The 54,657-nt window shown below is 68.6% G+C and carries 62 protein-coding genes and 1 pseudogene (1 of these 63 only partly in view); 34 read left to right on the plus strand and 29 right to left on the minus strand.

Annotated features, from left to right (window positions below):
- Positions 1–54: 54 nt before the first annotated feature.
- On the minus strand, positions 55–294 hold the full coding sequence (locus HMI60_RS20215; protein ID WP_143467411.1) for a hypothetical protein: 240 nt from the start codon (positions 292–294) through the stop codon (positions 55–57).
- Between the two features lie 676 nt (positions 295–970).
- On the opposite strand from HMI60_RS20215, the gene HMI60_RS20220 reads away from it, so the two are divergent.
- Positions 971–1,111 carry a hypothetical protein gene (locus tag HMI60_RS20220; protein WP_193591233.1) on the plus strand — a complete coding sequence of 47 codons (141 nt, stop codon included), beginning with the start codon at positions 971–973 and terminating at the stop codon, positions 1,109–1,111.
- A gap of 140 nt (positions 1,112–1,251) precedes the next feature.
- Here HMI60_RS20220 and HMI60_RS20225 read toward each other — a convergent pair whose 3' ends face one another.
- From HMI60_RS20225 to HMI60_RS20245, 5 genes are all read right to left on the minus strand, one after another.
- Positions 1,252–1,791 carry a chlorite dismutase family protein gene (locus HMI60_RS20225; RefSeq protein ID WP_193591234.1) on the minus strand — a complete coding sequence of 180 codons (540 nt, stop codon included), beginning with the start codon at positions 1,789–1,791 and terminating at the stop codon, positions 1,252–1,254.
- A 58-nt stretch (positions 1,792–1,849) separates the two neighbouring features.
- Positions 1,850–3,237, minus strand: a protein-coding gene (locus tag HMI60_RS20230) for an IS3 family transposase (protein ID WP_094067111.1) whose coding sequence is annotated in 2 segments (ribosomal slippage) — positions 1,850–2,895 and positions 2,895–3,237 — 1,389 coding nt in all. Because the reading frame shifts where the segments join, the coding sequence is not laid out codon by codon here.
- Between the two features lie 146 nt (positions 3,238–3,383).
- On the minus strand, positions 3,384–5,300 hold the full coding sequence (locus tag HMI60_RS20235; RefSeq protein ID WP_094067112.1) for a cation-translocating P-type ATPase: 1,917 nt from the start codon (positions 5,298–5,300) through the stop codon (positions 3,384–3,386).
- Positions 5,297–5,656, minus strand: a complete 360-nt coding sequence (locus HMI60_RS20240) for a helix-turn-helix transcriptional regulator (protein ID WP_047692694.1) — start codon at positions 5,654–5,656, stop codon at positions 5,297–5,299. The genes HMI60_RS20235 and HMI60_RS20240 overlap by 4 nt, the downstream gene beginning before the upstream one ends.
- 86 nt (positions 5,657–5,742) lie before the next feature.
- Entirely contained in the window at positions 5,743–5,898 is a 156-nt protein-coding gene (locus HMI60_RS20245) for a hypothetical protein (RefSeq protein ID WP_193591235.1), read from the minus strand.
- A 240-nt stretch (positions 5,899–6,138) separates the two neighbouring features.
- Here HMI60_RS20245 and HMI60_RS20250 point away from each other — a divergent pair.
- From HMI60_RS20250 to HMI60_RS20270, 5 genes and pseudogenes are all read left to right on the plus strand, one after another.
- A pseudogene (locus tag HMI60_RS20250) lies at positions 6,139–6,264 on the plus strand (disulfide bond formation protein DsbA); the annotation flags it as partial.
- A 31-nt stretch (positions 6,265–6,295) separates the two neighbouring features.
- Positions 6,296–6,616, plus strand: coding sequence for a vitamin K epoxide reductase family protein (locus HMI60_RS20255; protein ID WP_052209902.1), 321 nt, complete (start codon positions 6,296–6,298; stop codon positions 6,614–6,616).
- Between the two features lie 300 nt (positions 6,617–6,916).
- Positions 6,917–7,153 (plus strand): antitoxin VbhA family protein, encoded by a 237-nt coding sequence (locus HMI60_RS20260; RefSeq protein ID WP_070424263.1) that lies wholly within the window; start codon positions 6,917–6,919, stop codon positions 7,151–7,153.
- Entirely contained in the window at positions 7,153–7,959 is an 807-nt protein-coding gene (locus tag HMI60_RS20265) for a Fic family protein (protein ID WP_070424262.1), read from the plus strand. The genes HMI60_RS20260 and HMI60_RS20265 overlap by 1 nt, the downstream gene beginning before the upstream one ends.
- 7 nt (positions 7,960–7,966) lie before the next feature.
- Positions 7,967–8,557, plus strand: a complete 591-nt coding sequence (locus HMI60_RS20270) for a recombinase family protein (protein WP_070424261.1) — start codon at positions 7,967–7,969, stop codon at positions 8,555–8,557.
- Positions 8,558–8,885: 328 nt separating this feature from the next.
- On the opposite strand, the gene HMI60_RS20275 is transcribed toward HMI60_RS20270, so the two are convergent.
- Positions 8,886–9,284, minus strand: coding sequence for a hypothetical protein (locus HMI60_RS20275; RefSeq protein WP_070424260.1), 399 nt, complete (start codon positions 9,282–9,284; stop codon positions 8,886–8,888).
- 255 nt (positions 9,285–9,539) lie between these two features.
- Here HMI60_RS20275 and mobC point away from each other — a divergent pair, with 255 nt between their 5' ends.
- The 3 genes from mobC to HMI60_RS20290 are packed head-to-tail and all read left to right on the plus strand — an operon-like array spanning position 9,540 to position 12,520.
- The gene (mobC, locus tag HMI60_RS20280) at positions 9,540–9,938 is read left to right on the plus strand and encodes a plasmid mobilization relaxosome protein MobC (RefSeq protein ID WP_108720366.1); all 399 of its coding nucleotides are present in this window, start codon (positions 9,540–9,542) and stop codon (positions 9,936–9,938) included.
- The gene (locus tag HMI60_RS20285) at positions 9,935–11,644 is read left to right on the plus strand and encodes a relaxase/mobilization nuclease domain-containing protein (RefSeq protein WP_108720367.1); all 1,710 of its coding nucleotides are present in this window, start codon (positions 9,935–9,937) and stop codon (positions 11,642–11,644) included. Before mobC ends, HMI60_RS20285 begins: the two co-directional genes overlap by 4 nt.
- A 15-nt stretch (positions 11,645–11,659) precedes the next feature.
- Positions 11,660–12,520, plus strand: coding sequence for a hypothetical protein (locus HMI60_RS20290; protein WP_108720368.1), 861 nt, complete (start codon positions 11,660–11,662; stop codon positions 12,518–12,520).
- Positions 12,521–12,590: 70 nt separating this feature from the next.
- Here the strand turns inward: HMI60_RS20290 and HMI60_RS20295 are convergent, their stop codons facing one another.
- From HMI60_RS20295 to HMI60_RS20330, 8 genes are all read right to left on the minus strand, one after another.
- A complete protein-coding gene (locus HMI60_RS20295; RefSeq protein ID WP_227453743.1) occupies positions 12,591–13,265 on the minus strand; it encodes a DUF4913 domain-containing protein in 675 nt (224 codons plus the stop codon).
- On the minus strand, positions 13,262–15,061 hold the full coding sequence (locus HMI60_RS20300) for a type IV secretory system conjugative DNA transfer family protein (RefSeq protein WP_108720369.1): 1,800 nt from the start codon (positions 15,059–15,061) through the stop codon (positions 13,262–13,264). Before HMI60_RS20300 ends, HMI60_RS20295 begins: the two co-directional genes overlap by 4 nt.
- Entirely contained in the window at positions 15,058–16,533 is a 1,476-nt protein-coding gene (locus HMI60_RS20305) for an ATP/GTP-binding protein (protein WP_207307474.1), read from the minus strand. The genes HMI60_RS20300 and HMI60_RS20305 overlap by 4 nt, the downstream gene beginning before the upstream one ends.
- A 77-nt stretch (positions 16,534–16,610) precedes the next feature.
- On the minus strand, positions 16,611–18,119 hold the full coding sequence (locus tag HMI60_RS20310) for an SCO6880 family protein (protein ID WP_193591236.1): 1,509 nt from the start codon (positions 18,117–18,119) through the stop codon (positions 16,611–16,613).
- A complete protein-coding gene (locus tag HMI60_RS20315) occupies positions 18,106–19,815 on the minus strand; it encodes a hypothetical protein (RefSeq protein WP_161976635.1) in 1,710 nt (569 codons plus the stop codon). Before HMI60_RS20315 ends, HMI60_RS20310 begins: the two co-directional genes overlap by 14 nt.
- Positions 19,816–19,819: 4 nt before the next feature.
- Positions 19,820–20,572: a hypothetical protein gene (locus HMI60_RS20320; RefSeq protein ID WP_108720350.1), complete on the minus strand. Its 753-nt coding sequence runs from the start codon at positions 20,570–20,572 to the stop codon at positions 19,820–19,822.
- A 14-nt stretch (positions 20,573–20,586) separates the two neighbouring features.
- Positions 20,587–20,901: a hypothetical protein gene (locus HMI60_RS20325; protein WP_064846228.1), complete on the minus strand. Its 315-nt coding sequence runs from the start codon at positions 20,899–20,901 to the stop codon at positions 20,587–20,589.
- An 11-nt stretch (positions 20,902–20,912) separates the two neighbouring features.
- On the minus strand, positions 20,913–21,530 hold the full coding sequence (locus HMI60_RS20330; protein ID WP_108720351.1) for a DUF6668 family protein: 618 nt from the start codon (positions 21,528–21,530) through the stop codon (positions 20,913–20,915).
- Positions 21,531–21,702: 172 nt separating this feature from the next.
- Between HMI60_RS20330 and HMI60_RS20335 the strand changes: the two genes are divergently transcribed.
- Positions 21,703–21,951, plus strand: a complete 249-nt coding sequence (locus HMI60_RS20335) for a helix-turn-helix domain-containing protein (RefSeq protein ID WP_370584111.1) — start codon at positions 21,703–21,705, stop codon at positions 21,949–21,951.
- Positions 21,952–22,072: 121 nt separating this feature from the next.
- The gene (locus HMI60_RS20340; protein WP_227453744.1) at positions 22,073–22,495 is read left to right on the plus strand and encodes a hypothetical protein; all 423 of its coding nucleotides are present in this window, start codon (positions 22,073–22,075) and stop codon (positions 22,493–22,495) included.
- 17 nt (positions 22,496–22,512) lie between these two features.
- Here the strand turns inward: HMI60_RS20340 and HMI60_RS21300 are convergent, their stop codons facing one another.
- On the minus strand, positions 22,513–23,223 hold the full coding sequence (locus HMI60_RS21300; RefSeq protein WP_370584112.1) for a hypothetical protein: 711 nt from the start codon (positions 23,221–23,223) through the stop codon (positions 22,513–22,515).
- 342 nt (positions 23,224–23,565) lie between these two features.
- On the opposite strand from HMI60_RS21300, the gene HMI60_RS21305 reads away from it, so the two are divergent.
- The 10 genes from HMI60_RS21305 to HMI60_RS20390 all read left to right on the plus strand — a co-directional run bounded on the left by HMI60_RS21305 (position 23,566) and on the right by HMI60_RS20390 (position 33,609).
- Positions 23,566–23,934, plus strand: coding sequence for a M23 family metallopeptidase (locus tag HMI60_RS21305; RefSeq protein WP_259788112.1), 369 nt, complete (start codon positions 23,566–23,568; stop codon positions 23,932–23,934).
- A 13-nt stretch (positions 23,935–23,947) separates the two neighbouring features.
- Positions 23,948–25,384, plus strand: coding sequence for an AAA family ATPase (locus HMI60_RS20350; protein ID WP_108720354.1), 1,437 nt, complete (start codon positions 23,948–23,950; stop codon positions 25,382–25,384).
- Entirely contained in the window at positions 25,381–26,208 is an 828-nt protein-coding gene (locus HMI60_RS20355; protein WP_108720355.1) for an FHA domain-containing protein, read from the plus strand. The genes HMI60_RS20350 and HMI60_RS20355 overlap by 4 nt, the downstream gene beginning before the upstream one ends.
- 53 nt (positions 26,209–26,261) lie before the next feature.
- Positions 26,262–26,516 (plus strand): hypothetical protein, encoded by a 255-nt coding sequence (locus tag HMI60_RS20360; protein WP_108720356.1) that lies wholly within the window; start codon positions 26,262–26,264, stop codon positions 26,514–26,516.
- Positions 26,517–26,756: 240 nt separating this feature from the next.
- The gene (locus HMI60_RS20365; RefSeq protein WP_136340944.1) at positions 26,757–28,676 is read left to right on the plus strand and encodes a hypothetical protein; all 1,920 of its coding nucleotides are present in this window, start codon (positions 26,757–26,759) and stop codon (positions 28,674–28,676) included.
- A gap of 416 nt (positions 28,677–29,092) precedes the next feature.
- A complete protein-coding gene (locus tag HMI60_RS20370; protein ID WP_108720358.1) occupies positions 29,093–29,407 on the plus strand; it encodes a hypothetical protein in 315 nt (104 codons plus the stop codon).
- Between the two features lie 43 nt (positions 29,408–29,450).
- On the plus strand, positions 29,451–29,648 hold the full coding sequence (locus HMI60_RS20375) for a hypothetical protein (protein ID WP_193591256.1): 198 nt from the start codon (positions 29,451–29,453) through the stop codon (positions 29,646–29,648).
- A gap of 116 nt (positions 29,649–29,764) precedes the next feature.
- Positions 29,765–30,772 (plus strand): IS481 family transposase, encoded by a 1,008-nt coding sequence (locus tag HMI60_RS20380; protein WP_193591238.1) that lies wholly within the window; start codon positions 29,765–29,767, stop codon positions 30,770–30,772.
- 179 nt (positions 30,773–30,951) lie between these two features.
- Positions 30,952–33,210, plus strand: coding sequence for a glycoside hydrolase domain-containing protein (locus tag HMI60_RS20385; protein WP_156250914.1), 2,259 nt, complete (start codon positions 30,952–30,954; stop codon positions 33,208–33,210).
- A gap of 18 nt (positions 33,211–33,228) precedes the next feature.
- Positions 33,229–33,609 (plus strand): hypothetical protein, encoded by a 381-nt coding sequence (locus HMI60_RS20390; RefSeq protein ID WP_156250915.1) that lies wholly within the window; start codon positions 33,229–33,231, stop codon positions 33,607–33,609.
- A gap of 221 nt (positions 33,610–33,830) precedes the next feature.
- Here HMI60_RS20390 and HMI60_RS20395 read toward each other — a convergent pair whose 3' ends face one another.
- Complete coding sequence (locus HMI60_RS20395; RefSeq protein WP_227453745.1) at positions 33,831–35,084, minus strand: transposase family protein; 1,254 nt, start codon at positions 35,082–35,084, stop codon at positions 33,831–33,833.
- Positions 35,085–35,231: 147 nt separating this feature from the next.
- On the opposite strand from HMI60_RS20395, the gene HMI60_RS20400 reads away from it, so the two are divergent.
- The 3 genes from HMI60_RS20400 (at position 35,232) to HMI60_RS20410 (ending at position 38,126) form a co-directional block, all read left to right on the plus strand.
- Entirely contained in the window at positions 35,232–35,987 is a 756-nt protein-coding gene (locus tag HMI60_RS20400; RefSeq protein ID WP_193591239.1) for a hypothetical protein, read from the plus strand.
- A 610-nt stretch (positions 35,988–36,597) separates the two neighbouring features.
- Entirely contained in the window at positions 36,598–37,095 is a 498-nt protein-coding gene (locus HMI60_RS20405) for a SigE family RNA polymerase sigma factor (protein ID WP_156250917.1), read from the plus strand.
- A gap of 176 nt (positions 37,096–37,271) precedes the next feature.
- Positions 37,272–38,126 carry a hypothetical protein gene (locus tag HMI60_RS20410; protein WP_156250918.1) on the plus strand — a complete coding sequence of 285 codons (855 nt, stop codon included), beginning with the start codon at positions 37,272–37,274 and terminating at the stop codon, positions 38,124–38,126.
- A 449-nt stretch (positions 38,127–38,575) separates the two neighbouring features.
- On the opposite strand, the gene HMI60_RS20415 is transcribed toward HMI60_RS20410, so the two are convergent.
- Genes HMI60_RS20415 through HMI60_RS20425 form a run of 3 tightly spaced genes read right to left on the minus strand, consistent with a single transcriptional unit; the run spans position 38,576 to position 41,469 of the window.
- The gene (locus HMI60_RS20415) at positions 38,576–39,976 is read right to left on the minus strand and encodes a hypothetical protein (protein WP_156250919.1); all 1,401 of its coding nucleotides are present in this window, start codon (positions 39,974–39,976) and stop codon (positions 38,576–38,578) included.
- A complete protein-coding gene (locus HMI60_RS20420; RefSeq protein ID WP_156250920.1) occupies positions 39,973–40,323 on the minus strand; it encodes a helix-turn-helix transcriptional regulator in 351 nt (116 codons plus the stop codon). The genes HMI60_RS20415 and HMI60_RS20420 overlap by 4 nt, the downstream gene beginning before the upstream one ends.
- A 12-nt stretch (positions 40,324–40,335) precedes the next feature.
- Positions 40,336–41,469, minus strand: coding sequence for a tyrosine-type recombinase/integrase (locus tag HMI60_RS20425; protein ID WP_227453747.1), 1,134 nt, complete (start codon positions 41,467–41,469; stop codon positions 40,336–40,338).
- 91 nt (positions 41,470–41,560) lie between these two features.
- Here HMI60_RS20425 and HMI60_RS20430 point away from each other — a divergent pair, with 91 nt between their 5' ends.
- The 9 genes from HMI60_RS20430 (at position 41,561) to HMI60_RS20470 (ending at position 46,904) form a co-directional block, all read left to right on the plus strand.
- On the plus strand, positions 41,561–42,382 hold the full coding sequence (locus HMI60_RS20430) for an ArdC-like ssDNA-binding domain-containing protein (RefSeq protein ID WP_193591240.1): 822 nt from the start codon (positions 41,561–41,563) through the stop codon (positions 42,380–42,382).
- A 396-nt stretch (positions 42,383–42,778) separates the two neighbouring features.
- Positions 42,779–43,057, plus strand: a complete 279-nt coding sequence (locus tag HMI60_RS20435) for a glutaredoxin family protein (RefSeq protein ID WP_305082347.1) — start codon at positions 42,779–42,781, stop codon at positions 43,055–43,057.
- Positions 43,058–43,113: 56 nt separating this feature from the next.
- Positions 43,114–43,386 (plus strand): hypothetical protein, encoded by a 273-nt coding sequence (locus tag HMI60_RS20440; protein ID WP_193591241.1) that lies wholly within the window; start codon positions 43,114–43,116, stop codon positions 43,384–43,386.
- A gap of 61 nt (positions 43,387–43,447) precedes the next feature.
- A complete protein-coding gene (locus tag HMI60_RS20445; RefSeq protein WP_108720360.1) occupies positions 43,448–43,831 on the plus strand; it encodes a single-stranded DNA-binding protein in 384 nt (127 codons plus the stop codon).
- A 75-nt stretch (positions 43,832–43,906) separates the two neighbouring features.
- Positions 43,907–44,704 carry a ParA family protein gene (locus HMI60_RS20450; protein WP_108720361.1) on the plus strand — a complete coding sequence of 266 codons (798 nt, stop codon included), beginning with the start codon at positions 43,907–43,909 and terminating at the stop codon, positions 44,702–44,704.
- Positions 44,701–45,123, plus strand: coding sequence for a hypothetical protein (locus HMI60_RS20455; RefSeq protein ID WP_108720362.1), 423 nt, complete (start codon positions 44,701–44,703; stop codon positions 45,121–45,123). Before HMI60_RS20450 ends, HMI60_RS20455 begins: the two co-directional genes overlap by 4 nt.
- Before the next feature lie 4 nt (positions 45,124–45,127).
- Complete coding sequence (locus HMI60_RS20460; RefSeq protein ID WP_108720363.1) at positions 45,128–45,571, plus strand: DUF192 domain-containing protein; 444 nt, start codon at positions 45,128–45,130, stop codon at positions 45,569–45,571.
- Positions 45,568–46,491, plus strand: coding sequence for a hypothetical protein (locus HMI60_RS20465; RefSeq protein ID WP_108720364.1), 924 nt, complete (start codon positions 45,568–45,570; stop codon positions 46,489–46,491). Before HMI60_RS20460 ends, HMI60_RS20465 begins: the two co-directional genes overlap by 4 nt.
- Positions 46,488–46,904: a hypothetical protein gene (locus HMI60_RS20470; RefSeq protein ID WP_070424266.1), complete on the plus strand. Its 417-nt coding sequence runs from the start codon at positions 46,488–46,490 to the stop codon at positions 46,902–46,904. The genes HMI60_RS20465 and HMI60_RS20470 overlap by 4 nt, the downstream gene beginning before the upstream one ends.
- Before the next feature lie 39 nt (positions 46,905–46,943).
- Here the strand turns inward: HMI60_RS20470 and HMI60_RS20475 are convergent, their stop codons facing one another.
- The gene (locus tag HMI60_RS20475) at positions 46,944–47,264 is read right to left on the minus strand and encodes a multidrug efflux SMR transporter (protein ID WP_108720365.1); all 321 of its coding nucleotides are present in this window, start codon (positions 47,262–47,264) and stop codon (positions 46,944–46,946) included.
- Entirely contained in the window at positions 47,264–47,611 is a 348-nt protein-coding gene (locus HMI60_RS20480; RefSeq protein ID WP_108720374.1) for a multidrug efflux SMR transporter, read from the minus strand. Before HMI60_RS20480 ends, HMI60_RS20475 begins: the two co-directional genes overlap by 1 nt.
- A 147-nt stretch (positions 47,612–47,758) precedes the next feature.
- On the opposite strand from HMI60_RS20480, the gene HMI60_RS20485 reads away from it, so the two are divergent.
- On the plus strand, positions 47,759–48,310 hold the full coding sequence (locus HMI60_RS20485; RefSeq protein ID WP_070424264.1) for a TetR/AcrR family transcriptional regulator: 552 nt from the start codon (positions 47,759–47,761) through the stop codon (positions 48,308–48,310).
- An 89-nt stretch (positions 48,311–48,399) separates the two neighbouring features.
- Here the strand turns inward: HMI60_RS20485 and HMI60_RS20490 are convergent, their stop codons facing one another.
- The 7 genes from HMI60_RS20490 to HMI60_RS20520 all read right to left on the minus strand — a co-directional run.
- Entirely contained in the window at positions 48,400–49,302 is a 903-nt protein-coding gene (locus HMI60_RS20490) for an AAA family ATPase (protein WP_166835087.1), read from the minus strand.
- Positions 49,289–50,740, minus strand: coding sequence for a Mu transposase C-terminal domain-containing protein (locus HMI60_RS20495; protein ID WP_166835085.1), 1,452 nt, complete (start codon positions 50,738–50,740; stop codon positions 49,289–49,291). The genes HMI60_RS20490 and HMI60_RS20495 overlap by 14 nt, the downstream gene beginning before the upstream one ends.
- An 11-nt stretch (positions 50,741–50,751) precedes the next feature.
- Positions 50,752–51,318, minus strand: a complete 567-nt coding sequence (locus tag HMI60_RS20500; protein ID WP_056131862.1) for a recombinase family protein — start codon at positions 51,316–51,318, stop codon at positions 50,752–50,754.
- A 129-nt stretch (positions 51,319–51,447) separates the two neighbouring features.
- On the minus strand, positions 51,448–52,257 hold the full coding sequence (locus HMI60_RS20505; protein ID WP_193591242.1) for an AAA family ATPase: 810 nt from the start codon (positions 52,255–52,257) through the stop codon (positions 51,448–51,450).
- Between the two features lie 2 nt (positions 52,258–52,259).
- Entirely contained in the window at positions 52,260–53,642 is a 1,383-nt protein-coding gene (locus tag HMI60_RS20510; protein ID WP_193591243.1) for a Mu transposase C-terminal domain-containing protein, read from the minus strand.
- 7 nt (positions 53,643–53,649) lie between these two features.
- Complete coding sequence (locus tag HMI60_RS20515) at positions 53,650–54,246, minus strand: recombinase family protein (RefSeq protein ID WP_193591244.1); 597 nt, start codon at positions 54,244–54,246, stop codon at positions 53,650–53,652.
- 213 nt (positions 54,247–54,459) lie between these two features.
- Positions 54,460–54,657: the 3' portion of a DsrE family protein gene (locus HMI60_RS20520; RefSeq protein ID WP_227453746.1), read on the minus strand. 189 nt of this gene lie beyond the right edge of the window; 198 of the gene's 387 nt are visible here — the last part of the coding sequence; its start codon lies beyond the right edge, outside the window — the gene reads right to left on this strand; its stop codon occupies positions 54,460–54,462.

Genomic DNA, 54,657 nt, shown 5'->3' on the forward strand with positions numbered 1-54,657 from the left:
ATTGGACTCCTGGTTCACGCCCCACGCTGGCGGACTTGCTATGAACCACCGGCCTCAACTCATCCTGACCCGTAGGGCACCGCCGCGCCCACCCCACACCAGGATCCAGGTCAGATGCCCGTAGCGACTCAGAGCGTCGTAGGAGGCGCCCACCAGGCCCGCGATCAACCACACGGCGATCACCGTTCGCAACGCGCCGTGGGTCCACCGCACCGACAGCCGTGTCAGCTCAGGATCGACCGGCGGGGGAACGGAGGGGTCGCGGGCATGGCTCCCCGGTCGCGTCGCGCTCACGTGTGCCCCCTCCGCACTCCCCGACTCACGCACTGCCATCGGCACGCGAAGCGTGTCCCGTAAGGGCCCGCCGCCGATGTATTGCGAGCGCCCTTGACGGTGTGCTCCATGTTCTCGACCCGGGCCTCGTGAGGGCGCTGACTGTTGCCTTGGCCGCCGCCCTCTCACGTCATGCGACGCGGACCGTTCTTGTCCACTCCGGGCCGAGCGTGAACGGGCTAGTTTGGGCGCGTGCGAACGCCTGAAGAACGCCCCTCGGGGGCCCGTTCGCCCGTCTGGGCGGGCTGAGGGACGCCGATGAGTTCTGCCCTGGAAAGACCGGCGGAGTCCCGACGGATACGCACCGCTTATGCCAGCTCCTTCGTCTTGTGTCTCATCATTGGTCTGGTTGGCCTTGTCGCGTTGGTCCTGGGTGGGGCACCGAGTGATCCGGGCCCGGGCCAGGGTGCCGATCTCGGTCGCTTCCGGCTCATCGCGACGCTGGTTGCCGTCGCGTGCATGTCACTCTCGATTGCCGGGGCACTGCTGCTCCGGCGGAGGTGGCGGCGCCGTCGAGCCCGCCTCATCTTCGCCGTCCCGCCAAGCTGGCCAACGCCGCCGGAGCGGTGGTCACCTCCAGTCGGTTGGAGCCCCAGCTCAGAATTCCCAGAACCGCCGTCGGGCTGGCAGTTCTGGCGTGAACATTGAGCCAGGCGTCAACGCCCCGTCGATTACGGCCCAGCTTTCAGCCGTCGTCGACACGTGGCGAACCGTTCGGGGTCACGCCCGCATCTGCCGCGTTGAGGGCGGGGACGCTCGCCCGCATCTGCCGCTGTAGGGGCGGGGACGCTCGCCCGGTCATGCCGCGATGGGCGTGCGTTCTTGCCCGGTGAGCCATCGTCTACTGAGATAGCCCGTGTGCTCGTGGACCCGCCATGAGCACACTTGTCCTGTCGGCAGAGCCGGGAGCAGGGCGGGTCACCGCGCGAGGCGGATGTCGACATCTCGTTCTACGTAGCCCCACTCGGGGGTCGTGCGGAGTCGGTCTACGAGCTCCTCGAACGCGGGGGCGTCTTGGGGGGCGTACTCGAACCAGGTGAGGAAGTCGAAGGGCTCGCCCAGGTCATGGCCGTGGTAGAGCTGGCGCGCGACTGCCGGCAGGTACTCCAACCCGACCGCGATGTGGTGGGAACTCTCCTCGAGGAGGTCACGGCGTTCGTCCTGAGCGAGCTGCCACCAAGCATCGGACTTGGTGATGGGGATGAGAGCCGCCCGGGTTGCTTCGGGCCGGCCGAGCTGTGGCTGCTTGGCGTCCAGTGCCTCCTGCTCCTCGCGTCGGGTGTAGCGCGTGTAGCTCGTCGTCCCGCGCAGCACCCAGGCCGCCTCGACGTCGCCTGCACGTGACCCGTCGAGCACGGCCAACCGTGAGACCACCGGCAAGGACGGACCAGTCACCGGCTCGATGCGTTCAACCTGCCAGGCGCCCACCCGGCCTCCGGCAAAGACGTTGAGCGGCATGGAAACGACGTTACCGCACCCCTGCGGAATTTGTCAAGGTAGTTGAGGCCGGTGGGTGTTAGGCGGCTAGCTCGATGCCGGTGTTGTCGGCGGGTTGGTTGATCCAGGCCGTCGGTGGGATGGCCAGGATCTTCGGATCGCGGTTGGTGGCGAATCGTTCGGGGTTGCGGGCGCGGGCGGCGGCCAGGACGAGAGCCCGCTCGCCAGCCTTCGCCGCGGCGAGGCCGTAGTGGACGTCAGCGGGGGTGTTCAGTCCGATGCCGGTGTGGTGGTGGTGATGGTTGTAGCCGGCGACGAAGTCGGCCATGAACGACCGGGCGTCAGTCAGGGAGCCGAAGCGTTCGGGGAACACGGGCGCGAACTTCAACGTCTTGAACCACGCTTCGGAGTAGGGGTTGTCGTTGCTCACCCGGGGCCGGCTGTGTGACTTGGTGACCTCCAGGTCCGCCAGGAGCGCCGCGACGGTCTTGGACGTCATGGACGTGCCCCGGTCGGCGTGCACGACCTGCGGGATGCCGTGGACCCCGAAGATCTCCTTCATCATCTCGGCCGCCAGGACGGCGGACTCGGCCGCGTGCACGTGCGCGCCGACGATGTAGCGGGAGTAGATGTCGATCATCACGTAGGCGTCGAAGTAGGTGCCCTTGATGGGCCCGGCGAGCTTGGTGATGTCCCACGAGTAGACCTGCCCGGGGGCGGTGGCGACGAGCTCGGGGATGGTCCGGGCCGGGTGGCGGGCCAACCGGCGGCGCTCCTTGATCTGCGCGTTCGCGGTCAACACCCGGTAGATCGTGGAGATCGACCCCAGATACACGCCCTCGTCGAGCAGGTGGGCGTAGATCTGGATCGGGGGCAGGTCCACGAACCTGGGGCTGTTCACGACCGCCAGGACCTCGGCCCGTTCCGCGTCGGTGAGCTTGTTCACCGGCACCCGGGCCCTGGTCACCACCGGGGTGCGGGGGCGGCGGGTCGCGGTCGCCCGCGACACCCCGACCAGGATCGCCGCGGCCCGGGTCGGGACCCCCGCACCGGTCAGCTCACGGTAGGTAGCCATCAACGCGTGGTGTGCTCGGAGTCGTCCCGCGATCTCTTGGTAAGCACGTCCAAGAGATCGTGTGCTTTTCCCATGATCACCAGCGCCGCCTCGGTCGTCACCAACCTCCGCTCGGCCTTGTCGAGCTGACGGCGCAACCGGGCGATCTCCGCCTGCTCGGCCGACAGCCGCCCGATCTTCTCCCCAGGTTGTTTCCCCGCGAGGACCCCTGCGTCACGCATCCGGCGCCACTCGCTGACCAGCGAGGAGTACAACCCGTGCTCGCGCAGGTACGCACCGCCCAGGCCGCTGGCGACGGCCACCTCGTAGGCGGCCAGGTGGTCAAGCTTCTGCGCCGAGGAGAACGACCTCCGCGAGGTCGGACCCCCCGAACGAGGTCCGGGACTGGGCATACGACCATCGTCGCGCACCGCGATCAAAGACGAACTCATGATGATTGGACTCCTGGTTCACGCCCCACGCTGGCGGACTTGCTATGAACCACCGGCCTCAACTCATCCTGACCCGTAGGGGATCGCCGACCCGATGGTCGCAAGCATCAGCTGCCGATCTGCGGCGTATGGGTTCGGGCGGCGCGCAGGCCGTTGAGGATCACGATGACCTCGGCGACTTCGTGAACCAGGACCACGGCAGCGAGCCCCAGGACACCGAAGAGGGCGAGTGGGAGCAGCGCGGTGATGATCAACAGAGACAGGATGATGTTCTGGTTGATGATGCGGCGACCCCGACGGGCGTGGTCAAACGCTCTGGGGATGAGACGCAGGTCGTGGCCGGTGAACGCGATGTCGGCGGACTCGATCGCGGCGTCCGATCCGGTCGCGCCCATCGCGATGCCGATGTCGGCTGCCGCGAGAGCGGGCGCGTCGTTGATGCCATCGCCGATCATCGCGACCGGTCCTGCCTCGGAGAACGCTCCGATCGCGGCGGCCTTGTCTTCAGGGCGCAGTTCTGCGCGGACGTCGACGATCCCCGCCTGGGCGGCAAGGGCCTGCGCTGTGCGGGTGTTGTCGCCGGTGAGCATCGTCATTCCGACCCCCTGGCTTGCGAGGGTACGGACGACCTCGGGGACCTCGGGGCGTAGTTCATCTCGGACGCCGATCGCGCCGACTGGCGCTCCGTCTCGGTGCACGATCACGACGGTCATGCCTTGCTCTTCCAGTCCCTCGACCCGGTCGCCGAGCTCACCGGCGTCGAGCCAGCGCGGGCTGCCGACGGTGATCGTCGAACCATCGGCGGTGCCTTCGATGCCGTGCCCCGCCTGCTCAGTCACATCCGCCGCTGCCGTGACGCCCGGGGCGGCGGCGGTGATCGCCGCGGCGAGAGGATGAGTGCTGTGGTGCTCCAGCGCAGCGGCCCATGCGAGCACCTGTGCCTCGGTCAGGCCGTCGACGGTGAGGACCGCGGTGACGGCAGGCTCGTTGCGGGTGAGAGTGCCGGTCTTGTCAACGGCCACGTGCCGGACGGTGCCGAAACGCTCGAAGACCGCTCCAGATTTGATGATCACTCCGAACTTGCTCGCCGCGCCGATGCCGGCGACGACTGTCAGCGGGACGGAGATCGCTAGTGCGCAGGGCGAGGCTGCCACCAGCACCACGAGGGCGCGCGTTGTCCACAGCTCTGGATCGCCCAGCAGCGAGCCGATGATTGCGACCAACGCAGCAAGAATCAGGACACCAGGGACGAGCGGTCGGGCGATCTTGTCGGCTAGGCGGGCACGTTCGCCCTTCTCGGTCTGCGCCTTCTCGACCAGCTCCACGATCGTGGTGAGCGAGTTGTCGGTGCCCGCCGCGGTCGCCTCGACTTCCAGTGCGCCGGTGCTGTTGATTGCGCCAGCCGAGACTGCGTCACCGGGCTCGACCTCGACCGGGATCGATTCGCCCGTGATCGCCGAGGTGTCCAGGCTGGAGCGTCCCGCCCGGACGACGCCATCGGTCGCGATCCGCTCTCCCGGGCGGATCACCATGAGCTGGCCGACGGTCAGGTCTTTCGCCGCGACCTCGACGGAGGCTCCGTCGCGCAGCACGGTCGCGGTGTCCGGCACGAGCTTCAGCAGCGCCCGCAGACCACCGCGGGCGCGATCCATCGCCTTGTCTTCTAGCGCCTCGGCGATGGAGTACAGGAACGCGAGTGCGGCCGCTTCCTCGACGTAGCCGAGGATGACCGCGCCGATCGCACTGATCGTCATCAGCAACCCGATGCCGATCCTGCCCTTGAAGAGCCTGCGGACCGCGCCAGGTGTGAAGGTCGACGCGCCCAGCAGCAGGCCGATCCAGAACAAGACCAGAGCCACGGTCTCAGCCCCGGACCGCTCAGAGATCAGACCACTGAGAAAGGCGACACCGGAGAAGATCGGAACCAAGACACCGCGGTCCTTCCACCATGGCCGCTCCGCGCCCTCAACCTCCTCGCCCGTCGGCGTCGCACTCTCGTGCTCGCACCCACACGCCGCGCTCATGCACCCGCTCCAGTCCCGCAGCAGCCCGGCACCGTGCACGTCGAGTCCACGCAGGGAGCCTGCTCGTCCACGGCGAGTGTCACGTCCACCAGAGCGACGAGGGCCGCAGCGAGATGTGGGTCGGCGATCTCGTAACGAGTCTGCCGTCCTTCGGGCTCTGCGACGACGATCCCGCAGTCTCGCAAGCACGTCAGATGGTTCGACACGTTCGAGCGAGTCAGCTCCAGCTCGTGCGACAGCACAGCCGGGTAGCTCGGGCTATCAAGGAGGGTCATCAGGATCCGGGAGCGCGTCGGGTCCGCCATGGCCCGGCCGAGCCGGTTCATGACGTCGAGGCGCGAAGCAATAGTCAGCATGTGCTGAACTATACAGTGCTCGCTGACCTTTTGTCAGTCTGGCTATCCGCCACGGAACACGCGAGAGGTCGCAACTTCAGCTGCGCTCAGGCGACCGACGACTCCGCCCTGGCAAGGTCGACGCAGCACACCGAGGGCGTGTCGAGCCTGTCTGGGTTGTCCAGGCCTCGCAGATGGCGACGGGTCTGCCCGTGCTCACCGCGCACGTGGTGGTCGATGCCGCGTGCTTCTACGACTGGCACGTCACTTCCGAATCCCTCGGTATAGTTCAGCGAACGTTGACCTATGGGCCTGGCAGAACGCCGGGAACCAGACCTGGAGGCCACTCTGACTCGCAGTCGGCAGATCTCTCTTGCACTCATCGCGGCGGCCTGATCGCTCTCGTCGTCGCTGTACTGCTCACCCGACCGGACTCTTCGTCGCCCGGCGCGGACGCTCCCCAGGGTTCACTCGAGAATCTGGTCCGTCCCGACAGCCCACGCATGACCGATGGTGATCAGGTTCAGCTGGTGGAGTTCCTCGACTTCGAGTGCGAGGCGTGCATCGCCCTGTACCCCCATGTGGAGGACATCAAGGACCGGTACGGCGACCGTGTCGAGTTCGTCGTGAGGTACATGCCTCTTCACGTGAGCTCGGTCAATGCTGCCTTGGCCGCTGAGGCTGCAGGCCGGGGTTACTCTCGCCGCCATCTTCGTCCACTGGCTCATCTGGGTGAGCCTGTATCGGATCGGCGCGTTGTGCCCGTACTGCATGGCCGTGTGGGCGGTCGCCATCCCACTGTTCGTGATCGTCACCCAACGAAACCTGCGCCTGCTGCCAGGCCAGACCGGCTCACGACGGGCCTGTACGGGCACGTGGGTCCACGCCTACCAGACTCCAGCCCTGGTCGGTTGGTTCCTCCTGGTCGCCGCGTTGAGCGCGGTGCGCTTCTGGGACTACTGGATCACACTCCTCGCCTGATCGAGGTCCTTCCTCACGTCCGACATGTCGATGTCCACGTACGTCGAGGTCAACGCGTGCTGCGGGCCGCCGACCTCACTCCAGAGCTCGTCGACGCTGCCACAGAAGCCCTCCTCATGAGCCACCGAAAGTTCTCAGAAACACGCCTCGAAGCGATGCGATTCACACCAGAGCGCCGACACGCCGAGCATCGGTCAACCGAAACTCACCACCGAAACCTAGACGCACCGAAACCACCGCTGGACCGTTTTCGGTTGCTCCGGTAGAATGGTCTCAGACCCAGGAGAGGGGAGCCCCACCGTGGCTACGAAGTTCGACATCGAGGACCGCTGGCCCGAGCTGTTCGTGCAGCTCGACGAGACCCAGCGTCGCGCCGTGGTGCAGTCGCTCGCCAGCGCTTGGCACGAGGGGTGGACCCCGAACCGCGAGGACGTGGAGAACCTGACCGACGAGGCCCGCGGCGCGATCGACGCCGAGGAGTACCGCCGGCGCGCCCACGCCGCCGCGCGGCGACGGACGGTCGCCGTCGCGCGCTGATGGCGTTCGACACCTGGGAGTCGTACTTCTACCCGCCGCCCGACGAGGGCACGCTGCGCAACCTGTTCGACGAGCGCGACCCGGTGGTACTGACCAGGTTGGAGTACGTCGAGACTGCACGCCGGCAGCGCGAGCTGCTGGCCGGTCAGGTCGCCATCCCCAAGACCTACGACGCCGACCATGTGCGGGCGATCCACCGGCATCTGTTCCAGGACGTCTATGCGTGGGCGGGGGAGTTCCGCAGCGTGAACATCTCCAAGGGCGCCGGCCGCGGTTTCGGGGACGTCAAGACGGGCGAGGTCGACCAGCTCCTCGACGACGTGCGCAAGCGCGTTGCCGGCACCGATTGGGGACGGCTGGACCGCGACACGTTCGCAGAGCGAGCCGCGACGGTGTTCGCCTACCTGAACCAGGCGCACCCGTTCCGTGAGGGCAACGGACGGACCGGGAAGGTGTTCATGGAGCACGTCGCGGAGCGATCGCGCTTCACTCTCGACTTCGGCCAGGTGACCCCGGACGTGTGGAACCAGGCATCGCAGCTCAGTCGGCCCGACATGTTCTCCTACGCACCCGAGCCGGCCTCGCTCGTGCCGGTGTTCCGTGCGATCGCTGCGCCGCGCACGAGCGGGCCGTCGACGTCGGCGCCGCCTGGCCCTGGACGCTCGGCTGCGCGTGCGTCCTATCCGCGGGCTGCGACTCAGGCGACCAACCAGCCACCCCAGACAGGACCGCAGAGAGGCCCCCAGGCGCGCCACGGCGGCCCGTACATGCCGGGCCGAGGCAGCGGAACCGGACAGGGGAGGTGAGGCCGTCATGAGCAACCTCGTGGGCTACGCACGAGTCTCGAAGCGCGAGCAGAACCCCGAGGCTCAGGAGGCCGAGCTGCGTGCCGCCGGCGTCGAGCGTGTGTTCGTCGACCACGGCGAGTCAAGTCGGGTCAAGGACCGCCCGCAGTGGCTTGCGTGCCTGGACTACCTGCGTCCCGGCGACACCCTCATGGTGCGTCGCCTCGACCGCATCGCAGGCAGCGAGACGATGGCGATCCAGACCATCAACGAGCTGCACGAGCGGGGCGTGAACATCAAGAGCCTGACCGAGCCCGATATCGACACGACTACCCCGATGGGGCGCGCACTGTTCGGCATCGTCGCCGTGTTCGCGCAGCTCCGCGTCGACACCATCCGGGACAACACCAGGCGCGGCCTGGCGCACGCTCGTGCTCAGGGCCGTGTCGGCGGCCGACCGTCGGTGATGACGCCCGAGCGCATCGCGGCGGCCGTGAAGATGCGCGCCGAGGAGCACAGCGTCGCGCACATCGCGAAGGTGCTCGGAGTCGGCGCCTCGTCGGTCTCCCGAGCCCTCGCCAAGGTGGACGACGAGGCCGAGGCGACCGTCTCGCCGTAGGCGGTCCTGACCGCTCCTGCCCATCCCCCCGATAAATGCCGCCCTGCACACCACAGACCCCCGTCAAGGGTGCGGCGTAGCCGCATCACGCAGTGACGCGGAGCGCCCTTGACGGGGGTCTGTGGTGTGTGATCCTTCGGCGTCGGGGGGAGGGGGACCGTGCACCCAAGGAGGCCGTGCACGGGCCGCACTACCTCGACGCGACCGAGCAGCGGAACGGGACGGTGCGGCCTGTGTGCGGGCGGGCAGATGGGTCCCGCTGTCCACCTGTGGGCGGGTCCGGCCCCGGCGTTAGCCGGAGCCGTCCACAGGTGGTCAGGGGGCAATGTCACGCAGCGTCCTGGTCTCCCTCGACCGCGGAGCGGTCATCGCTCGGAGCAGTCGGCTCAGGAGCCGGGGGAGCGGGCCGCGAGGCCGCGGGCTTGCGCGCAGCGCGGCGGCGCGTACGAGCCTTCTTGTCAGGCTCCGGCAGGCCGATCTTGCGCAGCTCGTCGGCGGACCATCCCGCGCTCACGGCGGCGTTGTACGCCTTGACGTCGGCGCGCTCGGCGTCGCCCACCCGCTGCGCGATGCGGGCTTCCAGCTCGGCCCGCTCACGGTCGGTCTCCTCGCGCACGTCTGCGACGTGCTGACGAGCCTCGACGGCCTGGCGAATGGTGTCGATCCGATCGTCCAGTACGCGCTTGGCGCGGTCGATCGCTTCCTCTGGTGTTGGTGTCGTAGCCATGACTCCATCGTACGGAGTCGTGTTGTCTACGTCGACGTCTCGCGTCGACTGAAAAGCATCGTCGCGGCGGAGCCGCGACCGCTCCCGTCTGCCGACGTGAGCAACCCCGAATCGAGTCCCAGACGGAGCAAGCTAAAGACTTAGCACGGCTAAGTGGCTTGAATCCTCGACTTGGCGCCGCGGATCGGGCACACTAAGAGTGTGGTCCCCGCACGAGGCGGGGTCGCTGCGCTGGGCTGGAAGGCAGGTGATCTGATGAGCGAGGAGGCTCCCAAGGGTCGCCTGTTCGCGCGACGTCGCCGGGCGAACGTCGACGGTGGGCGGCAGCACCGTCACGAGGTGAAGGTGTCGCCCGAGGAAGAAGGCATGTTGCTACGTCTCGCGGAGGCGCAGCACGTGACGATCCCGCGGCTGCTCGTCGAGTCCGCGCTGGCGTCCGCGACGTCGGAGACTCCCACCGAGCGGCGCAACGCGATGGCCGAGCTGTTCGCGCTGCACCGGCTGCTCGCGGCCGTCTCGAACAACGTCAACCAGATGGCTCGTGCGACCAACGCGACCGGCGAGGTGCAGGCGGAGATGAGCGCGACGCTCGACGCCGTGCGCCGTACCGCGGTGCGCATCGACGACGCGATCGACGGGCTGAGCCTGCCATGATGCCGAACGTTGTCCGCGGCGACAGGATGGCCGGACTGCTGACGTACCTGACCGGTCCGGGACGCGCGAACGAGCACACCGAACCTCACCTTGTCGCCGGTGACGAGGCGATGATGGCGTGGCACGACGACGACGAGCTAGGCCGCGATTCGGCACTGGCGATCGCGCGTCACCTCGACCGCCCGCGTACCGCGTACGACGTGGACGTCAAGGGCGGCCACGTGTGGCACTGCTCGCTGTCTCTGCGAGCCGACGAGGGCGCCCTGACCGACGAGCAGTGGGGAGCGATCGCCCGCGACTTCATCACCGCGATGGAGTTCGATGACAACGAGGGCACGAAGGCTCCGTGCCGGTGGGTTGCCGTGCGACATGGTGTGTCGAAGAACGGGAACGACCACATCCACATCGCGGTGAATCTGGTGCGCGAGGACGGCACCAAGGCGTCGACGCACCACGACTTTCGACGCGCTCAGACAGCCGCTCGTGCACTCGAAGCTCGGTATGGGTTGGAGGAGTTGGAGTCGGTGCGCGCGGAGCGCTCGACGCGCGGGTACAACCCGGCCGAGCGCGAGGCGCAGGCACGTGCCCGTGCCCGCGCGAAGTACGAGCGCACGCGCACCAAACAGGGCACCGAGATGCCGGCGTGGGAGCACCTGGAAGGAGCGGACCGGCAGGCGCGGATCGCGTCGGAGCTGCGCACCGACCAGCCGCGCTACCTGCTCGCATTGAAGGTTCGCGGCTGCGCGACAGCGGCACAGGACGAGGCCGAGTTCGTGCGCCGGCTGCGGCGCGAAGGACTCATCGTTCGACCGCGGTTCGCGGACGGTCGCACCGACGTCATCACCGGCTTCTCGGTGGCCGAGCGGCCCGAGGCCGGGGAACGCCCGATCTGGTACGGCGGTGGTCAGCTCGGCCGCGACCTGGCGCTGCCTCGACTGCGCGACGGATGGCCGGACACGCCCAGCGGAGCGAGCGAGGCGGCCGCGGAGTGGAACGCGGCGAAGCGAGGCCGGCGCGTCGTCGCACCGGGACGTGAGACGGCCGAGCCTGACCCCGAGCTGTGGGACCGGCGCAACGAGGAGCTGCGCGCCCTCGTCGATCGCCTGCGGGGCGTCGACGTCGACGACCGCGACACCTGGGCGACGGTGGCGAGGCAGACCGCGGGCGCTCTGGCCGCGTGGTCGAACGCGACCGAGGAGACGCCCGGCGACCTCGCCGCGGCGGCCGACGCGCTGTCGCGCTCGGCGCAGACGCACGAGCGGACCGTACGCCCGCACAAGGCGGGCACGGTCGCCATCTCCGGGGCGGCGATGCTGCTCGCCAGCGCAGCGCGCGGCGGTCAGGGGACCGTGGCGCAAGCGGTCATGGTGCGGCAGCTCCTCCGGCTGACACAGGCCGTCTACGACGCCTCAGTGGCCGCCGGCCAGGCACGGCAGGCGAGGCTCCTCGCCGAGGACACCCGTGCGCGGCTCGTGCGGCTACGTGAGGCCCTGCCGGCACCTGCCGCGGTGGGCGCGGCCACGCCGGCGGGCACGCCGTCGACGAGCCCGAAGCTCGACCCGGAGGCACAGGCCGTGCTCGACCGGCTACGCGCTGGGCAGGCGCACGACGCGACGCGCGCAGCGTCGCCGCTGCCCTCGAAGATCGAGCCAGCCAAGCGTGCAGAGACGATACGACCGGGCGCAGATCGCGGACCGGAACGATAGGAAGGAGGGCCGGTCATGGCCGAGGAAACCGACGGCATCGAGGAAGCGTTCGAAGGCCAACTACGGGTGCTGGTCACCGCTGCCGGACAGGTGGGGGAACGACTCGCGCGCGCCCGCGAGGAGGCGCTTCGCAACGCACAGGCGCGCAGCGAGCAGGAGCACCGCGAGCTGCAATCGCGCATCGAGGCCGAGCGGCGCGCCGCCCGCGTCGAGATGGCGAACGTGCACCGCTCGGACTGGTGGGACCGTGCGACACCCGAGCAGATCGGGCGCACCTACCAGGTGGCCCGTGCGTGGTCCCAGGAGGACCCCGAGGCGGTTCGTGCCGAACAGCGGGTGCGTGACGAGGTGCGCGCACGGTACGGCATCGAGGTCAACGACGCCGGGGCCGACCCGGAGGCGGTACGCCAGCGCATCCGGCTCGAACTGGATCGCGCCGAGCGCGACCGCGCGGGCGGGGATGCAGAACGGGGACGCTCCGCGGCCGAGCAGGCCGAGGCACAGCGGCTCCTCGCGCAGGCCAACCAGGAGGACCAGCGTGCCGAGGAGGCCAGGGCAGCGGCCGAGCACGAGCCGGACCCCGAGGAGCGGGCACGCGCGGCCGCCGAGGCCGAGCAGCGCGGAGCGACGGCGGACCGGGCACGGGAGGACGGGCGCACCCTGTACGACAGCGCCGAGCGGCGCGAGGGCACCGCACGCGACCTCGAAGCCAAGGGCATCAACCGGGAGGCGGTGGCCACCAGGATGCGCGCCGACGTCAGCCAGGCCAAGCCGGCGACCGAGGCCGTCAAGGCCGGTGCCGCGGCTCGCACACCCAAGGCTCGGAAAACTCGAGGACGGGCCGCGCAGGTGCAGCGCACCGGGCTCGATCGGTGACCGCCGGGCGTCACGCACAGCAGAGAGGGACCGCCACCCCACGGGGTGCGGTCCCTCTCGTGAGTGGAGGTCAGTGCGCGTCGTCGACGGGCGGCTCGTCCGTCTCCTCGCGTACGTCGGGGAACATGCCCTCCGGCGGTGCCACGTAGGGCAGCGGCTCGCCCCGCTTGGACGTGTTCTCCTCGCCCTCCGTCGCGGTGGCGAACGGGCCGTCAGGGTCCATCAGCACCGCCATGTGGTGGTCTGCGTGATCGCGCCACCACACGCTCATCCCGGTGGCCGCGTCCTGGCGCAGGTGCTCCCACGATCGCCACAGAGCTTCGAGACGAATCACTGCCTCGTCGTGCTCCCACCACCGGCCGGCCCAGCACCGATGCCGGCCGTCGATGCGCCGGCGGTAGACGTTGCGCAGGTACTCGCGTACGAACTCGTCGACGCTGCCGTAGTACAGCTCCGGGGCCGGCTCGGCGTCCTCTGGCCCCTCGACGTGCGCGGCGATCGCCGCGGCCGCCGCCTCGTCGGCGCGCCGGCGGATCGCTTCGCGCACCTCCGGGGTCATGAGCTTCTTGACGGCCTCGTGCGCCGCGGTCGAGACCTCTTTGCCGACCGCGGACTGCACCGCGGCGTCGACGAGGTGCCCGGCCAGCGATCGCACGTCGACACCGAACGTCGGCCCGTCGGGCTCGTCGACGTCGATCGGCTGCGCCTCGACGCCTTCCAGCTCGTCGTCTCCCCAATCGCTCACGAGGGTGCTCCTTCCGTCGACAGGGCCGCCTCGACGGCCGCCAGCTCGCTTTGAGCCTCGCGGATCGTGCGCTCGGCCTTCGGGTCGTGCGCAGCGATCGAGGCCGTCACTGCGTCAGCGTGCGGGCCGGTCATCCACGGCACCGTACGGATGAGCGTCGGCCGAGAGCCGGAGGACAGGACGACGGCGCGGCCCTTCGGCATCGCCGCCAGGTCCGCGACGTCGAGGATGCGCTCACGGTGGAGCTGCTGGGAGACGGTGCGGTGGCCACGGCCGTAGGAGGTCGAGGAGGACAGCCGGTCGTAGTCACCGATGACCTTCGACAGGTGCTCCAAGAAGGCGTCCTCGTCGACGCCACCGCCGTAGACCTTGACGTTCGACGCCGACCAGAGCTTGCGCATCCCGGACTCGCCCCACACCTCGACGCCCTGGGACCAGGACTGCAAGATCGTCATCAGGACGATGCCCCGGCTGCCGTAGTGGGAGTACAGGTCGGGAAGTGCGCGCCACCGGCACACGTTGGCCGCCTCGTCGAGGACCCCGAGCAGCGGGGTCCTCAGCCGGCCGCCGGCGGAGCGTGAGGCCAGCTCCTCCGCTGCCTCGACGACGGCGACGGTGAGCGCCGTCACGAGCGGGCCGGCGGTGCCGCGGCCCTCCTTGGACAGCGAGTAGAGCGTGCCGCCGTCGGCACGCACGAAGTCCTCCGGGCTGAACTGCTTGCGCGGGTCCGCGGCGCCCTGGGGCGTCACCCAGCGCGCCACCTGACGATTCGTCAGGCAGGACGCCATCTGCATGGCCGTGCCGAAGATGCCCCCGCGCTGCTTCTCCGGGGCGGAGACGACGCCGGCGACCTGATCGGCCGTGAGCGCGAAGTCGTGCTCACGCAGAATGTCGACGGCGGTCTCGTCGGTCGGGCGCGTCAGCCACGTGTAGACGTCGGTGATCGGCCGATGATCGAGCGCGGCGGCGAGCAGGAGGCCGGCCAAGAGGTCTTGGCCGGCCGGGTCGAAGTAGGCATCGGTCTTGGCGCCAGGATCGCGGCTGCCCGACGCGAAGTGCTCGGCCAGGCGCGCGGCCTTCACCTCGTCGGTGACGTAGGAGAGCGGGTTCCACCACCAGGTAGGTTCTTCGAGCGCGATCGCCTGCGGGTCGAACGCCCACACCGGGCCGGCGGCGGCCCGCACGTCCCTGGTCGCGTCGACGACGTCGCGCTTGTTCGAGGTCACCAGCACGGAGCCCGGCGCGTCCAGGATCGCCGGCACCGCCCGCGAGGTGGTCTTGCCGGTGCGCGGACCCCAGATATCGATGTGCATGTCCTCCCACGAGCCGTAGAGCTGCTGGCCGGCGGCGACCGTCCGTCCGATCGGCACGCCCGGCGCGCCACTGACCCCGAGCCGTTCCGCCTTCGCCGTCACGCTCTTGCGGCTCAGGTCCTCGACGTCGCGGCCGCGACCCATGTAGGAGGCGGCGCGGTCGACGCGGGAGCGGCGCCGGCGCATGCGCCGCAGCGCCAGGCCGATCAGCACACCGAGCGCCAGGAGCAGCGCTCCCATGACGCCGAGGACCCACCAGCCGGCAGCACCAGGCCACGTCAGGTCGCCACCGAGGAGCCCGAACAGGACCGAGAACGGGTCGGCGGGCACCTCAGTGCCCGTGCCGGCGAAGCGGTGCCCGAGGTGCATCGCGGCGTAGACCGAGCCGACGACGACCACCACGAGCACGACGGCGATCCAGACCAGGACCGCCTCAGCAGAGAGGCCGCCGGGGTCCCGGCGGCGGTTGTTCGGGGTGCTCATGTGCTCGCTCCTTCGACGGCCCGCAGCGCGCGACGGCCCACGCGAGACTGCTCGTGCCACAGCTTGTTGGTGTCGTTGATCGACAGCTCCGTGGCGGTGAGCTGCACGTTGACGGGGATGCCGGGGCGGCCGCCGACCTTGACGAGGAACTTGCCCCGTCCCGGCGGTTCGGCCTCGCGGCCGGTCGAGGGGTCCCAGGCCGGCGGGTCCTGCCAGCCGATCAGCAGCTCTTGCTCGGCCTGGGAGAAGGGCACCGCGGCGCTCAACTGAGGCATCTCGGCCGAGGGCAGTCCGCCGCAGATCACCATGCCGGACCGCTCGACGAAGCCGCGGGCCTTCATGCGGTCCTCCTCGCTGGACAGCGCGAGCAGGTCGCTCATCGTGTGCGAGATCATCGCCATGCCGACACCGCGCTGCCGGTTCAGTCGCGTCAGCGCGTCGACGCGATCGACCATGCCGCGCCCGGCGCGCAGCGCGCGCCACAGCTCGTCGAGGATCACGAAGTAGTGCCGGCGCGGTTCCAGACCCGCGTCCGCGAGAGCGTTCGCGACGTTCACCGTGCCGAAGCCGGCTGACCAGCACGCGAGCAGAGTCGCTGCCTGTAGGTCCATCTCGGAGTCGTCGATCGCGCTCACGTCGTAGACCACCGGGGCGTCCCGGCGCATCGGGTTGGTGGTCTGGCGTGCGAACGTCTCTCCGAGTCGCCCACCGCCCACCAGGCCGATGAGGGAGGCTTCCAGGTCCTCCGTGATCGCCTTGTAGCGAGCATCGTCGCCGCGGTCGAGAGCGACGGCGCGCACCTCCGGGGGACCGTCCTGGATCACGCGCAGCAGATCGCCCAGCACGGGCACGCCGTGGTGGTGCTCGTCGAGATGCTTCAACGCCCGGTCGATGATCGTCTCCTCACGATCGGTCGGCGGGGTCGATCGCAGGATCGTCAGGAGCGCCGACACCATCGTGTGCCGGCGCCCGTGAGCGTCCGCGAGGACCTGCGAGGCCTCCTTCTCGAAGCCCGCCTCGCGCAGCCGCGCGGCGGCCTCCGTCGCCTCGCCGGGGTCGAGAATGTTCAGGTAGCCCCGGCCGCGGCCGAGCGTGATGACCTGGCCGCCCAGCGCCTCGATGAGGTCGACGTAATCGGGCTTCAGATCGCCCAGCACCAGCGGCATCACGCCGTAGCCGGCGAGCCCTGTCGCCATGCGCCGCACGATCGTCGACTTGCCCAGGCCCGGCTTGCCGAGCACGAACGCCGACGGGTTGGAGATGAGCTTCGCGCGCTGGAACCACGAGATGGGATCGCAGCACAGCGTCGCGCCGGTGTGAATGTGCCGACCGAGGGGCACCCCGACCATCGGGGTGCCCGTACCGATCGAGAACGGCCACATGCCGCACACCTGCACCGTCGTGCCGCGCCACTCGTCGGCCTGCTGGACGTAGGTCGAGGTGCCCCGGCCGCGGCCCAGCCACCCACGCATCGGCGGCCGCTGCGGACGCAGCTCGCGCGGCTGTTCGACCTTCGCGCTCCCACGCTTCTGACGCGATCGCTTCCCGCTCACAGCTTCTCCCTCAGCTCGGCCGGGACCTTGATGTGCTTGGGCAGCACCAGGCCCAGCGGCAAGGCCGCGGCGAACGCGCTGTCCTGGCTCCCGTAGACGGGACGCAGGCGCAGGCGAGCGGTCGCCGCGAGGTTGTCGATCGCCGCCCGAGCGTCGGCCTGCTTGGACAGGTCCATCACCGTGGCGGTCACGAGCATCCCGAACTGCACCAGGCCCGCGCCGGAGGCCTCCTCCTGCGCGGTGGCCGACGCGGCGCGCACGGCCAGGCTGTCGCGCGCGGCCGGCTTGCTCGTCGAGGTGACCCGGAACTCGGCGGCGCGCAGATCCGCCTCGACGATCGCGGCCGCCTTCGCGGCGTCGATCGGCCGGTACAGCAGCGTGATGCGCTTGCGCGCGATATCGCGGTGCGGTGCCAGGAGCCGCGCCAGGACGCCGCTCTGCACGTTGCCACGGGGTGCCTGCGTCATGGCCCAGGTGCACGAGGTCCCGGAGTCGTGACGGTAGCGGTCCCAGGACGCCTGAGCCGCGGAGGGGCCGACGTCGGTCCAGAACACCTCCGGTGTCTCACCCGCGGCGTGCGCCTCGTCGATGAGCACCGCGGCGGCCGGGTCGTAGGCGACCCGCACCACCTCGCACAGCTCCTGAGCGGACAGGGGATGCGCGGCGCCCGCGCCGGTGGCTTGCAGACCGGCGGTCAGCCCAGGCAGCCGGGCCGCGAGCTCGCGGCCCATCTCGTCGGGCTTGCGCTTCTTGCTGCCGGACCGCTGCGCGGCGGAGAACGTGATCGCCACGAACGCCTTCACGGTCGACGAGCCGGCCGGGTACGAGCCCACCACGTCGGCCAGCATGGCCTTCGAGAACGGCGGTGCGTCCTCGTCGACGTTGTGCTCGACCTCGCGGCGCAGCCGCGTGCCCGAGTCCGGCGCGGTCTCGATCGTGACCGACGCCGCCTCGACGCCGGGCTCGTCGCCCAGGTTCGCGAGCCAGTGGCCCCAATCGGCCACCCACACGTCGATCTGCTCCTGGTCGACCAGCGCCGCGCCGTCGGGCTCGGTGCCGATCACCACGCTGTAGGAGCCCGTGGCGGGCGTGTAGAGCAGCGCGAACGGACGCCCGTAGGAGTCCTGCCACTCACTGAGCCGGGTCGGCGCTGCGAGACCGGGGAGCTGATACGTCCCCCACAGGGCGCGGCCCAGCGGCCCCGAGCGGTAGACGTTCGACCCGCGCGAGCGTGAGGACCACCACGCGATCCGCGCGCCGCCACGGCTGATGACGTTCTTGCCGTGCGAGTCCTTGGTCAGGACCGCCAGCATCACCGCGCCGAGGACGGCCGCGAGGATGACCGCTTCAAGCAGGCCGGCGATCATCACCGTCATGACGACGGCGATGAGCCCTGCCAGGAGCAGCGCGGTCCCGATCGATCCGAGGCCGAGGATGCCCGGTGACGTGGGTCGTCGCCAGTTTCCGTAGGTCCGAGGACCCCTGTTCGTGTCAACGGCTGCCATCAGGACCGCCCCCTTCACCTGTCGATTGCTCACCGAGACTCTGGGCCGCTCCCGCGGCCGCCTGCCCGGCCTTCTTGCCTGCTTCGAGTGCCGCCCCGGCGGCGATGCCGACCGGGCCTGCGGCCGCTCCTGCTGCCGCCGCGCCACCGCCGGCGGCCGCGCCGCCCGCTGCGGCGCCACCACCCGCTCCGGCGCCTGCTGCCGCCGTTCCACCGCCACCAGCCGAGGCGGCGGCCGCGCCCGTGTTCGGCGTGGCGCCACCGCTGGCGTTACCAGCTCCGGTGCCCCCGCCGGCGTCCCCGGCCTGCTGGGCACCCGAGGACTGCGCCTGCTGCGGTGCGTTACCGCCGCCGGTCTCACCGCCGCCTGAGGGACCGGGCGAGCCCTGAGAGCCGCCCTCGCCGTCCGAGCCGGACGGTGCTGACGGTGCCGCGGAGTTGGAGGACCCCGAGCCGCTGCCGGAGGCGAGGCGTCCGATCGCGGCCGCGCCGCTCGGCAGAGCGGCCAGCGCACCGACAGCGAGGGCGCCGCCGGCGCCTCCCGCCATCGCACCGACCATCGGCGTGACGAACCGCATCAGCGCCGGCATCGCGAACAGTGCGATGACCATCAGCATGAGGCCCGTGAGGACGGCGAGGAGGCCGGTCCCGTCGTCGGAGAACACGTCGGTGCCGACGAGCTGGAACGCGGCCGCGTACACGATGGCTGCGGCGGGCTTGTAGAGGATGAAGGCCACTAGCCAGGCGATGCACTTCTTGAACCAGCTCTTGCCCATCTCGGTGTTGGTGAACGAGGCCGACAGCGGCAGGATGCCGGCGAGGATCACCAGCATTCCCCCGCGCGCGACCATGAGCACGATCTGGAACGCGGCCGCGAGGATCGCGATCAGGCCCAGGATGATGATCAGCAGCGCGCCGAGGCCGCCGGCGGCCGGGTTGGTCGTCAGGGCAAGCAGCGTCAGCATGTTCTCGCCGAAGCACGCCGAGTCGGTCGTGACGTCACAGCTCAGCGAGCCGTTGATGATCCACACCGAGAACGAGTCCGCGGCCGCGACGAGCAGACCGACGATCGTCACGCCGGCACCGGCGACGACCACGAGCGTGAGGAGGCTCTTGACGGTCTCGCGGCCCGGCTCAGCTCGCTGCTCCCACGCCATCCGTGCGCCGCCGATGATGACGGACACCACGGCGGCGGCACCCATGTACCACCAGAGGCCGGACTGCAAGAACAGCACGGCGCCGCCTGCATTGCGTGGCCCGGACGGCATCAGGCCAGCCACGATCGCCCCGGCCGCCGAGATGAGCACCACGGCGGAGAGCACGAGGCCCACGCGGCCGACAGCAGCGATGCCCTCGCCCGCCCTCATGCGCGTAGCGATGAGCGCGCCGAGGATGAACAGCGCCAGCACCGCGATGCCCAGGCTGATCCACATCACGTAGCCCATCACCGACGTCACGTTGGCCGAGTCCGGCGCGGACGAGCCGGCGTCGATCGCGGAGCCGCCACCGGAGCCCGTGAGGTTCGGCGTGCCGATGTGCACCCACACCGTTCCCAGCGACGCGATCGCCTTTCCGAACGCCTCCATGACGGCGTTCGCCATGTTCTCGATGGCGTTGCCGACGACCGCCTCAACCCCTTCGTTGACGTGACAGAAGGGGTTGAAGAACGACCAGCCGGTGCACCCTTCGTCGTTCATGACCTCACGCTCCCCAGGAGATGTAGCCGGCCAGGTCGGGGATGTTGGCGACGTTGATAGGGGCGTTGGGATCGGTGACGCTGAGCTTCCAGTCACCGCCCTCCCACACGAGGAGGTAGACCATCGAGAGGTTGACGGTCTGACCGCCTGTCGCGCCTCGCACTGCGACGTCGACACGAGCCGTCTGCCCGTCGTAGGCGAGCAGGCGGAAACCTGCCACCTCGACGCGCACGCCCTGGCCGCTGCCACCGGTGCCGGCACCCTGAGAGAGCACCGCGTCGCGGTGCGGCCCGTCAGCCACGAAGTAGTCGAGCCACGCTCCTACCAGCTCGGAGTCGCTGCCTTGGACGACGGCGTTCGCGGCTGCGAACACAGCGCCTTCGGGAGAGTGCTGGAAGCAGTACCGCACGCCGTCGGCGTTCGTCTCTCCCGGCCCGAACTCTGGCGAAGTCGGGTAAGCCGTCGTGTCCTGGAACGCCCACTCAGCGGCCGGAGCTGCGCTGAGGGTGCCTTCCAGCACTTCGCCGGGGAGTCCGCACACACTCGCGCCGCCCGCGGCCTCCGGTGGCTCGGAGGTCGGGGCGGCGGTGGTGGGCTCCGCCGACGTCGAGGTAGGCGGCGCGGGGTCGGGATCGTCGCGAGTCATGTTGACGATGACGATCACGAGCCCGAGCACCACGATCAGCGCGATGACCACCGTGGCGGCCACAAAGCCGGGTCGGGTGAACGGACTTTGCTGCTCGTTGTCCTCAGCCATGTTCGCCCTCCCGATTAGGTGGTGAGGAAGCCGACGAGCGCGGCAGCAGCGGAGATGATGATGACGCCACCGAGCGCCATGCCGATCTTGCCGACGTGCTCGCCGCCCTCACCGCGGCGCGACTGGATCGCCATGAGCGCACCCGCGGCGAACAGACCGAGGATGCAGACCGCCAGGGCGACCCACTTCGCCCAGCCCATGATCGAGTTGAAGCCCTCCGTGCCCGGCGGCTGGATCGGGTCGGGGTCGGGCACCTGCGCGATGACCTGCTGCGGCACGGTGGCGAGGAAGTCGCCCACCGACCCGGCGATGGTGAGAAGCGTGCTCATGGAGTTTCCTTTCAGTTGGCGGTGCCGGCGGCACCTGGTTCGAGGATTGCGTGCAGCTCGTCGACGAGACGACGAACGGCACGCGGCGAGTCGGGGAGAGTGGGGGTCTCCCCCAGCCGCCACGAGTCGATCCACGGCACCGTCCAGGTCCGTGGAAGTCCGCCGCTGACGAGCTGCGCGAACTCGCGCAGCGGCCGGGGCAGACGGCCGGGAGCATCGGAGACGATGACCAGGCCCAGGACCTCGACGTGCGGCACGATGCCCGAGGCCCACTGCGTGGCGGCGGTCTGCGCTGCACGCAGGCCACGCATGTTCGACCTCGCGGTGAGGACGACCCGTGCGGGCGCCGAGCCCGGCGGCCGCGGCCATCCGTGGTCTGCGGCGCGCCACTCGGGCACGAGGGCAGCCAGGCTCGACTCCCCCGCTCCGCCGTGCACGCCCAGCCACCACAGATCGGCAGGTTGGGCCTGGTCGTACGAGGCGAGCTGGTCGGCGCGATCCGGGCTCGGAACGCCGCGCTGCGGCGCCACCGGGCCGGTCGGCGGCCGCACCGCGCTCTCTGTCACGACCGGAACGGCGTGCTCCGGCTCCGTCGGCCGCGAGAGCCACGGGTTGCTGCCATCTGACACGACGCGATTCCTTCCCGATAATGGTTCTACGAGTGTCCCTCTATCACATCATGGCACCGGTAGCGGAAGGAAGCAACATCATGCGGTATCTATCGGATCGTAGGCGATCCTGTCGGATCGTAGCGGGATCGTCTATCATGGGGGCATGCGACGAGCAGCGTGGATGCGCGCGGTGAACGAGGCACGAGGCACCGAAGCCCTCGATGCGCTGTTCGCTGGGCGCCCGGAGACGTTGAGCGTCGAGGAGGTAGCCGAGGTCCTGAACATCAGTCGGCAGAACACGTACGCCTGGCTCCGTGACGGGGTGATCCCGGGCTACAAGCTCGGCTCGACGTGGAGGGTCATCCGCGACGAGCTGAAAGAGACGATGCGCCAGGGCGCGAACGTGCCCTCGCGCCGAGGGCACGAGGGGAAGGACTGAGATGCGACGTGTGGCGATCGGGGGCGTCGCTCTCGCAGCGGCCCTCGTCCTGGTCGGTTGCACCGGTCAGGACGAGGGGCCTACCCCAACACCGACCGTGACCAGCTCGGCTAGTCCCACGATGCCCGACCTCGACCAGTTCACGCCGCCGCCGAGCGGGCTCGTCGACGAGGACACCGGCGAGACGGTCGAACCCCAGCCCGTGCCGGAGTGGGATGAGGCATCTCGTGTCGCCGTGGTCGACGCGGCCGAGGCCGCCATGACGGCCTTCGCCCGGCCCGACCTCGACTACGACACCTGGTGGGCCGGCGTTGAACCACTGCTCACCCCCGAGGCGGCCGAGGACTACGCCTACGTCGACCCCGCGAACATCCCGGTGCGGGAGGTGACCGGAGAGGGCTTCATCGTCAACGACGCCAGCGCGTACGTGGCCACCGTCGAGGTCCCGACCGACGCCGGGCGCTATCAGCTCGTGCTCAACCGCAAGAACGCCGACGCGCCGTGGCTCGTCAGCCGCATCACCCCCGTGGAGGAGGTCAACTAGTCATGCCCGAACGGAAGTCAGGCGTCCTCGTCGTCGCCGCGCTCGTCCCCGCCCTGGTCCTGGGCCTCGTGCTCAGCCTCATCCTGCTGGGTGGCGACGACAGCGACGATCTGTGCCTGCCCGGCTCGCAGCAGCCAGGCATCACGATCGACCCTGACTCCGTTCCTGACACGCCCATCGCCGGCTACAACCACGAGCAGCTCGTCAACGCCGCGTGGATCATGCAGGCAGCGAACGCTCTCGGCCTGTCCGCGCGTGACCAGACGATCGGCGTCATGACCGCGATGGGCGAGTCCAGCCTGCGCGTCATCGACTACGGCGATGCGGTAGGACCCGACTCCCGCGGGCTGTTCCAGCAGCGAGACAACGGCGCCTGGGGCTCGTACTCCGACCGGATGGACCCATTCATCTCGTCGACGAACTTCTTCCGCGTCCTGATGACGATTCAGGACCGCGACACGCTGGAACCCACGATCGCGGCTCACCGGGTGCAGCGGAACGCCGACCCCTACCACTACACGCGCTACTGGCCCGCGGCCGTTCAGGTCGTCGAAGGGCTCAGCGGCGTCCAGGGCATCGCGACCGGCGAGCAGCCGGTCACGTCCTCGCAGTACCCGCTCGGAGACGTCCGGCCGCAGACCGCGATCGTGGCGAACACCGTCGGACCGATGTTCGGCATCGTCACCGTCGGCGGCTACCGCGAGTCGGCCCGCGACCCCAACGGGCACCCGAGCGGCCTCGCGCTCGACTTCATGACCAACGACATTGCCGACGGCCGCGCCACCGGCGACCGCCTGGCGCAGTACCTCATCGACAACGCCGACCAGCTCGGCGTGGACTACATCATCTGGTGGCAGCAAATCTGGTCCGCGGACCGCGCCGACGAGGGCTGGCGCGCGATGGAGGACCGCGGCTCCGACACCGAGAACCACTTCGACCATGTTCATCTGAACATCAAGCCCGACGCCGGCGGCGTCGTCACCCCTGGCTGCGAGTCGACCACACCCGGCCAGGTCAGCGCCGAGGGCTGGGCACAGCCGGCGGCCGGACCGATCACCTCGCGGTTCGGGATGCGCACCGATCCCGTCACCGGCTCGTTCACCCGGCTGCACGCCGGCGTGGACTTCGGCGGAGGCGGCGACGGCGGCCCGATCTGGGCCGCGCAAGACGGCGTTGTCATCGACGTCTACACCGACAGCAACGGTGGCTGGACGATCGACGTCGACCACGGCGGCGGCGTCATGACCCGCTACAAGCACATGTGGGCCAGCGGCGTGCTCGTCAGCACCGGCGATCGCGTCGTCGCTGGCCAGCAGATCGGACGAGTCGGCTCGTCCGGCTGGTCGACCGGCCCGCACCTCCACTTCGAGGTGCACGTCAACGGCTCCCCCGTAGACCCCGAACAGTTCATGTCCGAGGTCGGAATCACGCTCGGATAGGCAGGAGAACACCATGAGCACCACCACAGAAGCGGCCACCTGGCCGCGCGTCGAGGCCACGCTGCACGAGGACGGCACCGCAGAGGTCTCGATCGGCGGCAGCGTGCAGACTATCAACGCGCAGAACGTCGACGAGGCGCGGCCCCAGGTCGTCGCGCTCATCGCCCAGCGAGCTGCGCAGCTCGGCCGACCGCTGCGCGCACTCACCCGCGACCCCGAGGGTGAGTGGCCGATCATCATCCACGGTGACGGCACCGTTGCCGAGGACGTCGGCGCCGCCGCCCGGCCGCGGCCGCCGGCCGAGCCCCAGGTGATCGCACGGACGGAGCCGAGCCCTCCCGCGGCACCCGCCCACGAGCTGACCGTTCCTCCCGTCGAGCCGCCCGCCCCGGAGCCCGTGGGCCACCCCGTGGCCACCGAGCCTGAGGCGACCGAGGCGGAGACCAGCGCTCACAGCCGCGGATGGGTCCGCTCGGCCGCCGAGCAGGCCGAGGAGCTGTCGCACCTCAGCACCCCGTACCCCACGCGCCGGGAGCGGCGTCAGTCGTTCCTCACCCAGGAGCAGGCCGAGGAGCCCGCTGCCCAGGGGTGGCGCGGGCTCCTGACCCGTGCCGGTCTGCGACTGAGCCCCAGCGAGGCCGAGCGTGCCGAGCGCGCGGATATCGCGGCGGTCTCCCAGCACTGGCCCGGCCCGCGCACGATCGCGATCGTCAACTCCAAGGGCGGCGCCGGCAAGACGCCGAGCACCGTCCTCCTCGCCGCCGTGTTCGCACGCTACGGCGGCGCTGGCGTGCTCACGTGGGACAACAATCAAACGCGCGGGACGTTGGGCTGGCGCACCGAGCAGGGACCACATGACGCGACCCTCCTCGAGTTGCTGCCCCAGGTCGAGCGGTTGCTGAGCCCGAGCGCCCAGGCCGCGGACCTTGCGCGGTTCGTCCACCACCAGACCCGCGACCGGTTCGACGTGCTGCGGAGCAAGCCGACGGCCCTGGCGCACGAGCAGCGCGTCGAGCCCGAGGACGTCGACGCGATCCACGCCGTCGCCAGCAAGTACTACCGGCTTGTGTTCATCGACAGCGGCAACGACGAGTCCGACCCGATGTGGCTGCGCATGATCGACCGGACCGACCAGCTCGTGGTGGCCACCACCACGCGCGACGACCACGCCGAGGCCGGCGCACTCCTGCTCGAAGCGCTCTCGGACCGCGACGAGCGCTCGGCCCGGCTGGCCGAGCAGGCCGTCGTCGTCGTCACGCAGGCGGACTCCAAGGCTCCGCCGGCGGACGTCGCCCGTGTGGCCGACGGCTACCGCGCGATCGCGCGTGAAGCCGTCACGGTGCCCTTCGACCCCGCGATGGTCGACGGCCTCCTGCGATACGGCTCGCTGCGTCCAGGGACACAGCGAGCCTGGCTGGCCGCCGCCGCGGCGGTCGCCCGCGGGCTATGAACGCCACGCAGGCCCTCCGCGGCGCCGAGCGCGTCGCGGACTGGCCGCGGATCAGCGCCACGGTGCGAGCCGACGGCACCGGCACCATCACCATCAACGGCACCGGGCGGACCTGCGCCGCCGCCGGCGTCAACGAGCTGCGCACCGGCATGATTGCCCGCTGCGTGGCGATCGCCAACCGACTGCACCGACCCGTGCGCGTCACGGTGACCGACGTCGCCCAGACCTGGACGCTCGCCGTCCGGCCCGAGGGCATCGTGCAGGCGGTCAGCGACGCCGGTCTCATCCCGCCGGCAGACGGCCTCAGCGTCCATGAGGGCCGCTGCCGGCGCTGCCGGCGGCTACAGGCCGTCACGTCCACCACATGCCCTCAGTGCGGCGTCGACGAGCCGCACCGCGTCGAGGCAGACCCGATCGCCGCCGAGGCGATCGTGCCCGACGCCTCCGCCGTCGACGAGCTGGACCTCACCCGCGCTCGGCCGCTGACCACGACACCCAAGCCGCGTGCCACGCTCCGACTCACGTTCAGCTCGCAGAGCCCGGTCGACGTCGCAGAGAACGTCGCGCTCGGCCGCAACCCCGAGGCCGTCGGCGGCCGCCGGCCGATCCAGGTCCGCAGCCCGCAGCGCATGCTCTCGCGCACCCACGTGCTCGTCGACGTCGACGAGCACGGGCGCATCCTCGTCACCGACCACGGCAGCGGCAACGGCACCGAGTCTCAGACGAACCCGCCGCGCCTGTTCGAGGCACACGTGCCCTACGTCCTCGCGCCCGGCACCACGCTCCGGCTCGGAGACGTCATCTGCCGCATCGACCTGGTGTGAACTCCCCCGCGTGTCGCTCGTTGTAGATGTAGATCACTCGGTACGGTAGAGGCATGTCCAGTCAGTACCGCCGCCCCAGGGGAACGCCGAAGGTTGCTCTCAACCTATTCGTCGCGCCCGAGGTCAAGGAGCTGATCGACGACTACGCCGCCCGCGCGAACGCGCCTATCTGGGCGATCGTGGAGGCCGCGATCCGGGCCGGCAAGCCCGGCGCCGACGGACTCCCCGAAGGCTGGGACCTCCCCAAGTCTGGGGACACCCTGCCCGGCCTCACCCGTGAGGGGAGGATCGAGCGACGTAGCGCATGAACGAGCGAACCCCCGCCCTTGGCGGGGCGGGGGTTCGGAAGCTGAGCGCCTGATCTGTCGAAGTTTGGCGACAGAGACCAGATCAAGCGATATGAGGACCGGCTGGCTAGGCCGGGACCTATCTACTCCTAGTCCTAGGAGGTTGCTGCCATCATACAGGCACACCCTGACGAAGCACATGCACACGCCGATCCCGGCGCGCCGTGGCGACTCACCGCGGCGCTGAGCCCGCGCCCCGTCGTGCGCGTCGCCGGCGTGGACGCCTACGGCCAGGTGCTCAACGAGTACACCGGCCACCGCCGCGTCGACGGCGACGAGCCCGCCCAACCGTGGGCCGTCTACCTCGCCGGCACCGATCGGCGGTTCAGGCTGCTGTGCTTCGACCTCGACGCCAAGAGCGCCGGCAGCGCGCCGGCCGCCGCTCGTGACGCCGACGTGCTGTGCGGGCTCCTGCACGACGTCGGTCTCGACGCCGTGGTGTGCGAGTCCGGCCCCACCGGCGGCCGCCACGTGTGGACGGCCCTCGCGGAGAGCGTCGACGCCGAGACCGTGGCCACGCTCGCGCGCCTGGCGCGCCACGTGTGCCCCTCGCTCGACCTCTCCCCGCTCAGCAACGCTGCCACGGGCTGTGTGCGGCCACCAGGCGCCCCACACCGTGCCGGCGGCCGCTCCACCGTGCTCTCAGGCGTCCTGGACGCTCTCACGAGCCCCACAGGCACCGCGGAGCAGGTGCGGCGGCTCGTCGAGGCCCTGGCGCAGCTCGTCGACGACGCCGAGCCCGCCCACGACCTCGACCCGCACAGGCCCGTCCCCCTCGACGACCACTCCCGGCTCTACCTGCCAGGACCGCGGCGCGAGCTGCCGGCCGTCTCGGCCGCCGCCCTCCGCGAGGACGCCGCCTCCGGCGACGCCTCAGCCGTGCTGTGGCGCGTCCTGATCGGCGCCGCCGCCGCACGGTGGCGTCACGCCGACGTCGCCGCGCTCGTCGAGGACTCCCCCGGCCTAGAGCACGTGCGCACCTACCGAGACCGCAGCCAGCGCCGGCCCCGCGGCCCCGTCGACGCAGCGCGCGTCCTGCGCCGCCAGTGGGACAAGGCCGTCAGGCACGTGGCCAGCTCGCCCCGCCAGATCGGGGACGATCCCACCTTCGACGCCCGCGCCGACGCGATCGCCGCGCACGTGCGCGACGTACAGGGCCGTGCCGACGCCAGCGCCGGCCGCTGGACCACCGGAGGCGGCCCAGCCGACCGGCGCGTGCTCGACGTCCTGTGCATCCTCGCGCTACAGGCCCTCAGCGGCGCTGTGGAGGCCGACACCCGCCGCCTGGCACTCCTGGCAGGGGTCGGCCGGGAAACGGCCCGCACGGCGCTCCTGCGCCTCTCAGCGGACGGATGGATCGCCCAGGCCCAGGAGGCCGCCGGCCCGCACGGAGCGCACTGGACGATCGGCCCCGACTCGGTTATCCACACTCCTGCCGATATAGATCGGTCACAAGCGGACCCGCGCCCCGCAGGGGCCGGGGCCGCCGAACGATCCGCCCTCCTCGCCACGCTCAGCGCGCGCTCGGGTGACGCCACGCACGACCTGTTCACGATGGCACCGGGGCTGGGACACCACGCTGGGAACACCTACGCCAGGACCACCACCGAACCCCAGGACCTCGACGAGCTGTCAGCTCGGACCGGAGACTCCCCCGAACGCACCGCCCGCATCCTCGACCGGCTCGTGTCGGCCGGCGTGCTCGTGCGATCGCGCCACGGCTGGCGTCGACACCGCACCGACCACCGCACCGCGGCCGCGCGCCGTCTCGACGTCGACGGCCGCCTCGACGACCGAGCACACAGGTACGCCGTCGAGCGTGAGCTGTGGGCCTGGTGGCAGGCCGAGGACGCATGGATGCGAGCACCGCGGCGACCCGGCGCCAAGCACCGCCCCGGTCGAGGGCAGCTCGCGCTCGTGCTCACCCCCGACGCCGGCACCCACGCCTATGGCCCGCACCCACGTCGAGCCGACGGACGTCTCGACTGGCGCGAGGCCCGCCGAATCGTCGAGGACGAGCGCGATGGTCGAGCCCAGCGACCCCGGCCCCCTGCCGACGACGACGTGTCGTCGGCCGAGCAGGTGCTCATGTCGGTTCTCGGAGCCGTGCGCATCGCCTGAGCCCGTCAGGACTCCCCCGCCCCCAATGGGCACAGCCCGGCGATCGCCGGGGCCGGCCTGCACACAGTGGGGACGGCCGAGCAGGGCACCCACGAGCGCTCACGCTCGTCACCGGCGAGAGCTGCGCCCTCGCGCTCCGCGAGCGGCCCTGCGGGCCGTGACCGACGGCCGCTGCGCGGCCGGCAGCATCGCGCCTACGGCGCTCGTTTTCTCGCCGTGAAGCCTTCGGCAGCATACGGTCGGCCGACCTACGCGCAAGAGCTTTCGCGGCATATCCTCCCTCGCTGCGCTCAGTCCGGTATTCCACGGTCTCTTGCACTCCGGCCGGCACTCCCTAGCGGCACATTCGTGCCTTCACGGCAAGAAAACGTGGAGGGGAAGCAACAGCCACCAGCACCCCCGAGGAGCCCGTCACCATGAGCACCACGACCGCACCGACCGCCCTCATCTGCACCAGCAGCACCGCCGGCGAGCCCGTGTGGTGGGTCGAGTGCTCGTGCGGATGGAACCACCCCGAGCACCGCACCCAGGAGGACACCGCCCGGATGCTCAGCCAGTGGCGCCAGCACCACCACGCCGACCACCCCGGCACGGCCATCGTCGAGCCGACCCCGGCCACGCTCACGCCCTACCAGGTCTGCCCCTACTGCGACGCGACCGACGAGACGTGCCCCGCGGCCAAGACCGAGCGCGCCTGCTGCGAGTGCACGCACCCCGGCATCGAGCACTGACCACAACCCTATTAGTACTATTACCGTTACAGGAGGTAGCGAAATGGCCCGCAAGATCAGGACCACCAAGAGCCCCGAGGAGCGACGCGCCGAGGCCGAGGGCCTGCACGCCACGATCGCGGAGCAGGTCGAGGAGCTGCGCAGCTCGGAAGCCTGGACCCGGTTCCTCACGTTCGCCCAGGCGTTCCACCGCTACAGTACTGGCAGGCGCGCCGTATCTGAACTCCGTGAATGCGTTTGATCTAAGTGTTGCGTCTCATGAGGTTGGTGACGCTGGGGGTGTGAGCGAGGGGTAGGTCCCCGGCGGCAGGATGGAAGTACCTCTACGACCGTTCTGCTTGAAGGACCTACCCCTCGATGAGTCACGCTAACGCTCCATTGACCCCTGCTGGCCGGCTTCGCCTGATCCAGCGCTGCCAGATCCGCCCGATCGCTCACGTGGCCGCCGAGGCAGGGATCTCGCGGGCCTGTTTGTCGAAGTGGAAAGCCCGCTACGACGCCGACGGCGAAGACGGCTTGATCGATCGCTCCAGCGCGCCGTTTGCCCGCCCGACCCAGCTGGCGCCGGCGGTGGTGGACCTGATCGAGACCTGGCGCCGAGAACACAAGTGGACCGCCCGGCAGATCGCTCGGGAGCTGAACGGCCGCGGCCACCGCTGCTCGGTCGCGACCGTGGGCCGGTGGCTGCGCAGGTTGGGCATCAACCGGCGCAAGGATCTGGACCCTGAGGGGCACAGCAACCGGGTGGTGGGCACGATCACCGCACGGTTCGCCGGCCACATGGTGCACCTGGACGTCAAGAAGGTCGGCCGCATCCCCGACGGTGGCGGCTGGCGCGCCCACGGCCACGGCAGCGCCCAGCACAAGAAGTCCAGGGCCGCCAAGAAGGCCGGCGCCCGGGCCGGGTACGTCTACCTGCACTCGATCATCGACGGCTACTCCCGCCTGGCCTACACCGAGGCGCTGCCCAACGAGACCGCCACGACCACGATCGGCTTCTTCCACCGAGCCCGAGCCTTCTTCGCCGCCCACGGCATCACCCGGATCGTGCGGGTGATCACCGACAACGGCTCCAACTACCGCGCAGCGGACTTCACCCGGACCGTGCTCGCGCACGCCTCCCGGCATCAGCGCACCCGCCCCTACACACCGCGGCACAACGGCAAAGTCGAGCGCTACCAGCGCATCCTGGCCGAAGAGCTCCTCTACGCCCACGCCTGGAACAGCGAAGCCGAACGCACCGCCGCCATCAGCGCCTGGAACATCCACTACAACTACCATCGGGCACACACTGCCGCCGGTGACCGACCCCCGGCGTCACGACTGCGAACCGGCGTCACCAACGTCATGAGTCAGAACATCTAAGCCCCGGGTGGCGGCTCGCTGCGCTAGGCCGCCTCCACACCAAGGGAGGGAACGGATCGACGCCGCCGGAGGCCGCAGCCTCACTGGTAGTCTGCCGATCTGGCTATGCGCGGCACCCGACGTACGCTCCCGGCGATGGGGACCGCCGACGGCCGCGTCCTGTGACTGTGAGGAGCGAGATGTCCGATCCGTGGGTGGAGAACGTACAGGACTACCTCAATGACACCTACACGGGCGTCACAGGGTGGAACCCGATCGAGGTGACCGGCCGCACCGGCTGGCCGACGATGCGGGCGCTGACGCGCGCGCTCCAGCACGAGCTGGGCATCACCGCCCTCTCGGACACCTTCGGCCCAAGCACGGTCGCCGCCCTGGACGCCATCGGAGCGATCGGACCCTCGACCGCGCACCCGAAGATCGCGCAGATCTACAACCTGCTGATCGGGGGTCTGTACGCCAAGGGCTACAACGGCGGCGACGGAGCCCTACCCGGAAGCTGGTCCACCCAGACCGAGACAGGAGTCAGAGCGATCCAGTCGAACATCGGAGTCGCGCAGACCGGGACGGTCACCTCGAAACTGTTCAAGGCCATCCTCAACATGGACGCCTACGTGCTCGTCGGCTCCGGGACCTCAGCGATTCGGCAGGTCCAGCAGTGGATGAACGCCACCTACCTGTCCCGATCCTGGTTCTCGATCATCCCCGCCGACGGCAGCTACTCCCGTGACGTGCAGAAGGCGCTCGTCTATGCCATCCAGGAGCAACTCGCGGTGGCCGGCGCGAACGGCAACTACGGACCCGGCACCCGCGCCGCGGTCGCCAGTGCGCCGACCGTCGCTGTCGGATCCGCCGACTCCGGGGCCTCGAAGTTGGTCCGCCTGTTCCAGGCCGCCTTGCGCTTCAATTCCTACGACGCCGACTTCAACGGCACGTTTAGCGCCGCCGACTCGACGAAGGTCTTAGCTTTCCAGACCTTCTGCCTTCTGCCGGTCACCGGTGAGAGCAACTACCAGACCTGGTCCTCCCTGCTGGTCTCCAACGGAGACCCTGACCGGGTCGGCGAGGCAGCCGACACCATCACCCAGGTCACGGCCGCCCGCGCAGGGGCACTCACGGCCCAGGGCCGCGAGGTCGTAGGCCGCTATCTGACCAATGTCTCCGGCGCCGGCGCTCTGAACAAGAAGATCCAGGCGGGCGAGCTGACCGACATCTTCGCGGCCGGGCTGCGGATCTTCCCGATCTACCAGACCACAGCGGCCAGCGCCTTGTACTTCTCAGAGCCGCAGGGCGCCATCGACGCCCGCCTAGCGGTTGACGCAGCCGCCGGGTACGGCTTCGGGCGTGCGACCACGATCTACTTCGCGGTCGACTTCGACGCCACCGACGACGACATCGCCAATCGTGTCCTACCTCACTTCCGCGGCATCGCCAGCATGATGCACCACCTCGGAGACAGGTACCGCATCGGGGTCTACGGAACACGAAACGTGTGCCGCCGGGTGTCCGAGGAGGGCCTGGCTGAGTTCAGTTTCGTCGCCGGCATGAGCACCGGGTACAGCGGGAACCTCGGCTACCTGCTGCCGGAGAATTGGGCCTTCGACCAGATCTCCACCGTGACGGTCGGGTCTGGTGCTTCCAGCATCGAGATCGACAACAACATCTACTCTGGCCGCGACGCCGGGCAGTCTTCGGTCACGGCCCCTACGGGCGCCGCAGCGCTCGACGTCGGCTGGGACCCGACCCTGACCTCCGCACTGGAGTCGGACTTGCAGGACTACGTGGACTCGCTCACCGAGTACGACCCACCGATCCTGCCCACCTACGGAGGTATCCCGGCCACCGTCACCGCGATCCTGTACAACGACGCACTCGTGACTTCGCTGGCACGTGCGTGGGGCATCCGCAAGGCGCTCATCCAGGCCGTCGCAGCGTGGGAGTACTGGCGGCGCAACATCGCCGACACGGCTTCCGACACTGCTGTGCGGAACTGGTACCAGTACCTGGAGGAGCTGGAGATCTGGCAGCAGAACCCCATCGGCCCGCCTCCCGTCGCACCGATCCCTGTCACCGAGGACTCCAGCACTGGCTTCGCACAGATCTTCGCTGCCACAGCGATCGCGGCCCACAACTGGGCGCTCGCGAACAACTTCCTCACCTCCGGCGACGCGCTGAACACCGACAGCCCGACGGACATGTGGCAGGTGTGGAGCAGCCTTGCCGACGACGTGGAGTACAACCTCTCGGCCGTGCCCCAGGTTCTGATGTGGGGGGCCGATGATGTCGGTGTCAGCGGTCCGCCGCGGACCAACTACACGTCGACGGAGATCTTCGACATCATCCGCAGGTACAACGGCTCCGGCTCGGAGGCGGAGCGGTACGCGCGCGCCGTGGTCGGTTTCTACGACATCTTCGAGGGATACAACGCCGGCCTACGGTAGGGGTGAGATGATGCTGCCGTGACTTCCAGCAGCTCAGTTCCGACCGCGGACACGGGCCTGAGCGTCCGCTGGCTGGCCGGCTTGGGGTTGGCTGCGTGCTGCCTCGTGTCAGGGCTACTCGCGCTCATCCCCTCAATGGCGTTGCTGATGGCGTCGATGACTATCTGGCGCCCGATCGCGGTGGTGGACTTCTTCGACGAGATCACAGCGCCCAGCGTCGCCGTGTTAGGGGTGCTGCTGCTGTTCGTAGCATTGGCGCCGGTAGTGATCGGCACTCTCGCACTGCGCCGCAAGGCCGGATGGCATCGTACTGTCGCGCCGGTAGCGACTGGTGTGATTGTCGCTGCTGGCTTGGTCACGATCTTCGCAACCGGGGCAATCTACTCGCCCCTGCCCTAGACGTGCGATCGCGCAAGTCAGGTCGGCCGCGTTCGCACTCCGCTGTCGCGAGGGCTGGGATGAAGTCGCACTCCACGATGATCAATGAGTATTGAACAGTCGGTCGCCTCAGACGCGGGCGGTCCAACGCGATGCTTGCCCACGTCTCCCCCGCAGTGCCTCAATGTCAAGTGCCCGCGTGGGCGGTGTCGTGCCTCATAAGTAGAGGCCCGCGTGGTGGGTCATGCTGTGCGGCGGGTGTGGACGCCGCGCCTGGTGTCGGGGAGCGGTTTGACGAGGCTGTCGGCGAGGTCCTCGGTGGGCCGTTTGGCTAGGCCCGTGAGCTTGTCCTGGAGGCGTTGGATGTCGCGGGCGAGCTCGGCGGGATTGATCGCGGCGCGGCGAGCACGCAACTGGGCAGCTTGTGCAGCTGAAATCGTCTCAGCGGCCAGCAGCCGGTCTAGCGGGGTGCGTGGCTGGTCGTAGATCCGGCGCCGTTTCCCGGTGGCGGTGCTGGCCCATCCGATCGGCTTCTTCGTCGGGGTGAAGTAGTTCAACCGGTCGTTGACCAGCGGCCAGAGCTGGTTCAGCAGCGCCAGCGCCTCGGGCGTGTCGTAACGCCAGTGGAAGGCGTAGCGGCGCACCAAGTGGTTGTTCTTGGACTCGATGGTGGCTTGGTCGTTCTTGCGGTAGGGCCGGGAGCGAGTGAAGTAGACCTCACGCCCGGCGGCCCAGCCGATCACGTCGTGGTTGATGAACTCGGATCCGTTATCGCAGTCCATGCCGGCGACCTCGAACGGGATCGTGCTCACGGCACGCTCCAGCGCGCCGAGCATGTGGACGCGGGCGTTGTTCCGGATCGCGATGGTGAACACCCACCCGGTGAGCACGTCAGTCAGGTTCACGGTGCGGGCGAACTCGCCCTTCAACGTCGGCCCGCAGTGCGCGACCGTGTCGACCTCGAAGAACCCGGGCTCGGCCTCGACCTCGTCACCGGCCTTGCGGACCGTGATCGAGTTGCGCAGCAGCGTTCCGGACTTGGTCGCGCTGATCCCCTTCAACGCCCCACCGGCCTTCGCGGCGGCGAGATACCGGTCGATCGTGGCCGGGCTCATCGCCAGCAGCTCGACCCGCACCTGCGCGTCATAACCGCGCTTGCCTTCCACGAGCTCGCCATGCCGCTGCAGTGCATCGAGCAGCGGTTCCATCGCCGGTGCCAGGTACTTGCCGCAGCTACCGCCGCTGATCGCCCACACCCGCTCCAGCACAGCCAGCGCCTGCGCCGAGTACTTACGTGGACGACCCGCCCTGGTCCGCACCGGACGCGGACCGAGCGCCTGCGCCAGCCGCCGCCTGGCGTTGTCACGCGACCAGCCGGTCACCGCCACAACCTCGTCCAGCAGACGCGACCGATCCGACCTCGAAGAGCCCCGATACGCCCTGGCGTACTTCGCCGTGATCTCTGTCCGTGTCGCCATCGACAACTCACGATCCATGCCCTCCAGCGTCCCGGCCAGACGTGCACTCACTTATGAGGCACGACCGTCGCTACACGGGCACTACTTCTGAGGATCGTCGTCCCCTTGACGGCGCACCGTGAGCGAGGCCACTATGTCCCTAGTTCTAGCCGAAGGGGGCGTACCGTGTGGCAGAGACTGGTCGTTTCAGCGTCAGTCGTTACGATTGCGACTGGTGCGATCGCGGGCATCGCGAACGCATCGACTGAGGCATTGATGCCGCCGGGAGAGGCTCCACCGGGCAGTCCTGCGGATGACTTGTCCAGCCAGTTGCTCGACGATCCTGCGTACGTTCTCGCTGTGACGGACCCGGTCGTGGACTCGCTTGCCTCGGACATGGTTGCTGCCGTGGAGTCGCTCGCCGACAGCGGCGGAGCCGTTGGATGGACACTCATCGACTCTGAGGACGTCGAGTTGGTGGGTGCTGCAGACCTCAGTGCCACAGGAACCGCTGGAACCGCGTTCGGCGCGTCGAGCGCGGGAGATCGCGAAGTCGATCCGCTCACTCCGGAGCAGATGAGCGAACTGGAGGAGGCCCTCGATCTGATCGAGATCGCCTCCGGCACTACCTACTACTGTGGCGCTGGGTCTTACAGATTCGCCTATACCCAGGCCTTCGATGACAACTGGTACGCTCTCTGCCGCTCGGGTGTCGGTACGCACACGATCTCGCCCAGCCTTCGCTCTGACAACCCTCCCACTGCGGTGTGCCCGTGGAACACGCGCGGAAACGTGTACTGGTGGGGCGGCGCGTATACACCCCGTTGGTCAACTGTCCGTGGTCCAGTCTCGACGAAGCAGCAGTGCTACTCGTTCGGCAACTACCAGGTCTACGTTAGCAAGATCAAGATTCTCAGTTGTACCGGAACCTGCCCGGTGTAGAACAGTGGCTTCAGGCATAAGAAATTAGCGCATCGTCGTTGGCAATGCGTACGCGCAGCATCTTCCAGAGTTTGTCGCTCACAACCACCAACGCGCCGGACGACACCCCACGGTCCTCGGAGTAACCGCCCCGGACGCGAAGGCAAGCCCGCTGCGCGGCTTGTCGTGGTTCGGTGAGGCTCTCGTTTGGACGAGCCGGCTGCCTGCTGACGACCGCGCCGGGCCGCGGCGATCCCCAGCTGGCATGCACTCGGACCAACTGGACGGGAGCCAGACCCAGGTTCTGCTCGTCAGGCACCCAGAGCGATTGCGCGTGAACCAGCGGTGGGTCCCGCGCCTATCGGGGTACGTACGGCTGGCTGGGTCGGCGCGCCGTGTGGACCCGACCTCAGGGGCCAGTCACAGTAGGTCGTGAGGCACCCGGGTGTGTGCCTTCAAGCATTGACGTGTAGCCGGGCTGGGCCTGCCGGTCTCAAGCGAGAGATTGGGCGATGTCGTTCTGATGTAACCGCCGGGGGGTTCGCCGCGTCTACACCTTCAAAGACCCACGTAGGCAGGCCGCCGACCCTCGGCCACGCAGACCGTGCAACCACTGAAGGAGTACTGATCTGTGAGTGAGAGTTCGGAGCTCGACTTCGAGGAGTTCGCACGCGCGGCGACGCCTGATCTAGCACGGTTGGCGTGGGCGCGGACGCTCGATTGGTCGGACAGCGAGGACCTGGTGCAGGAGACGCTAGCCCGGATGCTGCTTCACTGGAACCGGATCACAGGTGCGGACCACATGCGGTACGCGCGTCGTGTGCTCATGAACCTACGCGTCGACATGTGGCGGCGACGACGGCACGAAGAACTCGTCGACGCGGTTCCTGATCGTCCCCAGGGACACGTCAGCGACGACGTCGAGGCCCGGCTGGTGCTCGCCGAGATGCTGAGGCCGCTATCTCAGAAGCAACGAAGTATCGTCGCGCTCCGCTACTTGCTGGGACTCAGCGTGGCGGACACCGCTCAGGAACTGGGAATCAGCGAGAGCGCTGTCAAGGTTGCTGCCCACCGCGCCCTCAAACGCATGCAGGAACGCTGGAACAGTCACGAAAGGATTGGACAGTGACACACGATCTGGAGAATGAACTGCAGGAACTATGGCTTCGGGCGGACCTCCCCACCGCACAGATGACTACGACTGATCCAGTGCGTCGACGCGCTAGAGCTCTTCAGCGAAGGCGAAGCGGGCTGATCCTCGGAGCCGCGCTCGCCTCGACTCTCCTAGTCGTCGCAGGAGTTCTGGTGGCAGGGAACGTGCTCTTCACATCACCCATGCCGCCTGCCGACTCTCCTTCGGACAGTGCAAGCGAATCGGGCGATCCGGAAACGGAAGCTCCGAGCGCTCAAGTCACCCCTCCCAACGGCTTCGCAGACCTCTCCTCGCCGCAAGCGTTCACGATGGTCCCGGGCGAGGGCTGGTGGAACATGACCGCCACCGAAACCAGCTTCGACGATCCCCGCCAACTGGAGAACCCCGACACGATCCTCATCGCAGGCTGGGTCGACACCGTCGTGGAGGGCTACGACCGGGATCTGACCACCGGCCGCATCACGGTCGTCGCCGCAAGCGACCTTCCGCGAGTTCCGATCGACCCGAGTTGGCCCGAAGAATGGATCATTGTCGACGCGACCTCGTTCGACCTCCTAGACACGCTCGTCGGCATGGGCGCCCCCGGCGACACACCGGAGACACCCGTTGGATTCGAGCCCGTTCCGGACGCAGATGCGGCCGCCTTCGAGAACCTTGGCTCCCCGGTAGGGCTGACAACCGAGAGCGTACTGACCGACGGCGACATCATCGGCGTCACGGCCCTGGACAGTGAAGGAAACGGCTTCGCGCTCAGGTTCGACACAACGGACGCACAGGCGTGGTTCTCGGGCGACTCAGGCGATGTCGTGAACGGACCCGACGCCTTCGAGCTGCGGGTAGCCCAGCCCGACAATCTGGAGGAGCTCTCGCTCACTGGCATCGACTTCTCAGGGGAGTGTGGCTTCGTGATCAGCGGCCGGGCGAGCACGCCGGATACCGAGCTCATCGCTCAGTACATAGTGGAAGAGCTTCCAACGCACGTCGCCAGCCTCTGCGAAGAGCGATGACTAGGTGGTGTTCTTCTTCGGGAGGTTGCGAACGCCGGGAGTGAGCGAAGAGCTCCGGGACGATGTGGGTAACCACTCGCCGTGGCCACCGCCGGAGGCGGGGTGATCGCCTTGAACCGACGCCAAGAAGGATCACCTATCCGCCGGACACGGAGACCAGCTGCCCCCACAGGGGAGTCTTCTGTCCACTCAAAGGGAGGTCGCTGTCCCAGGACACTGAGCAGCGCGCTCGGTTGCGTGAGTTCGTCACGGCTGAGTACGCGCGTGGTCGGTCGCTCCGCGGGCTCGGGGAGCTCTCGCGTTGGTCGCCGCGCCGGTCGCCGAACCCCTTCGAGCAGCTCGCGTCGTTCGTCGGCCAGTACCATGCCGATGGGTCGCAGCTCGACACGATCCGCGGTCCGCTTGCTCTGGATCCACCGACTCCGCGACTGGGTCGTGTTTGCTTCGGCTTACGTCGACAACGGGTCGGCGGCATAGTTCGCCCAGGAGCCGCTGGCTTTCGCGCTGAGGCGGACGATGGTTTGTGGATGGAGGCCAAGGACGCCGGAGAGCATCGCGGGTGGGATCTCTCGGGTGAGTTGTTCGGAGGCGGCCAGGCGCAGTTGCCGTGGCCGGATGCCCAGGGATCTACGCAGTCGGCTTGCGAGGGCGTTCGCGGTGATGTGCTTTCCGGCGTGGCTGCCAGGGAACAGCCATCGGGTTGGGAGGTTCTCGGCTGTGCCGTGGCGGCGGCGGACTGGGAGGCTGCGGATCACGGTCGCGAACGGCTCAGGTAGTTCGAGTGCATCGGTGCCGAGCGTCAGGCTCGTGCCGGTCTGCGTGATCGTGACATCGTCGATCGTGAGCGCGACGACGCGGTTCAAGGGTTGCGCGTAGAGCACGATGAGCGCGGCAGCAATCCGGTCCGCGGGATCAAGAGAATCCTCGGTGACCAGCCGGCGTGCGATCTGCCAACGTTGTTCGGAGTCCATCGGGGCGACGGGTTGTCCGACGTAGGCGCGCGGGAGCTCGACCTGTTGTGGCAGTTGGCGGCTCTGCCTGGCCCAGGACAGGAACGGTCGAACGACGTGCCGGATTGCTCCGTGGCCGGCGAACCACGAGTCGATATCGTGCTGGGTCGTCTCGCCCAGGTGTCGTCCAGCTTCTTGCAGGGTGGTGAGAAAGGCGACGACCTGCTCGATCTGGCGGGTGGCGTTTCGTGCGCTGGTGTCGACCCGCCGTTGCTCGTGCTGGGCCCGTACCCTGGGCAGGACCTTCCAGTTCACCCACCGCGTCGTGATCCGCCGGTGTTCGAGATCGAGTGAGGTGAGCAGGTCCGGAACGCGGGTCTCGAGGCGGCGCAAGCTCCGGTGCGGGTCGGGCGCGAGGAGCCTGGTGGCGACCAGCAGAGCGCGCAGGTGTTCTGCTGCTCGACGTTGCGGGAACTGGTCGAGCGTGTCGTGGCTGAGCGGAATACGGCCGGTGTCGAGGTCCTGCAGCAGCTCGCGGGTACGGGCCAGCCAGCGGCGCGTCGTGAGGGGCTCCGCGGCAAGGATCGACTCGCGCAGCGGGGCCAGGACACCATCCCCGGCAAGCACACGGTCGAGGTCCCGACGCAGTGCGCAGGCGTTGCAGACCCTGGACCCGTCAACGCCGACGAGAGGAACGTCGCACGGGCCGCAGTCCTGGCAGCGCTTCCGCGCCAGCTCACGACACCAACGACAACAATCGTCATGGTCGAGCAGCCGGTTGGGCTTCCCGCATCTGGCGCAGTTGCCTCGGTCTCGTCCGATGCCCTTGCCGCAACTCCAGCACAGCCCACGTCCCTTCATGGCGGTGCGGTCGCAGAGCTGACAGATCTGTTCGGTCACTTGGCGTGTGAGACCTCCGCTCGCCGCGGAGTGCGGGCGGTGACCTTCGCGGAGACCCGCGCGGGTTTCCCGCCGGTGCCGGTCGCTTTCGCGGCAGCAGTCTCGGCGACGGGCTCGATCAGGTCGTTCGGGGTGCAACTGAGGATGTCGCAGAGCGCGGTCAGAGTGCGCAGGCTCAACCGTTCCGGGGTGCCGGTGACTAGCCGGTATACCTGCGCCTCGGAGAGTTGGACACCACGCTCGGCAAGCAACGGGACGAGCATCGTGGTGGCGAACATCTCCTGCTCAGCCATCAGCCGGCGCAGGTGCCATCGGTATCCCAGACGGCGCTGGGGGGTGCGTGCCATCGTGTCGCTCCTCTAGTCGCGGTTCAAGGTCTCGGGATGGAAAGCGCGGTCAAGAGCTTGCCGCAGGGCTCGGTTCTTGTAGTCGGCCCCGACGCTGGTGTAGATCGCGGTCGTCGATCCCCAGGAGTGCCCGAGCTGCTGTTGCACGAACAGGTGGTCGAAGCCGTCCTCGAGCAGATGCGTCGCGAACGAGTGGCGCAGGCAGTGAGGGCCGAGATTGCGGTCCAGTCCGATCGCGTCTCGATACTCGGAGAACCGCCGCGAGATCGCGTCGGTGCCGACGACGGCACGGCGCTCGGTCGGCCACAACGCGGTGCCCGTGGCGTCGTAGAGCGGCCGCACCTCCTCTACCCACTCAGCGAGGGCCTCCGCCGCCCAGCCCATGGTCGTCAACACGGTGCGACGGCGCGGCGGGCTGCCCCGCATCGCCTTCCCATAGCGAACAGCCAGCGCCCCGTACCGGCCGAACTCGGGAGCCGCGGCATTCGCCGACCAGTCGACAATCTCCAGCTTCGCCGCTTCGCGGCGCCGTAGCCCCCAGGCGTAGATCGTCTTGAACAGCGCCGCATCGCGGAACGTCGCCAACCATCCCTTCCGGCCCCGCGCCCGCACCTGGCCAACCCGCTGATCGCAGTAGTCAAAGAACGCCTGTAGCTCATCACGCGACAGCGGCCGGTTCCCTGGCCGCCCCTCATAGTCGGTACGGTGGATGACGGTGTTCCACTCGTGGAATATTTGAACCGGCACGTCCCCGAAGTGTCGTTCGCACACCTCGTGCCACTGGTAGCGAGCATCGGACAGATACCCGCAGAACAGCGCGACCGCCATCTGGTAATTCCGCACCGTCGAATGCGCCAAACCCGCCGAGACCATCTCCGCCGTCCACGCCTCGACATCGCCCGGCGTCCAGCGCCACGGGTAATCGTTCGTGAACGAGACGAACCGGCGAACCGTGAGCAACCGCCGCTCGATCGTCAATCCAGACAACATCCGCGACCGCTGCTGCAACTCCCAGCCCTCCAGCATTGCCGTCAACACCGTCTCCTCCGCGGCGAACAGCGCCACCCCAGGCATCAGCAACCGGGCGGCAGGGTCACCCGGCGCGCGCTGCGACCGCCCCTCCGCCGAACCATCCACATCCCGCATCGACACCCGATGACACTATCATGCATCAGATGCAGGATGCACACCGGCGGCAGACCTCGCTCTAAGCTCCGAGCCGCTTCATCCCGGGCTCGTGCCCGACGACGCGGGTCCCCGTGACTACGCGGCATCGCTCGGGTCTCCACCCCCTGAATCCTGCATCGGATGCAATTCCCCGGCCTTCATCAACAACCTGTTGCTGATCCTCGCGCAGAAGCCCGAGGCGACCCACGTCGCCGGCTACCGCACATGGCAGAAGCTCGGCCGCCAGGTCCGCAAGGGAGAGCGCGGAATCCGCATCTTCGGCGGCCGCGACGTGCGCGAGACCGTCGAGGACGAGCAGACCGGCGAGGAGAAGGAGCAGCGCCGTGTGAGGTTCTTCCCCGTGTCCGTGTTCGACATGGCCCAGACCGACCCCATCGACCCCGAGGCCGACGACCCGAGCACGCTCGCCCACCGCCTGCGCGGAGACGACCCGCTCGGCATCCTCGCCGCCGTCACGGACTACCTCACCGGCCAGGGCTGGACCGTCGAGCGCGAGGCGATCCCCGGCGAGACCAACGGCTACACCACGACCGACGGCACTCGCCGCGTCGTCGTCGACGCGGACCTCTCCCCCGCCCAGGCCGCCAAGACGGCGCTGCACGAGGCGGCACACGTCATCCTGCACGCCGAGCAGGACGCGGCCGAGTACGTCCAGCACCGCGGCGTCACGGAGACCGAGGCCGAATCGGTGGCGTACGTCGTCGCGGGCATCCTGGGCCTGGACACCAGCGCCTACAGCATCGGCTACGTCGCCGGGTGGAGCAACGGCGAGCCCGAGACGATCAAGGCCACCGCGGCGAACGTGCTGCGAGCCGCGCACACCCTGGCCGACGCGATCACCGAGCCCGCCGAGGAGAGCGACGCGGCCTAGCCGAATAGTACTATTGGGGCTAATGGAGTTGGGAGGTGTCGACGATGGCAGGACCGAGCAGGTGGCGACGTCGCGCCGCCCTGGCGGACGGCGGCGAGGGGTGCCACCCCTCGCGCACCCCGAGGCCCCGCGGGCGACGGAGCGCCCGCGGGGGTACGACGGAGGCCGGCCGCCGGCCGGCGACTGCACGAGCCGTTCAGTGTTCGTTCCTGGCGCTCCATCATCGCCGGCCGGGCCGTCCGCACAAGCCCGCTTCGCGGGCCGGCTCCGCCGAGAACTTCGGCACGCGTCGCTGCGCTCCTTATTTCGCGCCGAACTTCTCTCCCCCGCCGCCCTCCGGGTTGCTGCTCCCGGCCCGGCCGGTGATTGCTCCGCTATCAGGAACGATCCCTAAGAATGAGCGATGAGAGGAGTCCCACGATGCTGACCGTGACCGTCTACAGCACCGGGCCGAGCTGCATGCGCTGCACGCTGACCAAGAAGGCCCTGGCCAAGGAGGGAGTGCCGTTCGTGGAGGTCGACGTGCGGGAGAACCCGGACGCGCGTGCCTACATCACCGAGGACCTGGGCTACAGCGAGGCCCCCGTGTGCATCGTCGAGGACGGCACCGGCGAGGACCACTGGTCCGGCTTCCGGCCCGACAACATCAAGCGCGTGGCACGTGCCTCCGCTTGACTCGCTGCAACGGTAATAGTTCTATTAGAGGTAACAGGGTTAGAGAGGATGAGGACATGAGCGCGAGGCTGACGCCGTACGACAACGGCACCCGGCTGGAGCCCCACGTGTGGGTCCGAGGCGACGTGGCCACCCCTGGCGGCCTGCCGAGGCGCACGGAGGAGGACGACTACGGCCGCGTGGACCTCGACGACGACGAGGGCCGGACGGTCCTCACGCTGTACGTCGAGCGCACGGCCGAGGGCTACACGCTGCACGTGGAGAACCTGACCGACTCGCTGCGGATCGAGGTCGACCACGACGAGGCTGTGGAGGTGGTGCGCAACTAGACCTAGCAACCCTATTCCCCCCAACAGTACTATTAGAGTTACAACCCAACCAGGAGGAACCATGAGTTACATCACCCGCACCGGCAACCTGACCGAGGCCCCCACGCTGCGGACCGGCGAGAGCGGCCCGTACACCTACGCCCGAGTCGCCGTCAGCGACCGCATCCGCCAGGAGGACGGCTCCTACGTCGACGGCCCGGCGGTGTTTTACGACGTCGCCGTGGGCGGCAGCCAGGCGACCAACCTCGTCGAGGCGGCCGAGCGCAGCGGCAACATCCGCATCACGTTCTCCGGGCGCTACCGCGTCACCGAGTACAAGGGTGAGCAGGGAACCCGCATCCAGCACGAGGTGCGCGCCGACGAGGTGAGCGTGAGCCTGCGCGGCCAGTCCGTGGCTGTCGAGCGCAGCGCCCGTGCCGACGAGCGCGAGACCGACACCTACTGACCGACGAGGGGTGCGGCGCCAACTCGCAGGCGCCGCACCCCTAACAGTACTATTAGCCCTATTGGAGGTATTACCGTGACCGCTCGAATCATCGCCCTCTGCAACCAGAAGGGCGGCGTCGGCAAGTCGACGACGACGTTCCACCTCGCTCGTGCAGCCGTGCTGCGCGGACAGCGCGTGCTCGTCGTCGACAACGACCCGCAAGGCAACCTCACGGCCGTGGCGGCCGCGGAGAGCGTGGAGGAGGACCAGGCAGGACTTGCTGACGCTCTCAGCTCACGAGCGCCCGAGACGATCCGCGACGTGATCGTGCGGGGCGTGTGGCCCGGCCTCGACGTGGTGCCCACGTCCGGCGTCACGCTCGGCTACGTGCGCGACGAGCTCGTGATCGCAGGAGCGGGCCGGGAGGGCCGCCTGCGCGAGGCGCTGGCGACCGTCGCAGCGGACTACGACCTGATCCTCATCGACTGCGCGCCGAGCCTGGACCAGCTCACGATCAACGGCCTGACGGCCGCCGGGTCGATCGTCGTCGTGACGCACTCGAAGCTGTTCAGCGCGAACGGCCTGGCGCAGCTCCTCGACACGATCGACAGCGTGAGGCAGCACTACAACCCCACGCTGACCGTGGCCGGCGTGATCGTGAACCAGCACGAGGAGCAGACCGTGAGCGGCCGCACCTGGCTCGACGAGCTGCACACCGCGGCCGAGAGTCGCGGCCTGACGGTCCTGAGCCCGCCGATTCCCAAGCGTGTCGTCATCAGCGACGCCCTCGAAGCGGCGAACGGCCTCGACGAGTGGGGGAGTGCCGAGGCGACCGCGCTCGGCGCGATCTACGCCGACCACCTGAACGCGATCGAAGGAGTTTCGTCATGACCCGCCCCACCCCGCGCCGGTCGAGCCTGGCCGGGTCGAGCCCCATCACCTCACCGCCGGCGGAGCCAGCGGCCGTCGACGCCACGGGCTGGACGAAGGACCAGCACGACGAGGCAGACCAGGCCGAGCAGATGCGCGAGATGCGCGCAGTCGAGGCCGAGCAGGCCGCGCGGCGGCCGCAGCCCAAGAGGAAGTACCCGGCCAAGGTGTCGTTCTACCAGGAGCGAGCCGACACCGACCGCATCCGCGGGGCGATCCTGCACACGATGGCCACCGAGGGCTCACGCTCGCTGTCGCAGTTCATCAACCAGGCCGTCATGGCCGAGGTCGAGCGACTAGAGCGCAAGTACAACGGCGGGCAGCCGTTCCCGGCCGTAGGAGCCCGCGAGCTGCCCCAGGGCCGCCCGATGGGGGAGTGAACCCATGAAGGTCCGAGCGATCGCCGCAGCGGCCCTCACGGCCGCGCTGGCGGCGTGCTCGGCCGCATCGCCCACCACCGCCACGGTGCAGGTCGGTGACGCGCTGACGTTCAGCGTCGAGGTGGCCGACACCGAACAGACCCAGCGAGACGGCCTCAGCGGCCGCACCTCGCTGTCGGAGGGCACCGGGATGCTGTTCCCGTTCGAGGAGCGCCAGGAGCAGCAGGTGTGGATGGCGGGAATGGAGATCTCGATCGACGTCGCCTGGATCGTCGACGACCAGGTGCTCGCCACCGACACGCTCGACCCGTGCACCCTCACCGACCAGAGCCAATGCCCACGGTGGACGTCGCCGGCGCCGGTCGACGCGCTGCTCGAAGTCCCAGCCGGTGCGCTCGACGGCATCGAGCCCGGCACCCACGTCACCATCCGAGAGGACCAACCATGACCACGACCCTGATCGAGACGCCCGCACCCGATCCGATCGCTGACGCGATCGCCGCCCTGACCGCGGCCGCGCGCCGTGAGCGAACCATCGGCGCCGGTACGCCGAACGAGCACATCGAGCCCGTCGATTTCGGAGAGATTGCCTGCCACGTCATCACCGCGGTGGCGGCGAACGTCGGAGGCGTCGAGGTCCTGCTGTCAGGCCGCCCCGGATCGTGGGAAGCCGACTACGTGCGACAGATCGTCCAGAGCACCGCCGGGGACGACGACACCGAGCTGCTGCGCTACCGCACCGAGCCGGTGCGCATCGAGTTCGACGCCGAGGAGGCATTCGACGACTTCGGCCTGACCGGCCTGTACGAGCGCGACGTCGACGAGCTGGCCACCCGCTCGGCGGCAGCCGACGATGCCCTGTTCGAGGCGTACGTGACGGCCGAGGAGCGAGCCCGGATCGAGGAGATTCGCGCTGCGACGACGAACGTCATCGGAACCGACGACGATGCCCTGTTCGAGCGCTCGAAGCCGCTCATGGAGGAGGCGCAGGCGATCGTCGAGGCCATCACTCAGCGCGCCGTGGCGGCCGACGATCCCCTGGCGGCCGCGCTGACGGCCGCCGAGACCGCCGAGGAGACGGCCCGCGAGCTGTGGGAGCAGGACCAGGCCGCCTACCGCGAGGCGTACACGGCCGCGATCCGCCAGGCCCTCACCGACCGCGGCCTCACGGTCGAGGTCGAGGTCGTCGAGGCCCGCGGCGAGTTGGAGTGGGACCCGCTCATCGACGAGCTGCACGAGCACGCACGGAAGAACGCGCCGCTGCCCATGACCGGGGCCGCTCCTGACTGGACTAGCGGCACCCCCGCCGACGCGCTGCACCGCGCCGGCCTGACCTACGTTACGCGAGCGCAGGCAGTGGCGCGATGACCACCCTGGACCTGTACCACCGCACCAGCGAGGACGCCGCCCGCGCGATCGTGGCCACCGGCCGCTTCCTCACACGTGAGAACACGCCGGAGGCGTACGTCTCGACGCACGTCGACGGCGAGGCCGCCGGCTACGGATCAGCCGTCGTGCACGTGCGCGTCGACGAGGCCGACGCGCAGCTCGAAGACGAGTTCCCCGACGGCGAGCTGCACTACCGAATCCCGCTCGACCGCGCCGAGGTCGTCGAGGCATTCACGCTCACCCAGGAGGGCGAGCGCTCCCCTCTCGCCGGCGCCGTGACGAACGTAAGGGCAGCGTCATTCCCAAGCGCCCCGCAGGCCCGCGCCGTCACGGTCACCGCAGTACGAGCGAACGGACCTACCGCCGACCGGCCCGGCCAACTCGAACGCTGACCGCACGCCGGCAGCGGCCCGCGGTGTGTCGGCCACGGCTCAGTGCGCGGCGCCGAGTTCGACGAGGAGGACGCCGCCGACGACAAGGGCGATGCCGGCGGCCATGATCCACGAAAACGGCTCGTCGAAGAGGAGCTTGGAGAGGATGGCGGTGAGGGCGACGCCGCAGGCGGCCCAGATGCCGTAGCCGACGCCGAGGGCCATCCCCGCGTCGAGGGCGAGTGCCAGCATGGTGAACGCGACGATGTAGCCGGCGATGACCGCGACGAACCAGAGCTTGCGGCCGTGGGTGGCCATGCGCAGGGAGAGGGTCGCGGCGACCTCGAAGCCGATCGCGCCGGCGAGGAACAGCCAGGCCATCAGCTCGCCGCCTGCCTCTGGCGGGCGGCGCGTTGGGAGCCGAGTTCGATAGTCAGCACGCCGAGGATGATGAGCACGATCCCGCCGACCATGATCGGGGTGAGCGGTTCACCGTAGATCAGGGTGGACAGGATCGCGGTGAGGGCGACGCCGGAGGCTCCCCAGATGCCGTAGGCGACGCCGAGCGGCACGCGCTCGCGCAGGACGAGCGCGAGGAACATGAACGCGCAGAAGAAACCGGCGACCACGAGCGCATACCAGCCCGGATGACCGAGCGCGGCTTTGAGGGAGAGCGACCCGGTGACCTCACTGAGGATCGCGCAGGCGAGGAGTATCCACTTCTTCATCATTCGACTTTCGAGAGGAGCTGGGTGGGGCCGCGACCCCTTACCGGAACTCAGACGATTCAAGCAACCTACCAAATGGTATAGTAACTCGGGCGAGGCTCGCCAGCCAAGCTCGGTGCCGGGCGATTCGAGGACGGGAGGTGCGCGGTGACGCGACCTAGCAAGCGCACCAACATCCTTGACGCCGCGCTGCGCGTCGCGGAGCGTGACGGGGTGACCGGGATCACCCTGGATGCTGTCGCGCAGGAGGCCGGGCTGACCAAGGCCGGGCTCATGTATTACTTCCCGAGCCGGGAGGCCCTGCTGTGGGGCATCCAAGAGCACTTGATCGTGTTCTGGGAGGGAGCGATGGAGGCAGCCGCCGGCAAGACGGCCGCGGAGGCGACGCCGGAGGAACGGTTGGCCGCGTACGCGCGGGTGGCGACCGAGTCGGCCGGTAGCGCCGAGCTGGCCCTGATTCTCGAGTTCTCCAAGCACGCCGGCCTCGCCGCGCAGTGGGATGGCGTCGTGGCGCGGTGGACGCCCACCGCAGAGGAGGCAGCGACCGACCCGCGTGCGTTCGCGATGTTCATCGCCCGGCTCGCCGCGGACGGGCTGTGGAGCTTCGAGTCGATGTACGACACCCGCCTGAACCCCCAGTTCCGGAGCGCCGTGGCCGAGGCCATCGCCGCCATGATCCCCGCGACCACCTCGCCCTGACCGATAACGATCGTTTCCGGTGCGGATGCCGGCGACGTCGACCAGAGCGCTGTGGATCGCATCGGTTGGTGGCGTGCTTCTGAGAGCGCTCAGTGGCCGATGAGGAGGGCTTCTCTGGCGGCGTCGACGAGCTCTGGGGAGAGGGTGTAGAGGTCGTTGATGGTCTGAACGCGTTCGATCTGGGTGATCAGGCGATCGAGGAGTCGGAAGTTGCCGGCGGTGATGCGGGCGATGGTGGCCAGGGCGGCGGCGTGGGCGATCGGGTCGTGGTCGGTGTTGTGCTGTGCAGGGAGGCGCGCGGAGAGGACAGCGGTGAGCTCGTCGGGTCCGAGGGGCCGGTACTCGTGGGCGAAGCCGATGCGGCTGTAGAGCTGGGGGTAGCGGGCGAGGCGTTTCTCGATGCCGGGCATGCCAATGAGGATGACGCCCATGTGGTGGCGGTCGTAGTAGTCGCGGACTTGCTCGAGGCCCGCGCTCTTGAGCCTGTCGGCTTCGTCGATGATCAGGAGCTCGGTGCGCCCGGAGGAGCGTGAGGCGTCGTAGAGGTAGGGGTCGACGAGGCCGAGCTCGGCGTAGTCGATCGCGTAGGAGATCGCCTGGCAGGCTCGGGGCAGTCCTTGGTCGATCTGCTTGACGGTGGCGGCCACCGTGGGGGTGTAGAACGCGGTGCGTGCTTCTAGGACGCGCGGCGGTACGGGCCCGACCGCGTCGGCGACCACGGACTGCCACTGTTCCCAGTCGTCGACGCCGGCGTAGTGGCGGGCTGAGAGTGTCTTGCCTATCCCGGGTGGGCCCCAGCACAGTCCGATGTAGCGGTGGGTGCGCACGGTGTCGGCGAACTCGGTGAACCGCCGGTGCTCGCGGGTGCTGTGGAAGGCCGGTGCGGGGTGAGGGTGCGGGGCGGGGGAGTTGACCTCGTCGAAGGTGCCGGTGAGGAACCGCCGGCCGTCGTCGTCTTTGCCGAGCACGGAGAGCTTGTTAGTCGGTGGCATACAGACGCAGTCCATGTCGTGGTCGGGGCTCAGGAGCCGGTGGCGGTGCTGTGTCGTCGGTGCTGCCTGCTGGTGGGGTGTAGCGGGTGTCGCCGGGGAGGGCGCTGGCGAGGGTGCGGTGTTGGCGGAGCTGGTGCTTGAGGTCGCGGCGGCGTTGGCGGCGGGCGGCTTGGAGCTGGTCGAGGGAGATTGACTCGGCGGATAGCTCGGGGGCGATCGCCCGGCACAAGAACTCGTCGTTGAAGTACACGCGGATCTCCCCGACGTCGCGCGGGTTGAAGCGGACGGTGACCTGCTCCCCGACGTAGGCGGCCAGGACTGTGGACAGGTAGCGGGTCGAGGCGAACTGGATGCCGTCGCGCTGGACCTTGCGGGTGGTGGCCGCGGTGAGCAGGAGCAGGTCGAGATCTTCGGGGTGGGCGGGGCTGCGCGGGATGAAGCCGCTCGCGCTCCACCGGTCGTTGGGCCCCTGGTGGGTCTGGGAGTGAGGGCGGGTGTTGTACTCGGCGACGACGTACTGCTCGACGATGACGTCGAGGTCTTCGAGCGTCAGCGCCGGGGTCGTGACCGGGGCACCGTTCGTGCCGTGCGGGATGTACCCGGGCAGGTGCGGCAGGAGCTCGGTGGTGACGGTCCGGTAGAACCGTTCGATCTTCCCTCGACCCTGGGGGACCCCGACTCGGGAGTGGATCAGCCGGATGTGGGTGTCCAGGCAGACCTGCTCGAGGCGAGCGGAGGTGAAGTCCGAGCCGTGGTCGCTGTAGAGGACCTCGGGCAGCCCGCAGACCGGCCAGCCCGGGTTCGTCTTGGCGTTGACGGCCTGGTGCAGGGCGAGCGCCGTCTGCTCGGCCGAAGGTGCGCCGAGGAAGAGGGTGTAGCCGGCCACGGCGCGGGAGTAGTCGTCCAGGACCACAGTCAGCCACGGGCGCACCTGGGTTCCCTTGGCGCCGAGGATCGCCACGTCTAGGAGAGTGTGGTCGACCTGCCACTGCTCGTTGGGTCGCTCGGCCGAGCGCCGCAGCACCAGCTCGAACCTGTCCCGGTACCCCGCGTCCCCGTGCTCGGCCAGAGCGCGCAGCCCGGGATCGATCCCGGTGACCAGGCTCCGGACGCTGGAGTAGCTGGGGGCAGACAGGCCGCGGTCATGTGCGATCCCAGCAACGCGGCGGTGGACGAACGCCACTGTCGGAGCCGGCTTTGCCAGGGCGAGCGCTTCGACTATCTCGATCAGCTCTGTCGGGATGCGGCGCCGGCCATGATCGCTGCGTTGGCGCCGAGCGAGGCCGTGCGAGGTGGAGTCAGCCCGGTAGGCGCGCGCCCAGCGCGAGAGGGTGCGCAACGAGACACCCGACTCGGCTGCCAGCCGCGTCCATGGGACACCGTTGTCGTGCTGGCGCAGGAGAGCGATCTTGTCTGAGACCTCCCACCGCGCAGGCACGTCCCCTCACCTCACATCGGCCGTGCGTCTTGGGCGAGGTGACGGTAGATCGTGCCGCGCGAGACACCGAACGTCTCAGCGATCTGCTGGACCGTGTAGGACTTCTCGTCGTACATCGCCCGGGCCTGGCGCGCCTTGGTCGCCGTCATCTTGAACCGGCCGCCGCCCTTGCGACCTCTCGCTCGGGCGGCGGCAAGACCGTCCTGGGTGCGCTCGACGATCAGGTCATGCTCGAACTCAGCGATCGCGGCGAGCATGTGGAAGAACAGGCGGCCACCCGGTGTCGTGGTGTCGATGCCCTGAGACAGCGCCTTGAGACCGATGCCTCGCTGCTGGAGGCTCTCGACGACTTCCTTGAGGTTGCGCACCGACCGCCCGAGCCGGTCGAGCTTGGTCACCACGAGGGTGTCACCTGAGCGCAAGTAGTCCAGAGCGTCGTCGAGCGCGGGTCGCTTGGCCAGCACTCCCGAGGCGTGCTCGACGAACACCTTCTCGCACCCCGCGGCGGCGAGCAGGTCTGTCTGCCCGTCCGGGTTCTGCTCCCGGGTCGAGACGCGCGCGTATCCGATCGAAGCCATGACCCGAATGTACCGCCAACGTCCCTCGCGGTACATAGGTCTCGGACACGGGCCATGAGACACGACGCGCCGATCTGGACGTGTGGAGTTTGCCGATAAATGGCGGTGTTTTTTGATCGGTATGTGTCGTTAGTTGCCTATCACGAGGACGCTGGCGGCTGCTTCGATGACGTCGTCTGTGATGGTTTCGAGTTGGTTGATTTTCAGGACGCGGGTGATCTGGGGGAAGAGTCGCTCGAGGAGTCGGAAGTTGCCGCGGGTGATTCTTTCGATTGCTGCGATGGCTTGGGCATCGGTGAAGTCTTCGGGGTCCAGTGTCTTTCCGAGTCGTTTCCAGTGGCGGTCCAAGACGAAGAGTAGTTCTTCGCGTCCGAGGGCCCGGTAGCGGTGGGAGAACCCAAGGCGGCTGTACAGCTGGGGGTAGTGGCGGAAGCGTTGGTCGATTCCCGGCATGCCGATAAGGATGATCGCGATGTGGGTGCGGTCATGTTTGTCTCTGAGCTGTTCGAGGACGTTCGGGGCGAGCCGTTCGGCTTCGTCGATGATCAGCAGTTCGACCCATTTATTGGTGTTGCCGACATGGACTCCGGTGACCTTTCCGATGAGGCGTTGGTGTTCGTCTGCGCAGATGCCGATCCTGATCTGTAGGTGCTCGACGTCGCGTATGAGATCTTTGGGCCTGGGTAGCACTTCGGGTGTGTAGAAGACCGTGCGGGAGCGGTTGGCGAGGGCGTAGTGTTTGGCGTCATGGTCGCCCCGCGGACCCCATTCTGTGATGTAGGGCTCCAGTGTGTCCCAGTTGGCGTAGCGGCGCGCTGACTGGGTCTTGCCTACTCCTGCGTCGCCATGGCAGATCCCGATGGTTTGCTCTTTGCGTACGGCGTTGGCGAATTCCGTGAATCGCCGGTGCTCCTTGGTAACGATGAAGTCCTTGTTCATGATCAGTCCTCTTCATAGGTGCGAAGCCGGCGCCTGGTTGGTGTTGGTGCGGTTTGTCGTGGTTCCTCGCGGGGTGCGTGAGTGGGTATGCGTTCGTTGATGGTCCGGCGCAGCTCGCGTCGGCGGGCTCGGCGGGCAGATTCAATGTCGCGGAGGCTGAGCCTGAGGTTTGGATGGTTTTCGTCGATGGCAACGCAGATGAAGGTGTTGTGGTCGTAGACGCGGATTTCGGAGATGTCTCTGGGGTCGTAGCGGATCGTGACCGTGTGTCCGACGAAAGGTGCCAGAGTCGGAGCAAGGTAGCGCTGGCCCTGGAAGTGGATTCCGTCGCGCTGGACCTTACGGTGTTTCGGCACCGTGAGCAGGAGCCCGTCGAGGGCTTCGAGGCTGTCGGGCATGCGTGGTAACCAGCCGTCTGCGACCCAGCTGTCCCTCGGAGAACGGCCGAGTTCCTGGTGGGGTCGTTCGTTGTAGGTGGCGATGAAGGAACCAATGGCCCGGTCAAGGGCGGCAAGATCAAGCCCTGGTTGGGGGTTCCGGCTTCCATGCCCGAGGTGCCCTGGGAGCGAGGCGAGGAGTTCGGTGTTGACGGTGCCGAAGAAGCGTTCAACCTTTCCCCGTCCTTGGGGTCGGCCAATCGTTGAGTAGATAAGGCGGATATGAAGCTCGATCGCCGTGCGTTCAAGGTGGTGGCTGGTGAAATCAGAACCATGGTCGACGTGCAGAACGTCAGGAATGCCGCACATCGCCCAGGTCGCGTCGCTCTTTCGCCAAATGGCCTGTCGGAGGGCGAGTGCCGTGTTCATGGCCGATGGTGCGCCGGTGAACACCATGTACCCGCACAAGGCTCTGGAATGATCGTCCATCACGGTTGTTAGCCATGGCCGGTCCGGCGTCCCGTTCGCTCCGGTGACGAGGATGTCGAGTTCGGTGTGGTCGGCTTGCCAGATCTGGTTAGGCCGGTCGGCTCGGCGACGGAAAACGAGTTCGTGCCGGTCTCGATAAGAGGCAGGACCTTCGAGGGCGAGGGTTACCAGGGCCGGATCGAGCGCTTGGACGATCTCACGCACTGTGGCGTAGCTGGGCGCGTGAAAGCCCTTTTGCCCTGCTTCAGAAACAGTCAAGCGGTGCAATGTGGCAAGACTCGGTCGGGGCTTCGTCAGGGCAAGTCTTTCGATGACCGCCACAGCTTCGGCGTCGGTGTGCCGCTTGCCTGTATCGGAGCGAGTATTCCGTTCCAGCGCCTGGAGGCCACGAGCCTTGTAAAGCCGGTGCCAGCGTTGAAGCGTCCGGGCACTAATCCCCGTTTCCCGGGCGAGAACGGCGAGTGGAACCTGGTCCTCGACGTGAAGTCGGAGGATCTTCCAGCGTTCATCGCCGTTCACCGTACGCCTACGTGCCGGTACTCTTACGGGCGGCCAGGGCCTGCTGATGCCGGTACAAGGTAGCCCGGCTCCAGCCCACCAGACGCGCGGCGTCCTCGGCAGTGCGCCCCTTGGCCCTCGCATCCTGGACGACGGCGAGTTTGTCTGCAATAACCATCGGATCGGAGGCTGGTCTGCCGAAGCGCGTGCCGTTCTGTCTGGCAGCCAGGATGCCGGCGTTGACCCGCTCAACGATCAGCTCACGTTCGTACTCGGCAAGGGTGGCCAGCATATTCAGCATCAACCGACCCGTCGAAGTCGCCGGATCGATTCCATCAGAAATGGACCGCACCTGGATCCCACGTTCCCGGAGCAGGTTAACCGTATTGAGGACATCAATCAGTGACCGGCCCAAGCGGTCCACCCGCCACACCACGACGGTATCGCCTTCCTCTGCGTAGGCGAGCAGTTTCTTCATCCCGGGCCGCTCGGCAGCGGCCTTGCTCCCGGATGTGACATCGGCGAAGACATCGCGCTTCTGGACTCCGGCAGCGACCAATGCATCGAGCTGCAGCTGAGCATCCTGACTCGAAGTGCTCACGCGCGTATACCCGAGATGCCTCACCCGGCCATTGTGCCTCAGAAAGTCAGTGAAAGCACTTGGCTAAGACGTTATACATCGAGACGACTTTCCAAGACATGAACCGGATCGAAACGGCGCGGCGATCTACTGACAATATCGACGCGAGGCTTGTGTCTTGAAAAGCTGTTATTTTTCAAGACAGCATTAATAGGGAGCGCATGTGGTGTCTCCGGGCGCAGGTGGGTGGGATGGTGCTCAGGGCCTGACGTAGGCCCAGCCCTGCCACTGGCGTTCCGCCAGGTGCGCCACTGCTGCTGGAACAGTGCCGATGCCAACGGCAAGGTCAGCTGCTTCCAGTCCTGCTGAGGGCAGGCTGGTTGCACGGGCAAGAATTTCTACGCCGAGTTGCTGGACATTCGTGATCGCCTCGTTGATCGGCGAGTCTCCGGTGAG

Origin of the sequence: Paenarthrobacter sp. YJN-D (assembly GCF_015040335.1) — a bacterium.
Taxonomy (GTDB): Bacteria; Actinomycetota; Actinomycetes; order Actinomycetales; family Micrococcaceae; genus Arthrobacter; species Arthrobacter nicotinovorans.

Excerpts from the sequence above, each read along its gene's own strand:
- HMI60_RS20440 (WP_193591241.1), top strand. The coding sequence starts at position 43,114 with ATGAGCGCGAGGCTGACGCCGTACGACAACGGCACCCGGCTGGAGCCC.
- HMI60_RS20395 (WP_227453745.1), bottom strand. The coding sequence starts at position 35,084 with ATGGATCGTGAGTTGTCGATGGCGACACGGACAGAGATCACGGCGAAG.
- HMI60_RS20480 (WP_108720374.1), bottom strand. The coding sequence starts at position 47,611 with ATGAAGAAGTGGATACTCCTCGCCTGCGCGATCCTCAGTGAGGTCACC.
- HMI60_RS20385 (WP_156250914.1), top strand. The coding sequence starts at position 30,952 with ATGTCCGATCCGTGGGTGGAGAACGTACAGGACTACCTCAATGACACC.
- HMI60_RS20475 (WP_108720365.1), bottom strand. The coding sequence starts at position 47,264 with ATGGCCTGGCTGTTCCTCGCCGGCGCGATCGGCTTCGAGGTCGCCGCG.
- HMI60_RS20505 (WP_193591242.1), bottom strand. The coding sequence starts at position 52,257 with ATGAACAAGGACTTCATCGTTACCAAGGAGCACCGGCGATTCACGGAA.
- mobC (WP_108720366.1), top strand. The coding sequence starts at position 9,540 with ATGAGCGAGGAGGCTCCCAAGGGTCGCCTGTTCGCGCGACGTCGCCGG.
- HMI60_RS20350 (WP_108720354.1), top strand. The coding sequence starts at position 23,948 with ATGAGCACCACCACAGAAGCGGCCACCTGGCCGCGCGTCGAGGCCACG.
- HMI60_RS20460 (WP_108720363.1), top strand. The coding sequence starts at position 45,128 with ATGAAGGTCCGAGCGATCGCCGCAGCGGCCCTCACGGCCGCGCTGGCG.
- HMI60_RS20360 (WP_108720356.1), top strand. The coding sequence starts at position 26,262 with ATGTCCAGTCAGTACCGCCGCCCCAGGGGAACGCCGAAGGTTGCTCTC.
- HMI60_RS20300 (WP_108720369.1), bottom strand. The coding sequence starts at position 15,061 with ATGAGCACCCCGAACAACCGCCGCCGGGACCCCGGCGGCCTCTCTGCT.
- HMI60_RS20370 (WP_108720358.1), top strand. The coding sequence starts at position 29,093 with ATGAGCACCACGACCGCACCGACCGCCCTCATCTGCACCAGCAGCACC.
- HMI60_RS20375 (WP_193591256.1), top strand. The coding sequence starts at position 29,451 with ATGGCCCGCAAGATCAGGACCACCAAGAGCCCCGAGGAGCGACGCGCC.
- HMI60_RS20255 (WP_052209902.1), top strand. The coding sequence starts at position 6,296 with ATGCTGCCTTGGCCGCTGAGGCTGCAGGCCGGGGTTACTCTCGCCGCC.
- HMI60_RS20470 (WP_070424266.1), top strand. The coding sequence starts at position 46,488 with ATGACCACCCTGGACCTGTACCACCGCACCAGCGAGGACGCCGCCCGC.
- HMI60_RS20490 (WP_166835087.1), bottom strand. The coding sequence starts at position 49,302 with ATGCCACCGACTAACAAGCTCTCCGTGCTCGGCAAAGACGACGACGGC.
- HMI60_RS20355 (WP_108720355.1), top strand. The coding sequence starts at position 25,381 with ATGAACGCCACGCAGGCCCTCCGCGGCGCCGAGCGCGTCGCGGACTGG.
- HMI60_RS20445 (WP_108720360.1), top strand. The coding sequence starts at position 43,448 with ATGAGTTACATCACCCGCACCGGCAACCTGACCGAGGCCCCCACGCTG.
- HMI60_RS20305 (WP_207307474.1), bottom strand. The coding sequence starts at position 16,533 with ATGCGTGGGTGGCTGGGCCGCGGCCGGGGCACCTCGACCTACGTCCAG.
- HMI60_RS20285 (WP_108720367.1), top strand. The coding sequence starts at position 9,935 with ATGATGCCGAACGTTGTCCGCGGCGACAGGATGGCCGGACTGCTGACG.
- HMI60_RS20465 (WP_108720364.1), top strand. The coding sequence starts at position 45,568 with ATGACCACGACCCTGATCGAGACGCCCGCACCCGATCCGATCGCTGAC.
- HMI60_RS20420 (WP_156250920.1), bottom strand. The coding sequence starts at position 40,323 with ATGGCACGCACCCCCCAGCGCCGTCTGGGATACCGATGGCACCTGCGC.
- HMI60_RS20235 (WP_094067112.1), bottom strand. The coding sequence starts at position 5,300 with ATGAGCGCGGCGTGTGGGTGCGAGCACGAGAGTGCGACGCCGACGGGC.
- HMI60_RS20320 (WP_108720350.1), bottom strand. The coding sequence starts at position 20,572 with ATGGCTGAGGACAACGAGCAGCAAAGTCCGTTCACCCGACCCGGCTTT.
- HMI60_RS20325 (WP_064846228.1), bottom strand. The coding sequence starts at position 20,901 with ATGAGCACGCTTCTCACCATCGCCGGGTCGGTGGGCGACTTCCTCGCC.
- HMI60_RS20225 (WP_193591234.1), bottom strand. The coding sequence starts at position 1,791 with ATGCCGCTCAACGTCTTTGCCGGAGGCCGGGTGGGCGCCTGGCAGGTT.
- HMI60_RS20310 (WP_193591236.1), bottom strand. The coding sequence starts at position 18,119 with ATGGCAGCCGTTGACACGAACAGGGGTCCTCGGACCTACGGAAACTGG.
- HMI60_RS20500 (WP_056131862.1), bottom strand. The coding sequence starts at position 51,318 with ATGGCTTCGATCGGATACGCGCGCGTCTCGACCCGGGAGCAGAACCCG.
- HMI60_RS20275 (WP_070424260.1), bottom strand. The coding sequence starts at position 9,284 with ATGGCTACGACACCAACACCAGAGGAAGCGATCGACCGCGCCAAGCGC.
- HMI60_RS20340 (WP_227453744.1), top strand. The coding sequence starts at position 22,073 with ATGCCCGACCTCGACCAGTTCACGCCGCCGCCGAGCGGGCTCGTCGAC.
- HMI60_RS20290 (WP_108720368.1), top strand. The coding sequence starts at position 11,660 with ATGGCCGAGGAAACCGACGGCATCGAGGAAGCGTTCGAAGGCCAACTA.
- HMI60_RS20265 (WP_070424262.1), top strand. The coding sequence starts at position 7,153 with ATGGCGTTCGACACCTGGGAGTCGTACTTCTACCCGCCGCCCGACGAG.
- HMI60_RS20270 (WP_070424261.1), top strand. The coding sequence starts at position 7,967 with ATGAGCAACCTCGTGGGCTACGCACGAGTCTCGAAGCGCGAGCAGAAC.
- HMI60_RS20380 (WP_193591238.1), top strand. The coding sequence starts at position 29,765 with ATGAGTCACGCTAACGCTCCATTGACCCCTGCTGGCCGGCTTCGCCTG.
- HMI60_RS20425 (WP_227453747.1), bottom strand. The coding sequence starts at position 41,469 with ATGCGGGATGTGGATGGTTCGGCGGAGGGGCGGTCGCAGCGCGCGCCG.
- HMI60_RS20240 (WP_047692694.1), bottom strand. The coding sequence starts at position 5,656 with ATGCTGACTATTGCTTCGCGCCTCGACGTCATGAACCGGCTCGGCCGG.
- HMI60_RS20435 (WP_305082347.1), top strand. The coding sequence starts at position 42,779 with ATGAGCGATGAGAGGAGTCCCACGATGCTGACCGTGACCGTCTACAGC.
- HMI60_RS21305 (WP_259788112.1), top strand. The coding sequence starts at position 23,566 with ATGCGCACCGATCCCGTCACCGGCTCGTTCACCCGGCTGCACGCCGGC.
- HMI60_RS20315 (WP_161976635.1), bottom strand. The coding sequence starts at position 19,815 with ATGAACGACGAAGGGTGCACCGGCTGGTCGTTCTTCAACCCCTTCTGT.
- HMI60_RS20455 (WP_108720362.1), top strand. The coding sequence starts at position 44,701 with ATGACCCGCCCCACCCCGCGCCGGTCGAGCCTGGCCGGGTCGAGCCCC.